At 54.3% G+C, this 57,671-nt stretch carries 40 protein-coding genes and 2 pseudogenes; 18 read left to right on the top strand and 24 right to left on the bottom strand.

What is annotated here, in order from left to right:
• Positions 1 to 1,971: 1,971 nt before the first annotated feature.
• On the bottom strand, positions 1,972 to 2,106 hold the full coding sequence (locus LIW51_RS38780) for a hypothetical protein (protein WP_255767628.1): 135 nt from the start codon (positions 2,104 to 2,106) through the stop codon (positions 1,972 to 1,974).
• 249 nt (positions 2,107 to 2,355) lie between these two features.
• Here LIW51_RS38780 and LIW51_RS28470 point away from each other — a divergent pair, with 249 nt between their 5' ends.
• The 4 genes from LIW51_RS28470 (at position 2,356) to LIW51_RS28455 (ending at position 8,183) form a co-directional block, all read left to right on the top strand.
• Positions 2,356 to 3,207: a sugar phosphate isomerase/epimerase family protein gene (locus LIW51_RS28470; protein ID WP_227379387.1), complete on the top strand. Its 852-nt coding sequence runs from the start codon at positions 2,356 to 2,358 to the stop codon at positions 3,205 to 3,207.
• A gap of 345 nt (positions 3,208 to 3,552) precedes the next feature.
• The gene (locus tag LIW51_RS28465) at positions 3,553 to 5,016 is read left to right on the top strand and encodes a family 4 glycosyl hydrolase (protein ID WP_227379386.1); all 1,464 of its coding nucleotides are present in this window, start codon (positions 3,553 to 3,555) and stop codon (positions 5,014 to 5,016) included.
• A gap of 412 nt (positions 5,017 to 5,428) precedes the next feature.
• Positions 5,429 to 5,722, top strand: coding sequence for a hypothetical protein (locus LIW51_RS28460; protein ID WP_227379385.1), 294 nt, complete (start codon positions 5,429 to 5,431; stop codon positions 5,720 to 5,722).
• 196 nt (positions 5,723 to 5,918) lie between these two features.
• Positions 5,919 to 8,183 (top strand): dipeptide ABC transporter ATP-binding protein, encoded by a 2,265-nt coding sequence (locus tag LIW51_RS28455; protein WP_227379384.1) that lies wholly within the window; start codon positions 5,919 to 5,921, stop codon positions 8,181 to 8,183.
• Between the two features lie 168 nt (positions 8,184 to 8,351).
• Here LIW51_RS28455 and LIW51_RS28450 read toward each other — a convergent pair whose 3' ends face one another.
• Both LIW51_RS28450 and LIW51_RS28445 read right to left on the bottom strand, forming a co-directional pair.
• Entirely contained in the window at positions 8,352 to 9,809 is a 1,458-nt protein-coding gene (locus LIW51_RS28450) for a family 4 glycosyl hydrolase (RefSeq protein ID WP_227379383.1), read from the bottom strand.
• Between the two features lie 183 nt (positions 9,810 to 9,992).
• The gene (locus tag LIW51_RS28445; protein WP_255767627.1) at positions 9,993 to 11,636 is read right to left on the bottom strand and encodes an ABC transporter substrate-binding protein; all 1,644 of its coding nucleotides are present in this window, start codon (positions 11,634 to 11,636) and stop codon (positions 9,993 to 9,995) included.
• Positions 11,637 to 12,321: 685 nt separating this feature from the next.
• On the opposite strand from LIW51_RS28445, the gene LIW51_RS28440 reads away from it, so the two are divergent.
• The gene (locus LIW51_RS28440) at positions 12,322 to 13,611 is read left to right on the top strand and encodes a HEAT repeat domain-containing protein (protein ID WP_227379382.1); all 1,290 of its coding nucleotides are present in this window, start codon (positions 12,322 to 12,324) and stop codon (positions 13,609 to 13,611) included.
• Between the two features lie 35 nt (positions 13,612 to 13,646).
• Here the strand turns inward: LIW51_RS28440 and LIW51_RS28435 are convergent, their stop codons facing one another.
• Both LIW51_RS28435 and LIW51_RS28430 read right to left on the bottom strand, forming a co-directional pair.
• Positions 13,647 to 14,624 (bottom strand): ABC transporter permease, encoded by a 978-nt coding sequence (locus LIW51_RS28435; RefSeq protein ID WP_227379381.1) that lies wholly within the window; start codon positions 14,622 to 14,624, stop codon positions 13,647 to 13,649.
• The gene (locus LIW51_RS28430) at positions 14,624 to 15,520 is read right to left on the bottom strand and encodes an ABC transporter permease (protein ID WP_368411879.1); all 897 of its coding nucleotides are present in this window, start codon (positions 15,518 to 15,520) and stop codon (positions 14,624 to 14,626) included. Before LIW51_RS28430 ends, LIW51_RS28435 begins: the two co-directional genes overlap by 1 nt.
• A gap of 979 nt (positions 15,521 to 16,499) precedes the next feature.
• Between LIW51_RS28430 and LIW51_RS39535 the strand changes: the two genes are divergently transcribed.
• The 3 genes from LIW51_RS39535 to LIW51_RS28420 all read left to right on the top strand — a co-directional run bounded on the left by LIW51_RS39535 (position 16,500) and on the right by LIW51_RS28420 (position 19,805).
• Positions 16,500 to 16,673 (top strand): hypothetical protein, encoded by a 174-nt coding sequence (locus LIW51_RS39535; RefSeq protein ID WP_368411878.1) that lies wholly within the window; start codon positions 16,500 to 16,502, stop codon positions 16,671 to 16,673.
• A 1,027-nt stretch (positions 16,674 to 17,700) separates the two neighbouring features.
• Positions 17,701 to 18,465, top strand: a complete 765-nt coding sequence (locus LIW51_RS28425) for an IclR family transcriptional regulator (RefSeq protein WP_227379379.1) — start codon at positions 17,701 to 17,703, stop codon at positions 18,463 to 18,465.
• A 287-nt stretch (positions 18,466 to 18,752) separates the two neighbouring features.
• Entirely contained in the window at positions 18,753 to 19,805 is a 1,053-nt protein-coding gene (locus LIW51_RS28420; RefSeq protein ID WP_227379378.1) for a Gfo/Idh/MocA family protein, read from the top strand.
• A 298-nt stretch (positions 19,806 to 20,103) separates the two neighbouring features.
• Here the strand turns inward: LIW51_RS28420 and LIW51_RS28415 are convergent, their stop codons facing one another.
• From LIW51_RS28415 to LIW51_RS28405, 3 genes are all read right to left on the bottom strand, one after another.
• Positions 20,104 to 20,850, bottom strand: a complete 747-nt coding sequence (locus LIW51_RS28415; protein ID WP_227379377.1) for a sugar phosphate isomerase/epimerase family protein — start codon at positions 20,848 to 20,850, stop codon at positions 20,104 to 20,106.
• Positions 20,851 to 20,915: 65 nt separating this feature from the next.
• Positions 20,916 to 21,917 carry a Gfo/Idh/MocA family protein gene (locus LIW51_RS28410; RefSeq protein WP_227379376.1) on the bottom strand — a complete coding sequence of 334 codons (1,002 nt, stop codon included), beginning with the start codon at positions 21,915 to 21,917 and terminating at the stop codon, positions 20,916 to 20,918.
• Positions 21,918 to 22,969: 1,052 nt separating this feature from the next.
• Positions 22,970 to 24,037: a mannonate dehydratase gene (locus tag LIW51_RS28405; protein ID WP_227379375.1), complete on the bottom strand. Its 1,068-nt coding sequence runs from the start codon at positions 24,035 to 24,037 to the stop codon at positions 22,970 to 22,972.
• A gap of 447 nt (positions 24,038 to 24,484) precedes the next feature.
• Between LIW51_RS28405 and LIW51_RS28400 the strand changes: the two genes are divergently transcribed.
• Both LIW51_RS28400 and LIW51_RS28395 read left to right on the top strand, forming a co-directional pair.
• Positions 24,485 to 25,576, top strand: coding sequence for a Gfo/Idh/MocA family protein (locus LIW51_RS28400; RefSeq protein ID WP_227379374.1), 1,092 nt, complete (start codon positions 24,485 to 24,487; stop codon positions 25,574 to 25,576).
• Between the two features lie 549 nt (positions 25,577 to 26,125).
• Entirely contained in the window at positions 26,126 to 26,818 is a 693-nt protein-coding gene (locus LIW51_RS28395; protein WP_227379373.1) for a hydroxypyruvate isomerase family protein, read from the top strand.
• 211 nt (positions 26,819 to 27,029) lie between these two features.
• Here LIW51_RS28395 and LIW51_RS28390 read toward each other — a convergent pair whose 3' ends face one another.
• Positions 27,030 to 28,202 (bottom strand): MFS transporter, encoded by a 1,173-nt coding sequence (locus LIW51_RS28390; RefSeq protein ID WP_255767624.1) that lies wholly within the window; start codon positions 28,200 to 28,202, stop codon positions 27,030 to 27,032.
• Positions 28,203 to 28,550: 348 nt separating this feature from the next.
• Here LIW51_RS28390 and LIW51_RS28385 point away from each other — a divergent pair, with 348 nt between their 5' ends.
• Positions 28,551 to 31,259 carry a family 78 glycoside hydrolase catalytic domain gene (locus tag LIW51_RS28385; protein ID WP_227379371.1) on the top strand — a complete coding sequence of 903 codons (2,709 nt, stop codon included), beginning with the start codon at positions 28,551 to 28,553 and terminating at the stop codon, positions 31,257 to 31,259.
• Between the two features lie 414 nt (positions 31,260 to 31,673).
• Here the strand turns inward: LIW51_RS28385 and LIW51_RS28380 are convergent, their stop codons facing one another.
• The 8 genes and pseudogenes from LIW51_RS28380 to LIW51_RS28345 form a co-directional block, all read right to left on the bottom strand.
• Positions 31,674 to 33,059, bottom strand: coding sequence for a pectate lyase (locus LIW51_RS28380; protein ID WP_227379370.1), 1,386 nt, complete (start codon positions 33,057 to 33,059; stop codon positions 31,674 to 31,676).
• A gap of 200 nt (positions 33,060 to 33,259) precedes the next feature.
• Complete coding sequence (locus LIW51_RS28375; protein ID WP_227379369.1) at positions 33,260 to 34,795, bottom strand: glycoside hydrolase family 28 protein; 1,536 nt, start codon at positions 34,793 to 34,795, stop codon at positions 33,260 to 33,262.
• Between the two features lie 153 nt (positions 34,796 to 34,948).
• Positions 34,949 to 35,823: pseudogene (locus LIW51_RS28370) on the bottom strand (family 4 glycosyl hydrolase); the annotation flags it as partial.
• Between the two features lie 166 nt (positions 35,824 to 35,989).
• Positions 35,990 to 36,829 (bottom strand): NAD-dependent epimerase/dehydratase family protein, encoded by an 840-nt coding sequence (locus LIW51_RS28365; protein WP_227379368.1) that lies wholly within the window; start codon positions 36,827 to 36,829, stop codon positions 35,990 to 35,992.
• Positions 36,830 to 36,920: 91 nt separating this feature from the next.
• On the bottom strand, positions 36,921 to 37,385 hold the full coding sequence (locus LIW51_RS28360; RefSeq protein ID WP_227379367.1) for a universal stress protein: 465 nt from the start codon (positions 37,383 to 37,385) through the stop codon (positions 36,921 to 36,923).
• Positions 37,386 to 37,460: 75 nt separating this feature from the next.
• Positions 37,461 to 38,597 carry a mandelate racemase/muconate lactonizing enzyme family protein gene (locus LIW51_RS28355; protein WP_227379366.1) on the bottom strand — a complete coding sequence of 379 codons (1,137 nt, stop codon included), beginning with the start codon at positions 38,595 to 38,597 and terminating at the stop codon, positions 37,461 to 37,463.
• Between the two features lie 65 nt (positions 38,598 to 38,662).
• Entirely contained in the window at positions 38,663 to 39,904 is a 1,242-nt protein-coding gene (locus LIW51_RS28350; RefSeq protein ID WP_227379365.1) for a mandelate racemase/muconate lactonizing enzyme family protein, read from the bottom strand.
• A 305-nt stretch (positions 39,905 to 40,209) separates the two neighbouring features.
• Positions 40,210 to 41,262 carry a Gfo/Idh/MocA family protein gene (locus LIW51_RS28345; RefSeq protein WP_227379364.1) on the bottom strand — a complete coding sequence of 351 codons (1,053 nt, stop codon included), beginning with the start codon at positions 41,260 to 41,262 and terminating at the stop codon, positions 40,210 to 40,212.
• Positions 41,263 to 41,567: 305 nt separating this feature from the next.
• Here LIW51_RS28345 and LIW51_RS28340 point away from each other — a divergent pair, with 305 nt between their 5' ends.
• The 3 genes and pseudogenes from LIW51_RS28340 to LIW51_RS28330 all read left to right on the top strand — a co-directional run bounded on the left by LIW51_RS28340 (position 41,568) and on the right by LIW51_RS28330 (position 44,825).
• On the top strand, positions 41,568 to 42,506 hold the full coding sequence (locus LIW51_RS28340) for a dihydrodipicolinate synthase family protein (protein WP_227379363.1): 939 nt from the start codon (positions 41,568 to 41,570) through the stop codon (positions 42,504 to 42,506).
• 37 nt (positions 42,507 to 42,543) lie between these two features.
• A pseudogene (locus LIW51_RS28335) lies at positions 42,544 to 42,861 on the top strand (zinc ribbon domain-containing protein); the annotation flags it as partial.
• 26 nt (positions 42,862 to 42,887) lie between these two features.
• On the top strand, positions 42,888 to 44,825 hold the full coding sequence (locus tag LIW51_RS28330; protein WP_227379362.1) for a DUF8034 domain-containing protein: 1,938 nt from the start codon (positions 42,888 to 42,890) through the stop codon (positions 44,823 to 44,825).
• 117 nt (positions 44,826 to 44,942) lie between these two features.
• Here LIW51_RS28330 and LIW51_RS28325 read toward each other — a convergent pair whose 3' ends face one another.
• The gene (locus tag LIW51_RS28325; protein WP_227379361.1) at positions 44,943 to 45,713 is read right to left on the bottom strand and encodes an IclR family transcriptional regulator; all 771 of its coding nucleotides are present in this window, start codon (positions 45,711 to 45,713) and stop codon (positions 44,943 to 44,945) included.
• A gap of 572 nt (positions 45,714 to 46,285) precedes the next feature.
• Between LIW51_RS28325 and LIW51_RS28320 the strand changes: the two genes are divergently transcribed.
• Positions 46,286 to 47,008, top strand: a complete 723-nt coding sequence (locus LIW51_RS28320) for a ThuA domain-containing protein (protein WP_227379360.1) — start codon at positions 46,286 to 46,288, stop codon at positions 47,006 to 47,008.
• Positions 47,009 to 47,098: 90 nt separating this feature from the next.
• Here LIW51_RS28320 and LIW51_RS28315 read toward each other — a convergent pair whose 3' ends face one another.
• Positions 47,099 to 47,941 (bottom strand): fumarylacetoacetate hydrolase family protein, encoded by an 843-nt coding sequence (locus tag LIW51_RS28315; protein ID WP_438267460.1) that lies wholly within the window; start codon positions 47,939 to 47,941, stop codon positions 47,099 to 47,101.
• A 160-nt stretch (positions 47,942 to 48,101) separates the two neighbouring features.
• Between LIW51_RS28315 and LIW51_RS28310 the strand changes: the two genes are divergently transcribed.
• Positions 48,102 to 49,472, top strand: a complete 1,371-nt coding sequence (locus LIW51_RS28310) for a nickel pincer cofactor-dependent isomerase, group 22 (RefSeq protein WP_227379359.1) — start codon at positions 48,102 to 48,104, stop codon at positions 49,470 to 49,472.
• A 92-nt stretch (positions 49,473 to 49,564) separates the two neighbouring features.
• On the opposite strand, the gene LIW51_RS28305 is transcribed toward LIW51_RS28310, so the two are convergent.
• Positions 49,565 to 50,713: a Gfo/Idh/MocA family protein gene (locus LIW51_RS28305; RefSeq protein WP_227379358.1), complete on the bottom strand. Its 1,149-nt coding sequence runs from the start codon at positions 50,711 to 50,713 to the stop codon at positions 49,565 to 49,567.
• 264 nt (positions 50,714 to 50,977) lie between these two features.
• Here LIW51_RS28305 and LIW51_RS28300 point away from each other — a divergent pair, with 264 nt between their 5' ends.
• Entirely contained in the window at positions 50,978 to 52,084 is a 1,107-nt protein-coding gene (locus LIW51_RS28300; RefSeq protein ID WP_227379357.1) for a Gfo/Idh/MocA family protein, read from the top strand.
• 479 nt (positions 52,085 to 52,563) lie between these two features.
• On the opposite strand, the gene LIW51_RS28295 is transcribed toward LIW51_RS28300, so the two are convergent.
• The 4 genes from LIW51_RS28295 to LIW51_RS39530 all read right to left on the bottom strand — a co-directional run bounded on the left by LIW51_RS28295 (position 52,564) and on the right by LIW51_RS39530 (position 56,558).
• Positions 52,564 to 53,001, bottom strand: coding sequence for a DUF7970 domain-containing protein (locus tag LIW51_RS28295; protein ID WP_227379356.1), 438 nt, complete (start codon positions 52,999 to 53,001; stop codon positions 52,564 to 52,566).
• Positions 53,001 to 53,858, bottom strand: a complete 858-nt coding sequence (locus LIW51_RS28290) for a ParA family protein (protein ID WP_227379355.1) — start codon at positions 53,856 to 53,858, stop codon at positions 53,001 to 53,003. Before LIW51_RS28290 ends, LIW51_RS28295 begins: the two co-directional genes overlap by 1 nt.
• Positions 53,859 to 54,564: 706 nt before the next feature.
• Positions 54,565 to 55,827 carry a Cdc6/Cdc18 family protein gene (locus LIW51_RS28285; RefSeq protein WP_227379354.1) on the bottom strand — a complete coding sequence of 421 codons (1,263 nt, stop codon included), beginning with the start codon at positions 55,825 to 55,827 and terminating at the stop codon, positions 54,565 to 54,567.
• A gap of 407 nt (positions 55,828 to 56,234) precedes the next feature.
• Positions 56,235 to 56,558, bottom strand: coding sequence for a DUF6610 family protein (locus LIW51_RS39530; RefSeq protein ID WP_368411881.1), 324 nt, complete (start codon positions 56,556 to 56,558; stop codon positions 56,235 to 56,237).
• Between the two features lie 615 nt (positions 56,559 to 57,173).
• Between LIW51_RS39530 and LIW51_RS28275 the strand changes: the two genes are divergently transcribed.
• Positions 57,174 to 57,563 (top strand): cupin domain-containing protein, encoded by a 390-nt coding sequence (locus tag LIW51_RS28275; RefSeq protein ID WP_227379353.1) that lies wholly within the window; start codon positions 57,174 to 57,176, stop codon positions 57,561 to 57,563.
• Positions 57,564 to 57,671: the final 108 nt, after the last annotated feature.

Raw genomic sequence — 57,671 nt, 5'->3', positions numbered from 1 at the left:
TGATGTCATGATGTAGTCAATATACAGAATCCAACCATGTGTTTATGCCAATATCATTTTATGTTATGCGTCAAAAGTGAATAAAGATATCTGATGCGGAAAATCAGGATGTAGTGTCTGGCTACCGTCGACCTCGTTCCGGGAAGACCGCTCAGCTCCGAAGCGAAGACGAGGCAATCCAATTTTGAGTATTTCCCCCGTTCCCTTATCGAGAATAGAGGTATCTCTATCCGAATGGCCGCACCCCTACCAACAGACTAGGAGATAGTCTAGAGCCGACTTCTCTCGGTCGGTTCACCAGCGGCGCCTCCGCAGTATTGCGGTTCGTGACGCGAAAAACGAACCAAACTTCCCTGAATTCTCTGTCCTTCAAGCTGGCGGTGAAACGGTTCCCGATTCTTCAATAGGTGTATCGTCGAGTCTCAGAGCCGCTTCGAGAACCGTCACTTGGCACGAACTACGATGTGCTGTCCAAGCCTTCATGATTACGACCACTGCGTTTATAACGAACAGCTTGCCGACGCGCCATTATTTTCATAAACTTTCCCTGGATATATTATTTAATCGTGCACCTACACTGATTCCTGGTAAAAAGAGATATTAAGATAATAGCTTGGAATTAAGCGTAGAAAAATATGACGCAGTTGGGTCTCAATCAAAATTTTACTGTTCAACACCTTCATCGATTCTTTGACTGTTACGGAGTAAGTGAAAAGTGCTATCAGATTTTCGGCCATAACAGAAGGTGGCAATTTGAGTAGAAGGTCAACGACGATTCCCTTAAACCCAAACGATAAACAAGAAGAAACGCGCATTGACCTGATTTTTGGGAGAGAAATATCCTTTCAATTGCTATGGTGCTGACTCCAACTAATTTCTCGTTCAGTCGCAAACGACCCATTTCCTTCAAGATGGTACGGGATGTTCCATCGATCACCTGCAGATCATTACGGCAGTAGTTATGTAATCTCGGCGTTCCCCTTTAGGGAACATTCTGGAAGACTGGAGACGCTGATCATTTATGTGGCATAGTTGATAAAGAACTCATCGTCCGTCCCGTCGACGAGACCCTCATCGTTGATGACAGCCGTAATCTACTGGCGTCCTGATTCGGCGTGACCGGTGATAATCGTCGTCTCTCCCTTGTTGTAGACACCCATAACTGCGGTCAACGAGGTGTTGATACCGCCAGGTAGTTATCTCAGCCGTATATGACCCTCTATTGATTTATGGCTTACATCTCAACGGTGTAGTTATCTTTAGACTGATGATCCTTATCGCAACCATCTTCAGACTTCTCCTTACTCTTTAAGATTGTTCCCAATAAGGGAACCATCTGCTGGCATAGCGTTACCTTATCGAAGCAATCGATATCAGTTACGCGAATTGGCCTAAAGTTGCCATACCCGACAAATAATCATGAATAATGGTGAATTTTTGGCCAGTACTGGTGTTCCCCAAAGGCAAACGATTCACCCATTCAAGCAATCAGCAATAAGCGGTCAAATGACACCAAATTCGATTTTAGCCACGAACGTATTCTCTTGAAAGGCAGGTGGTTCGGTTTCAAGAGGATATGGGTTATCGTCTGCAATCATCACTGCCAAAAAATCGTCCGAGAAACCAGAGTATATCAACGAAGTTAATCTTAAATCAAAGTAGGTGGTCGATACGGAGCCACTGCTACTAGTTCATTCAAGAGACGGGAACGAAGGATAAAAAGCGAAAGGCGATCGGAAGACGAGAATAAACGATGTGACAGTACTGAATGTACGAAGGATAGGTCGTCCAAATGTGAGCATGATCCCACCTGGTTCGATAGTGGCCGTGACCGCTGGATAGATGTCGTACTCCTTTAGAATTTCGAGGTCGTATTTGAATATGCCCTTCGTCAGGGATTATATTGAATTGATTACATATTCGGTATTTCGAAGTGCTTTCTCTCAGTCCTCGGTGGCGGTGTAGATCCAATCACCGACGGCGTTGTTGCTCCTGAATTTCATTGCCGAAGCACTCGTTGCGCTTTGCGCTGTCGATGTTGATATCGTACAGGAGCAACTCCGGACCGAGTCCGGGCGCCTGTGCGAGATCCGTGGATGAGTTCAAGTACCAACAACCGGCTCCCACCACCGATGTGTCCGGTTTTGGTGTTCTGCGGATCGATCGCCTTGTGGTCGGTATCTAGTTCGATTTGTTGCTTGCTTTCTAGCGCTTTTCGCTTTTCTATTGCCATCGCTAAGTAAGACCGTGTATTCACTTTCATTAGTAGGTGGTTGTCATTATAAGAATTGCCAGAATACTGTTTTTGATCACAGCACAAGAAATATTACCTTACGGGAGAACGGTTTCTCTATCATGTTCGCCAAACCTGAGAGTAAGTTCGTCCTCAGTGGGTTCGCCGATGAGATTGACGACGACCTCGATACACAACTAAGCGTCCTCCAGGAACTGGGCATCCAACACATCGATCTACGGAGCGTCGATGGAATTAATATCCTCGATTTGAACGATGCGCAGTTGGCCGATGTGCGCGACAACCTTGACCGCAATGGTGTTGAGATCGCCGCCATCGGTTCACCAATCGGGAAGATCGATATCACCGATGAGTTCGAACCTCACTATAAGAGGTTCAAACACGCCCTTGAGGTCGCGGAGTACTTCGATACCGAGTACGTCCGGCTGTTTTCCTACTGGATTCCCGAGGACGAGAATCCCGCTGACTACCGGGAGGAGGTGATGCGCCGGATGCAGACGAAGATTGATCTTGCTGAGGAGGCGGACATTACGTTGCTACACGAAAATGAAAAAGACATCTACGGAGATACGCCCACACGTTGTCGCGACCTCGTGACTACTCTGGACTCGCCGAATTTCCGACTCATCTTCGATCCGGCAAACTTCCTCGAAATCGGCGTTCGAGCCTACCCCGATGCACTCCTCCAGTTAGTTGAGTACGTCGAGTACCTCCATATCAAAGACGCCGAGTTCGGCGAACGGGGGGCTATCCATCCCGCTGGGGAGGGCGACGGCCACCTCCCCGAGGTACTTGAGATCCTCCAGCAGCGCGGGTTCAGCGGATTCGCGGCGCTTGAACCCCACCTGTCGCACGCTGGCAAGAAGGGCGGTTACAGCGGTCCAGAAGCTTTCACCGTCGCCGCCGCTGCCCTCACAAATATCCTCGACAACATCGACGCAGAGTACGAATGACTGGTTGTCGCCGGGAGGGCCGCTATCGCTTAACCATCTGTGTTGCTCGAATTCAGGCGGTTTGCTGCCCATTGACCATGAATGGCCCGGCTGAGAGCGATCTATTAGGACCGTCGGAGACGTCCTAGGCGAGGTACTCATAGCGCGGCGCCATTCTCTCACGAACCAATCGGTGATGCGTCGACCAATGCAGTAGGGTTCGTGGTTGTCTTCTCGGTGCTCCGGTTCATGAACACTCAGTATCACGTTTTCGCCGGTCGTCTAAATTCTCCAGACGGTTACACTTCATTGACGTAGGGCAGGATCGGCGAAAAAGCTATTATACTAGTGTGTGAACGAATTTCTATGCACGAGTTAGCAGTTAGCTCAGAGGAGTCCGATGTACCGATTGAACGAATAAAAATCGGGTATATCGGCGGCGGTAGTCGATCGTGGGCGACGACTCTGATGAACGACTTGGCACAGTGTACCGACATTGCCGGTGAGGTCACCCTTTACGATGTCGATTACGATAGCGCACAACAGAACGCCGAACTCGGCGAGTGGATCCAGAGCCACGATAGGGCTGTCGGTGATTGGGAGTACGAGGCAGTTCGCACCATGGAGGAGGCCCTTGACAAAGCGGACTTCGTCATCGTTTCGACGCAGGATCCGCCCGCGGAGACGATGGCAAAGGATCTCGAACTCCCCCAGGAGTACGGCATATACCAAACCGTTGGCGACACCGTTGGACCCGGCGGGACGCTCCGCGCAATGCGAGCAATCCCGCAGTACCGACAAATCGCCGCGGCGGTACGCGACCACTGTCCCAACGCCTGGGTCATCAACTACACCAACCCGATGACGGTGTGCACACGGGCCCTTTATGAGGAGTACCCAGACATCAACGCCGTCGGCCTCTGCCACGAGGTATTCAAGATTCAAGCACTGTTCGCCGAACTCATTGAAAAATATCTTGGCGCCGAGGACGTTCCCCGCGAGGAGATCGGTGTAAACGTGAAGGGTATCAACCACTTCACGTGGGTCGACGAAGCATACTGGCGGGGCGAGGATATCTTCGACCTCATCACCAAGTGGATCGACGAACGTGAGCCTGTTCCCCGCTTCGAGCCCGGAGACCTCAAAGACGAATCCTACTTTGTCGATCACGACGACGTGACTATCAACCTCTACCAGCAGTTCGACGTTCTCCCGGCAGCAGGCGACCGCCACCTCGTCGAGTTCGTTCCGTGGTACCTCTCCGTCGACGAGGCCGAGGAAGTACAGCGATGGGGTATCCGGCTCACACCCAGCGAGTACCGCGTCAACCACTGGCCGGAGGGGGAAAAAGAGCGCCAGAAGCGTTTCGAGAGCGATGACGCCTTCGAATTCTATGAGTCAGGCGAGGAGGCTGTCGAATGGATGCGCGCTCTACTGGGCATTGAATCATTGAAGACCCATGCGAACACCCCTAACGTGGGCCAGTGTCCTGACCTCCCCAAAGGCGCGGTTGTGGAGACGAACGTGCTCGTGACCAGTGACAGCGTCAAGCCGCTCTCCGCCGGTGCGCTCCCTGCAGAGGTGCGGAATATGGTTCTCACCCATGTGAACAACCAAGAGACTCTCATAGAGGCCGGGTTCGAAGGAAACGTCGACCTCGCCTACCAAGCATTCCTCAACGACGCGCTCGTGACAATCGACGCGACCGACGCGCGCGAACTGTTTACCCGACTTGTCGAGGCAGAGCGTGAGTACCTCACCCATTGGAACCTGGAAGGATCGGAGATTCTCCGAACCGAGTCAAAGTCAACATCCAGGGCGAACATCTAGCGCGTCTCGAGCGACTCTTCTCCGCGAGTAGCGGACCCGCGGTCATCCCCTCTATTTTCGACGGACGATTCGTGTTTCAATCCTACGACCGAGAGAAGCGAGTCCAGGTACGAGTACGAGTAGGCCGGTGTCAGTCAGTTATCGGCGCTCTGAGCCTACAATCACCCACCGTCGGAATCGCTAAGAGAGATTCCGTACTCAACGATCGATGGGCTGTTGTGTTGTTCGTGGTCGTCATCGTAGATCTGGAAACAGCCGGGCTCCAAGTCTGAATAGGTAATGTCTTACTTCACGCAGCTTCTCCAAAGTATTCGCCATGAGTTGGCATGGAAATTATATTTACAAACATATTTTATATTTCGTGGTCGTAGATTAAGACGGTACCGTCCAAATCGAGATTCGGGTTCTCTACGTGAATCTCGACGAAATCACACAGGATTATACTGGAAACGAAGCCAGCGATCGAAGTCACCAGCAACTACTTTATGATTTATGTACGCTTGACAATTACTACATTGAGGTGCTCGTCAACCTAACGAAGTCACGGTGGATCGCCGAAATCATGCAGAAAACGAACCACGTTGATGCAACAAAACTCGCCCAGCTCTTGCATGTCGATATGGTCGCGGGAAAGCTACGTTTCTTTCTCAATCTTTTTCCCTCGACACGCGCTGGCGTAGACGCGATCATAGTTAGGGATATTTGATAAATGGGTACATTGAAGTCACGAGCATCCATAGCATAAACCCAACACTGTGTATTGTCAAACTATGACGCAAAACGAGATCATCCGAACGTTAACAGCCGTATCGTTTATTTCCACTCGTCCACCTAAGGCGGGATCCGAACCATGGGCCGAGATTGCAAATACGCAGATCTGGCGAGCCAGAGGTGACATATAGATGGCTCGCAGTCAGGATACGAGTTGGGTGGACTTTGATCAGACTGATGAAGATACAATCCTAGAGATACGCGACACCAGCGTCTCGTTCGACATGGAACGGGGTGACTCGCGTGTACTCGATCAGGTTAACATCAACGTCCGCCGGGGTGAGATTCTCGGCGTCGTCGGCGAGAGCGGATCTGGCAAGTCGATGTTCGCATCCGCACTGTTAGACGCTGTCGTGGAGCCCGGCGTTCTCTCGGGTGAAATTACCTACTATCCAGATGATGGACAGGAGGTCGATTTGCTCAACCTCTCCAACGAGGAACGACGACAGTTGCGATGGGATGAGATCTCGATGGTATTCCAAGGTGCATTGAGTTCGTGGAATCCGACGATGACGATCGAGGATCACTTCCACGAAACGCTCTCTGTTCACGACCAGGACAAGACCGCGGGCATGGAACGCGCCCATCAACTCCTTGCAGAGCTGTACCTCGAACCGGAACGGGTTCTCGAATCGTATCCCCACGAGCTGTCGGGAGGAATGAAACAGCGCGCACTCATCGCGCTTGCGCTCGTACTTGAACCCGAAGTGCTCGTGATGGACGAGCCAACGGCCGCACTCGACCTCCTCATGCAACGGTCGATCATCTCGCTGCTCGCGAATCTTCAGGAGGAGTACGACCTGACGATGGTGTTCATCACCCATGATCTCGAACTCGTGGCGGATATAGCCGACAGGCTCGCTGTGATGTACGCCTTTGAATTCGTCGAGGCGGGTCCCGCAGATGAGCTTCTCCTCAATTCGAGACATCCCTATACCCGGTCGCTGGTCAATTCAACACCGAACCTCGAAACGCCTGTCGGAAAAATGCAACCGATCCCTGGGGAGAGTCCTGATCCCGTGAATGTACCTGCGGGTTGTTCGTATCACCCGCGCTGTCCGCTCGCAGACGAGCAGTGCGTCTCTGACGACCCGCCCCTGACGGACGTCGGTAACGACCAGCTCGCAGCATGTCATTACTGGGATCGAGTAGACGATGAGATCCCGCTCAGCATCAACGAGGTGCGTATCGACGAAGCTGATGGGACCCAGTCCCAGTCCATTAATCGAGGTAGCCAAGAGAGCGCAGTCTTACCGAGTGCTGACCACGAAACTGTAGTCTCGCTGGAAGATCTGGAAGTCTACTTCGAACAAAGCTCCGGCCTATTGGATTTCTTTTCCGACCCGGATATCGTCAAAGCGGTCGACGGAGTCGATCTGGAGATCGGAGAACAGGAGGTAATCGCACTCGTTGGTGAATCGGGCTGCGGGAAAACGACACTAGGAAAGACGGCTATCGGCCTGCAACGTCCAACCGGTGGTAGCATAAAGTACCGTGGGCAGGACATCTGGGATGCGAAAGACGGCAGGGGTGATATCGACATCCCCTTCAAGGAGGTACGGCGTGCACTCCAGATCATTCACCAGGACCCTGGCAGCGCGATCAATCCAAATCGGACGGTACAAGCCAATCTTGCGATCCCATTGAAGACGTGGCAGCCGGGCATGAGTGTGGAGGATCGGCAGGCACGGGTCTATGGAATGCTCGAACGCGTCGGGATGTCCCCCCCTTCGGACTACGCGAATCGCTATCCTCACCAGCTAAGCGGCGGTGAGCAGCAGCGTGTGGCGCTGATCCGAGCGCTGCTCATGAATCCAGATCTCATTTTGGCCGATGAGGCAGTGAGCGCGCTCGATGTGAGCCTGCGCGTCGACATGATGGATCTACTACTTGAACTACAGGAACAGTTCGGCACGTCGTTCTTGTTCATCTCACATAACCTCTCAAACGCCCGTTACTTGACCGAGAAGACAGATGGTCGTATCGGAATCATGTATCTCGGTCGCCTTATCGAGATCGGCTCAGCCGACGAGGTTCTGAAAAATCCTCAGCATCCCTACACGAAGGTGCTCATGTGGGCAACACCGGATCTCGATCCAAAGGCTGAGGAATTGACTCAGCCACCGGTACGGGAGATCGACATTCCGGACCCGACCAACCCGCCAAGCGGGTGCCGGTTCCACACTCGCTGCCCTGAAGCTCGGAAAGTCTGCCGCCAGCAGTCCCCCGACCTTGATGGGAGCGATCTCGAGGGCGGTCAACAAACCGCCTGTTTCCGCGCTTACGGCGACGACCACGAATACTGGGACAGTCCAACGATCGTCGACGACAACGACCGCCTCCATGCAGCGGAAACTGAGGACGGAAACTTACAAGAGAAGGGAGGTGACGACTAACGATGATTGCCCGAATGAACTGCCAACACCCGGGTAGTTAGATTGGATCGCGATTCCCGTCCGTTCTGATCCGATTTGCTTTGCCAGTATCTCAATTGTCAGAGCCCCTTCCTCACACTAATCGCTCCAAAAATATCCGAAGTGATCGATGGGTGACGGCGCGCTCACTTACTCATACTTCGGAGACTCAGAGAGTACCTCGGAGTCTGCGAGCTTCCAGTCGTCGAGGTAAGACTCCTGGGCAGCGATCAATTCGGCGAACATGTCCCGAGAGTCTTCCGGTCGGAGCGTTCGGATCTGCGGATCGATGAGTAGTCCCTTGAATGCCTCGTCGACATCGCCAGTACGCGAGGCCTCGATGATTGTCTCGATCGTATCTATGTGTGTGCTGATCATCGACTTAACCGGGCGTGAAAATCTACCGGTCGAGACTGGCCTAATCTCGTTCTCGCGGACCAGTGCGTTCGTCTCGACGACCGAGTCTTCCTCGATTCCGATGATCTGTCCGGTGTTGGGCATGTTGACGTTAGTGGTGAACTGGCCGCCCCCCGCGAGCGCCTCAAGTATGTCGGCGAACACCTCGTGAGTTGGTTCGAGTTCGAACTCCTCTTCACCCTCAAGCCAGGCCGTTACGTCGGTCGTCTGGTCGGACTCAACGGGGGTCCAATGTTTTGCACGATAATCGCTCCCGGTGCGTTTTATGCCCCAGCGGTTGAGCGCTTCCTCCCCGCCGTGAATGAACCAATTGGCATACTCGACGAGATGGCGATCGCCGGCAGCGGGGAACATATCAAAGCGCCGGAATAGTTCCCAGGTGACCTGCTGGTTGTCGACGAATGGCGTAACACCGTCGAGATCTTCGGGCGTGAATTGCTGGTTGGCCTGCTCGCTATCGGCAAGTTTTACGAGGAGTGGCCAAAGATCGACCCCCTGACAGCGGGCCTCGTCGACCCAGGTGAAGTGGTTGATGCCCTTCACGTTGAGCGTGATATCCTCACGGGTTGCCTCCAGGTCAAGGTATTCCTCAGCGAGATCTGCAAGATAGGCGTGTGTACCCATTACCTCGTGACAGAGGCCGACGGCGTTGATGTCGGGATACTCATCATACAGCGCCCGGGTAACGAAATGCACTGGATTGGTGAAGTTGAATATCCATGCGTCTGGACAGTGCTCGCGGATTGCGTCCGCAAACTTTCGATAGAGCGGGATCGTCCGCATCGCTCGCATGATGCCGCCGGGACCGATAGTCGCCGAGACGGCGCCATGAATGCCATACTTCTGGGAGATATCGAGGTCGTGGACGAAGGTCTCTGCTGGATCGAATTGTGTTGAGGTGATGACGGCGTCGGCGTCCTCCAGAGCCTCGTCGAGATTTTCGACGGCCTCATAGAACCACTTTCCGGTCGTCTCGTACTCCTTTTCGACCCAGTTTCCGAACCGGGCATTGACCTGTGCGCTTTCGTAGTTGACATCGTAGAGGCGGGCCTCGCCGTTGAGATTTGAAAGCGCCATGTCCTGGACAAACTTTGGCGCCCACTCACGACTGCCGCCGCCAATGTACGTGATCGTCATCTCGTTACCGTTGATTGCGGATTCCATTAGTTCGCGCTGAGCTAAGATGCTCATACTCGATAGTATGGCTAAATTATGATAAGCTTTACTCGAAAATCAGGAGACGAGCTATTGCTGGTTACTGAGAGGTGGACGTCGCTGAAACCCGATTTGAATGATTAAATCGTCGAGAGGACAGTGCCCGGCGAATCCGCTCAACGGAGAGAAAGACGATCAATGCAAGGATCGAGTCGTACCTTATTTGGCATTTCGCGATTGCATTTTACCGCGCCACTTGCCATCCCAATGGCCACGTCGGACGTTTTTGGTTTCTTGTTCGAAGCCGTAGACTGCCGGGTATTGATCCCATCCTTTCGTAGGACGGGGCGGCACGACGTTGTAGTGAGCCTTAGGGTGTAGCGGTGGTCGCTTCGGCCACTTGAATGTATTCGTGTTCTGCTGCATTCCGGATCCGTCGCGCAGTATTGGAATACATGGCTGTGCATAGTTCGTGACCCAAATAAGTTCCTTGAGTGCCTCCTTTGTCTCACTCAGAGGAACATTATTCATCCCCGATATTATATCGGCGGTTTTGTAGGTCTTAAGAGGCGACTCCCAGTTACCTATCTCCTCGGGTGCCTTGAACTCATGCTTGACCCAGTAATACGGATCCTGTTCGGTGACAGCCGATGGATCAAGGATCGCTTGATAGGCGAAGTATTTCGCCGGACGGCCGTAACCCCATTCCGACAGGGTCATTTGGAAGTTTGCGCTCGCGATACGTGTGCCGACCTGCACGTTGCTCGGAAGGGCCGAGGAGGCCTGAAAACCGAACTGGCTTAGGAAGTTCACGATTGCCTGATTTGCACCAGTCCACTCAGCGTCGGGGATCGACATGAGTTGAATTTTTATGATTTTACCGTTGCTGTCAACCCACTTTCCATCGCTGTTGCGCGAGGCGCCGGCGGCCTTCATCAATTGCTCGGCCTTCTTGACGTTCTGATCGGTTCGCTTGTACGTCTGCAGGTTCTTATAAAGATCCGGGAATTCCTGCTTAATTTGCGGATCGAGTAAGCCGGCGGGCGTCTTGACCGGCGACTGTGCGATCTGCATGGCGGATTGCGCCACGCCTGGCCGGTCGATGACATACGCTATTGCCTGGCGAACCCGGTGGTCGTTCTTGATGAGTGGATGTAACGAATCGTTCGGGGCACTGCCGGAGCCACCACCGGGCGACCATCCGTAGTTGAACGCCAGTGCAATTCCTCCCATTTCCCAATTGACGACGTTCTTGTGGTGTTCGGCCATCCTCACGGACGGCGGAATTACTTGATGGTGCATGTCGATCTCGTTGTTCTCGAACAGTGCTGCCATCCTGTCGGGATCCTCGCGGCCTGGATAGAGTACGTGTGCCTCAGTCCAGTTTATTTTGTTATGCTTGGCGATGGGATGTTCGGAGTCAGTCTTGAACTTCGCCACGTTCCGGTTCGCACTTACCGGGTTGTACGGGCCGGCCATCTGGACGCTGTCGATTTTGTTAGAGTTCTTGGCGTCCGGGAGGAAGAACGAAAGCTGGGTGACTTCCTCTCGAATACTATCGCGCTCACTCTTCGTTGTCGCGTCCTTAAGCTCTTGACGTTTCTTATCGAACCAGCTATCGACTCGCATGTTGGGACCGAGGTGGTACCCTACGCCGGTGAGCAGCGCCTCGAACTCAACCGCGCGTTGATTGTAACCGGCCTTGCCATTCAGTTCGAAGACGAGCGTCGTTGGTCCGTCAGCGCGCCACCCGGTGACGACGCTCTTTGGATTCCTGGAATCCTTCGGAAGCATCAATTGTTCGAGCTCGGCTTGGACGACCATGTCCTCGGCGGTCACCTGCTTGCCGTCGGACCAGGTCATCTTGTCAAAGATGTCGACCCGGTACTCGTCGTTCTTCTTATCAAAGGTTCCAGGTGCGGAACCAACTTCGTCCGGATGATCGTGTTTGGCCTCGAGTGGAACCCATCCGAGGTATGTCGCCGAGTATTGAGCAAGTCGAATGGAACTTAACTCGGACAACTCCTCGTTGAATCCCGCGGAGAAGTAATTCAAATTCTGTTCTGTAGGTGGCGTCCCTTCGGTGACCCGGAGAATCGGTTTTCCTTTCCCTGAGGAGTTTCCTGATCCCTTACCGTCCTCCTTCCCACCGCTACATCCGGCGAGCATCCCTAAGCCGCCCGCTGTGACGCTCTGTAACCACCGTCGCCTAGATACTAATGATTCGGAATTGGTACTCTGTACCATACCTGAGTATATATCCGATACGGGCTATATAAATCTTTCCTATGTACTGAATAATATGTCTATCGTTTGAATATTGAGTAGTTCTCCATCCGCCTGGATGCAGAACCGAGGCTGATCAGCGGGTTACTGGTATTTCAACGAGATGTTTATTTTATGGAACGTAGGAACCAATGCTATGGTTCGTAGTTGGAGGTCTTCGATCGCAGACGATACCTCCACCTGGAACCACTGCCTATCGAGTTAGGAAAAATTGGTTCACCGCCACACTTTATACTGTCGTCCCATACATCTGAATGGATCAATGCCACAAACGGATGACGAACTTGAATTACTCTGTGTTCGGGCGGTAAATCGACCGGAAACCCTCTCTGAGACGGAACGGAAGCGTATTCTAGAAGCAGTTGGAACCGGAACAGAGTTAGACATTGTACACACGCTCACCTCACTCGCTGAGCACGATCCATCCGTGATCGACGAAATAGTCATTCATTTGAAATCGCTATTACGGGTAGACGACGATTTGAAGCGGGGGGAAGCCACGCTCGTGTTTGCCACCTTAGCAAGACGACATCCCGAGCGGATCACAGCGGTGGCAACCGAGGCAGTAGAACTCCTAACTGATGAGTCCGCAGCCGTTCGAAATCAGGCTGTACAACTGCTTGCCCGCTTAGTGGGCGTCAATCCTGACCTTGCGGTACCCGCGGCCTCCTACGTGGCGCGGTTCGTCGGCTCGAACGCCCCAATCCTCCGCCTCTCAGGGTTAGAGATCGTTCACGCAATTGCCCGAACCGAACCGGAGCAAGCGACGGCACTAGTGACCGATCTCGTCGATATCGTAGATGAGTCGACCGAGCAGAGCGACGATGAGCAAATAAACAACGCGATTAAAGAACCGTTCCGGGGACGGGGGGCGCGAACAAAACGACGCCAAGACAATGTTGAATGGCAGCGTGAGCAAGCACGCGCTCGCGCCGCACAGACGCTCGCAGTCTTGGCGCAAGAGCGTCCTGAGGCGCTCATGACAACTACCTCGCAACTCGCAGCCGTTCTAGAGAGCGACGACCACCCAATCGTCCTCGGAGAACTAGCCGACGCGATCGTAGCAGTGGCGCGCGAACACAACATGGCCGGGCGTGAAGTTATCGATCCGTTGGGTATGGCACTTGGTCGACTGAAAGACAAGGAGACAAACGCCAGGATCGCGGTGGCGTTGAGCGTCCTCGCCGATCGTCACGGAGCAGCAGTCACCGAGTCGGTTCGTCCCTCTCTCCCGACTGTGTTCGAATTGCTCCGTGCAGATCGGCCGGCCATTCGTGGAGCAACGATGAGTCTGTTGGTTGTCGTTTCCAACTACCAGCCGGACGCGGTAAAATCCGTGCTCGAAACAATTCGCGGGTTGTTCGCCGACCAAAATCCAGTGGTTCGTGGCGGTGCCGCATGGGTGTTAAGCGCCGCGGGAACCCCCGACGATCGCGATCTTCTCATATCACTCCGCGAGAACGATTCGAATGCCGACGTTCGAGAGGCAGCAGATCAGGCGCTCGCGGAGATCAACGATCGGATCGACGAGAACGCAACGGATAGTCCGTGAGTCCGAAAATAGAAGCGGTGTGAGTGTCGTTGGAGTTAGTGTGTCTCTTCGTCGGCAATCGTTTTCGCGTGCCGCGCACGAACGCGTGGGTTAAAGAGGCGGTCCATCCCCTGTGCGAGCATAATCAACCCATACGTCAGAATAACGATCATAATCATGGGGAATAACAACCAATGGATAACTTGTTCACTGCGGAGCGCACCAGAGGTTCGGGCGAGGTTCATCATCACTCCCCAGTTTTGCGTAGTGAACGGTAACAGTCCGAGGAAGTACAGAGCAACGGATGTGAACACAACGTACCGCGCCGTCTGCATGAAGTTGACTGCGATGAATGGCATCAGATTTGGCAGGATATCACCCCGGATAATCCGCCACGTGGGGACGCCCATCGCTCGTGCCGCCTCGACGTACGAGTTTTCTCTAATGGAGAGAACCTGCGAGCGGAGTGTTCGTGCAAGTCCAGCCCATGCGTTGACGGTCAGGAGCAGCCCAACGACGAAGGGATTCTTGGGGTCTATAGCTATGGAGAGGACGATTATAAGTGGAAGTCCTGGGATCGTCAGCATGACATCGGTGAACGTCATGAGTACTTGATCAACCCAGCCCCCCTTGAAGCCCGCAACCGTGCCGACTAATGTTGCGGCTACGACAGTGAAGACAGCACCGGAGGTAATCATCTGAAGCATAGCCGGCGTTGCGTGGATAAGGCCCTTCAGGAGATCTTGTCCGAACCTATCCGTGCCGAGTGGGTGCGCCCAATTTTGGAAGGCGGGCAGGAGAATCGGACCCTGCATGGACTCCGGCGATGGGACGATGTAGATGCCGACGGTACCCATTAACACATAGGTCGCCGTGATGAGGAATCCGATTTTTGTCCGGCGGTCGGTCCACATGATCCGAAGCGGGGCCAACACCCAGACGTCGAACATTTGCTGCCACCGCTCGGACTGCGAGAGTTCGGTCTCTGAGGTTATATCGAAGACGGAGTCAGATGCCTCCTCGGTAGACGACATTAGGCCTCACCCCCTGAGTTGGTGCGGATCCGTGGATCAATCAACCCATATGTCATATCAGCGATCATTACCCCGATCACGACGGTCAGTGTGATTATGAGGAAACAGCCCATCACGAGCGGATAGTCGCGAGCATTGATCGCGCGAATCATGAAGAAACCGACGCCGGGGTACGCGAACACCTGTTCGAGGATGACGGAGCCTCCGAAGAGAAAGCCGATGGCGATCATCAGATTCGTATACATGGGTAGAATGGAATTTCGACCGACGTAGCGTATTGCGATACGGTTCGACGGAACTCCCCGTAATCTGGCGACACGGAGGTAGTCTTCGCCGAGAGTCTGTATACTATTACCGCGCATTGCCAGTGCCCACCCGCCAAATTCAGTGATGACAACCGAAATTATCGGGAGTGCAGCGTGATACAGCGCACTCATGAAAAACCTTGGACTCCCCGGTGAGACGGAACTACCGACACGTCCGCCAATTGGGAACAACCCCATGTCATATCCCAAAACAAATAGCATGATCAACGCGGCTACGTAATAGGGGATACCGTTGAGCCAGACGATGATCGAACTGGTGGCCATGTCGAATCGACTTCCCTCATTATACGCGAGGAGGGCGCCGAGTGTGATTCCGATTATAAACGTCAAGAAGAGCGAAATGGACATGAGGAATATCGTCCATGGTAGTGCATCTGCCAGTATCGTTGTTACGTTCCGGCTAAAAAGGAGTGATTTTCCGAGATCGCCCTGAAGGACGTTGAGAATATAATCGATGTACTGAACGTAGATCGGTTGATCGGGTCGAATGTTCGTGTACACCTCAACGAGTGTATTCACCCGATCCATCGCTCCCGACGAGACGCCTTGTCCGCCTCCGGAGCGGGCCATAATCTTTGCGCGGACGTAATCAAGTGGCCCACCTGGTAAGAATCGAACAATTCCAAACGATATCGTTATAACGGATACGAACGTAATAATTGCTTGACCCACTCTTCTTACTATCCATCTCATGTGTGATATTGACTTGCGAATAACAACATATAAATCAATCGGTTGTTATAACTACATATTTAAAATTTTAACTATATACGTTTCGATGGTGAGAGAGCAGCGAAGCAAAATGGAGAGATGAAATCAATTGATTGCCTCGTTGATCATGTCGAGATCGACAGGGTTGAATAGGATTATACGTACTATCCAGGTGTAACGTGTCTCTCCTGATCGTATCGAACCTCTCTATCATATATTTCTGTTATTATTGGTTAACAATTCACTCTGTAAAACCGCATCACTCGATAATGTTGAAGACGTTATCCGAAACTATCGCCGACGTTCCGAGTTCGAGGTGGCAGATGTTGAGACAGTAGCCGGGTACTGCTCTAGCTGGCGCAACCAATGTAATTACTTATCGCATAGTGTCCGCACCGTCGATAGGCACGACAAACTGGCCACCGCACTCTGGACATGTATGGAAGTCACGATCGAAGCCTTCGCTGCATCTAATGCAGCGATAGTCCTCGTCAATCTCCTCCGTTTTCGAAGGAGCCAACAGTCGTTTCGCGGTATTGAGAACATCCATGAGCGCATTACCGTTGGGGAGATTAAAAAGCTAACTGAGACTCCTGTTGAGCGGTCTCCGCCGATCTTTTCGTCAATATGTGTCTGCCGCCTTATGTATGGTCACGTACTTTAGACAGTTCGTCCAGTCTGACTTCTCATCTGAAGTCGGTGGAGATAATGAGAGAGATCATATCGAGTCTTCCGGGCCTCACATGCTAGCACCATTGATTCACGTCTTTTGGAAAACTCTTGATGAAGTTTTGGAGAATGTGCGCGCAATGGATCCCATTCTATAGGGCTCACCAATTTGCGGGGGGATTTAATACGAAATCTTGGTTTCGAGTGCTTCGCCACTACGCAGAACTGCTACAATCTAAGCAACTACAAGCAAGAACGCGAGATACTGCCTTATTGTCAGAAAGAGAAAATTGGTATCAACCCTTTGTCACCGTTCGGCGCAGCCTTCTTGACAACCCTATGAGAATTGAACGAGTACAATTTGCGGCGGAAACGAAGAAGACTACGGTGTCCCATACTAGAGGGCGGCGAGGAAATCAATGAGCACTTGGAGGAACTTGCCGAGGACCACGGAGTGACAATAGCTCAGATATCCTTTATGTAGAACCTCTACAAGGATTATGTGGATGTACCATTATAAGCACATTGAACATTGATCATCTGGAAGAGGCAGACGAAGCACCCAACGTTGACCACTCTGATAATGAGACAAACTGCCTTGAAAATCCATATCAATCGCTCTCAGTGTTTGGTCATGGGTGGTTATGAGTGAAATTATATCGTTGGCGAAATTAGCATCGTCTCTGTAGACGATGCTATAGGAATTTGTTCTTCTCTAGCGAACAAAGCTCCTAGCCAATTCGGCAACACTACGGTGAAACAACAACGCTGGGCCGCGTCATTATCCAGATTCCACCCGTCAGAACAACCATAGCTTTGTTCTCGTGGTAAGAACAACCATTCACCCACAGAATATTACATAGTGGGATTGTAGCACCTATATCGAAAGTGAGGTAATCTCTAAGGTTCAGAAGGGACTTCGCGAGAATAGTATTATTTTCCATTACTTGCCGTATGCCATCAAGCTACCGAGCTTTTACAGTTCTTACCACTTCTCACAGGTCGTCATAACAAACATTGCAAAACGCCCCATTCAGGTCGCATTGTGCGGAGTCGTTTGCCTCAAGGGAGGAGTTACAGTCAAATCGAAATGTTATTGCACCTCGTGAAGCAACCTGCTCACCCTTACAAGTATAGTCATGTAACGCCCTGTTCGATTATATCAGATCTTTAAATCGAATTTGGGAAGAAATAATCCGTTCGCCATTCGAGAACGGAGAGCAGGATTAATCTAACTACTAATTGGGCTCATAGGCAGCAACGAACGGGTTTATACTTACTCGCGTGCTAAACAAAGAAACAGTAGCCATCCGAAAAATATTCGTGAGATGAGAACAAAACTTATGTGGCATGGGATGAGTTGTCTTCACATGGGAAGTAATAGCGCACGTACGGTAAACGCGGTTCGAACTGCATGCAATGTACTTGATACACTACAACGTTTAAACGGGGCAGGCGTCACCGAGCTGGCAAAGGAACTCAACATAGCGAAGAGTGCGGTCCACGCCCATCTTGCAACGCTTGAAGAATGCGAGTATGTAGTAAAGGAGGGAACGACATACAGACTCAGCCTGCGCTACCTTGATTTAGGCGAATACGCGAAAAATCAGGTTGGCCGATACGAAGTGATTAAAGAGGAGGTTGACGTACTCGCCCAAATGACGGGCGAGGTCGTCCACTTTGGGACCGAAGAGCACGGCCGCGTCGTGTATATCACAAAATCACAAGGAGAGAATGCTGTCGAAACTGCCTCACGGGTAGGAAAACGGACTCACCTTCACTCAACTGCACTCGGAAAGGCAATGCTCGCCGAGATGTCTGACGAAAGAATTGATAAGATTATCGACACCCACGGCATGCCGGCACAAACTCAGACAACAATCACCGACCGGAAAGGGTTGGAAAATCAAATCGAAGAGACGCGCCGGAAAGGGTATGCAATTGATGACGGGGAGAACATCAAGGGGGTGCGATGCGTTGCGATGCCTGTGATGGGCGCCGACAACGAAGTGCTGGGTGCGCTCAGTACCTCTGGTCCCTCCCGACGGATGAAGCAGGATCGTATCGAATCTGAACTGGTGGAGATGATCGCCCAGTCCGTGAACGTGATAGAGGTGAATTCAAAATTCTCGTAACAAGTATATAAATTTATTATCTAGAATTTAGAAAAGAATCTAGAGGTCTGCGTGTTGTTTTTCAGGGTTAAAATGTAATTTTGACTATTAATAATCATTCATTGAGTAGTTCCTCTGTATAAACACAGGTGTGATTGTAATTCTGCCTCATTTTGGACACAACTGATCGATTATGGATCTATTTTAATTCGCTTATTTATTTCCTCAGACCTGTTCATATATCTATATAGACTCATAAACTGCCGATACCAACAGCTATATTTTGCCGACACCTGATTGGATTTTCCATGTTCGACACGAGTATTCGGTACGGCATTATTGGGTGTGTCGGTATTGGGACTACACATGGCAAAGCAGTACAAGATGCCGAAGGTGTCGATTTAGTGGCTGCCGCTGATACCATCGAGGCGAACGCACGGGAATTCGCCGATAATTACGATTGTGAGTGGTACACCGACCATGTCGAGATGATCGAGGATGCTAATCTCGACGCTGTAAGTATTTGTACACCGAGCGGAACCCATTCTGACATTGCAGTCAGCGCCGCCAAAGCCGGGGCAAATATCCTTTGTGAGAAGCCCCTCGATGTGTATCTTGACAGAATCAACTCGATGATCGAGACCGCCGAGGAGGTTGGGGTTACACTTGCGGGCGTCTACCAGAGGAGGACGTACTCAGAACACCAGCGGGCCAAAAAGGCTGTCGAGAACGGTAAACTTGGACAAATGGTCCTCGGAGATGCTATGGTGAAGTGGCACCGGACCCAAGGCTACTATGACTCTGGCAATTGGCGTGGCACCCGCAAGATGGACGGCGGATGCTTGATGAATCAGGCGATTCACCTAATTGACCTCCTCCAGTGGTTGATGGGCGACGTCGAGAGCGTCTACGCGATGATGGACACGACAGTCCACGAGATGGACATGGAGGACGTCGCCACAGTCGCACTTCAGTTCGAAAATGGCGCATATGGGGCGATTGAGGCGACCACGTCCGTTCGTGGTGGCAAGGATAGTCTTGAACTCAACGGTACAGCTGGATCATACAATTCCGGCGAGTTCGACCTACACGAGGGCGAAATCGACTTTGAACCCGAGGAGCGTGAATGGGGCGTCGGCCATACCCGAATCGTCCAGGACTTCGTTGACTCACTCAGAGAGGGGAGCGAACCGATGATTCCTGCTCGGGAAGCTCGGAAGGCCATCGAGGTGATTCTCGCGGCCTATGCATCCGCGAACCTCAATCGGGAGGTCCGGATCAACGAACTCTACGAGATCCATCGCGAGACTCGAATCGACGAACTCGACGCGACGGTCAACCACTCTGAATTCAAGCAATAAACGCCCGATTCGCCGTGTGATGGATTACCATCCAAGTATGGACGCCAGCAATTTCATTATAACCATCATCACTACGCCTGAAGTTCACTTTCCAACCTTATGTAGACATGAGATATTGTTGTCTGCCATTGGCGGCGGTGGCTGAGTACTCTGTCGACCGTGTCACTACACCCAAGGGTGAGATTTTAACTCTTAAATGACCGTAATCCATCGTAGATTGGGACGGATCATAAGGCAATCCATACTTGTATGTGACTTTTTGATTGCCGACACAAACATCGTTGATTCGCTAAATTTCTCATAGCGTGTTCAGGTACTTCACTCCGTTCGTAATCGACGCCAGGGGGTCATTGGGATCGTCATGTTCGTAGATGAGCCACTCGGCACCCGCTTCTCGCGCGGCCTTGGCGCATCCACGCATGTCCACGTCTCCCTTTCCGATCTCGCGGAAGCACTTGTCGCGCGGAGCACTGGTATCAACGTCTTTCATGTGGATAAGTTCCATCCGGTCACCGTACTCCTCAATGAGTTCAATCGGATCGTGACCAGCGTAGAGTGCCCATCCGACGTCTAGTTCAATACCGATATTTGTTTTATCAATAAGTGCTTCGAAGCCAGTTAATCCGTTTCCGAGATCGACGAACTCATGTTCATGGTTGTGATAGTGGAGTCCCCAACCAGTCTTGTTGAGTTCGTCCGATAGATCTGCCAGGTATGTCGCCGTTTCTTCAACAGCCGCCACTGACTCAAAGTTAGTTGCAGGCAAGTATGGGACGGCCACGTCCTCTACGCCGACCATCTCGTACGTTGAGAGCATTTTCTTACGATGATCTTGCAGATCGTTCATATTGACGTGAGCTGGCGTCACGTCAAGACCAGTCTCTTTGAGCACCGCGGCGATCTTCTCTGGGTCGCCCTCAAGCGGCGTGTGACGTCCAGAAAACTGGACACCGTCATAACCTGCCTCAGCCACCCGATTGAGTACCTTGGGGACGGATTCTTCGAGTTCGCGAACACTATAGACATTGATGGCTGTTCGTGCCATAAATCAGCATATAGCACGATGAAATATCGTTCTTGCGATTGTCGATCCAGATTCGGGTTCCATTGCTACTTTCCGTCTTTGGGGCGGGGTTGGAGTTCGCCTGCATTGACCATCGCATCCAACGGATTATCCTTGATGTCAAGCGGTAACTCGACTCTACCGCGCGCTCGAACGGATTCGTATGCTCCGAAAATAATCTCCATTGTTGAGAGTGCATTCGCTGCTCCCAGCTCGGGTTCCTCGTTCATGTCGAGGCACTTTACGATGTGTTCAATGCCGAGATCAATGGGAGTCATCTCTGGCTCGTCGAGTGCGACTGCCTCCCAACCATATCCGTCGAACCGATTAATTCGGAGGCTATCGTCGGCAGAAGGGTTGACTTCGATAATCCCCTCGTCTCCGATGAGACGATTCTGACAACCGACCACTGTTTGACCAACCTGCCCAGTTGATGCAAACCCTTGAACACCGTTACTGTACTCCCATACTGCGATTGACTGATTTTCGTTGTGACTTCCGTAGCGAATATTTTCCTCCCGGTATTCGACCGCTGCAAGAACCCATTCCGCGGATTGTTCGTCATTATAGAGGTTACATAGGTCTATTAGGTGCGTTCCAAAATCGAACAAGTTCTTCCCCCCGACTTCAAGGCGTTGAAGTGCACCAATTTCGTTGTTGTCGAGCAACTTCTTTGCCTCACGCCACCGTGGATCGAATCGTCGTTGATGATTGAACGTCAATTGTATATTATGGTCGTCACAAGCGATGGCCATACGTTGACTATCACCCCATGTTTCCGCCATTGGCTTCTCACAGTGAATAGCAGCAGGAATCTCTGACTTCGCTATATCAACGACGATATCGGCGTGTGTAGGCACCGGCGTCGCGATACTCACGATATCAGGTTCGATATCGTACAACATCTGTTCGTAATCCTCGTAGATGTTGTCGCGGTTGATGTCAAACTCGTCGGCAAACGCTTCGGCATTCTCGTAGATGAGATCCGCACAAGCAACAAGATTACACTGTTCAAGTTGCTGGTATCCCCAGCCATGTCGGTACGCCATTGCCGCACTCTCCCCCCACACTTGATTGTGTGGTTCCGGTCCAGTCCCGATGATAGCTATGGTATAACTCATATATCCATGAAGTGGATCATACCACGCAATAAAGGCTTCTATAATCTGATTTCCAACCTTAGAGATGGTAAAATAATTGATGGTACACTGATCGCTGGCAGGACACCGCTGTTATAGGGTGCCTATTCTATCCAAACAATAGCATCGCTACTCTAATTATACGGAATCACCTACCGAACGAGTTTCAAGATATTGAGAATTCTATTAACGATCGCAATTGGATTGCGAGAATACCCTACAGATCAATAGTATCGAGGATAGAGTGTTCAGTAAGCATCTTTAATATATTTATTATTACTGATGTAGAAATTAGTAATGTGTTAAACGTATTTGTTATAATAATATATTCTTTCAAATTTAATTGACTTACGTTTTAAAGATCGATTCGGCGGTAACAGCCGTACAAAATTATCGACAAGCCTGTCAGAGTAACGCCCAAAACCGCTATGTCCGCGATCAAGATAGCGTGGCTTCCCGATCCGGGTTTCACAAATGGAAACAAAAGCAGCGACAAAATAAATAGCGTAAACGTTAGTGCAAGGGCACCCCACAGGACACTATAGAAATCACACAATGTGTCCCAGAATCGACCCTGCCAACCTCCACTACCGTGCACCATTGTAGCTTTAGTTATAATGCCAACCTTAACAACCTACCGATTCGGAAAGTTGTAGGCATCTCAACTCCGTGCTAATCGATTACATTCAATATTCACCCGAACGAAGCTAGACAACCTACAGCCAACGTTCGTGTACTCTCAGATGCCGTCAATCGCGACCCATTTCGGCGGAGCCATAGTGAACTGACCCGAAATTGCTGTTGGAACTTGAAATCACACCTACGGACAGTAAGTTATAGATATCGTTCGGACAATTCTCAGACCATAACGGAGACTCAGATTCGTCTCACTCTCCGTATACTGGCAAACAGTATGACGAACGCGCCAAGTGCGCTGACTAGACGAAACTCAATTCCTTGATTCAGTGTTCTGATTGGACCGTTTCAACGACGCCTCGGAGATAACCGACGGTGAATCCGCGGGCACGGTGTCGCCAGTCGTCATCGCCAACCATTTTCGGGACATGATCAGGGATGATGACACCATTAAATCCAATGTCATGCATCACCCTGAGAGCTTTAATAGTGCTAAAATTGCCCTCGTCCACGAACGTCTCATTGAATCTGGGAACCTCACCTTCTACGTCGCGGAAGTGAACAAAGACAATTTTATCACGTCTACCGAAGCGGTGGAGCACTTGATATACATCTTCGCCCATCTGCGAGAAACAACCCAGACAAAGTTTCAACCCATGATTATCACTCGGGACTATCTCCATCGCGCGCTCGAAATTCTCGACGTTTCGGAACAGTCGCGGGATGCCCCCAAGTGACTCCAACACCGGTGGATCGACTGGATGCAGAGCAAGTTTGACGCCGGCCTCTTCGGCAACTGGAAGAACCGTTTCTAAAAACGTCCGATAGTTTTCCCAGAACTCTGTCTCGGTATACTCTCGGTCAAGTTCAGGGGGAAGTTGGTGAGGGTCGTCGAGTTCGTTGAGGTTGAAGGCGGTGCCGACTGCCCCCCCACGGAGTTCGGTCGGCGTAGTTCGCATCGGGACAACGCCTCGTGGATTCCACTGATAGCCGAGAATAGGAATTTCCGCTGCGCCAAGGTTACTCACGAGTGTCGTGATTTGATCCAACGCCTCGTCAGCTCCATCACGTCCGAACATGATGTCACCATACAGTGAGAACGGGAGCGACTGGATTCCCGTAAGCGTGAGTCCCGCGTCTTCGACGCGCTCACGGGCGGCTCTAAGTTCAGTAACGGTGGGTATTGCATCCCGACCGACAACAAGCGTATCAGTGCCATCTCGATCGTTGAATTCGTCGGGCTCTTCCTGCGTGTCGGCGTGGTCAACGAATAGGTCGGTCGCACCGAGTTGTTTGATATACCTGAGACGCGCCATCGATAGCGCTCGCGTCCGAACACCGACTCGAATGTTCGCGCCGTCGCATGTGCCACTGTTCTTGTCTTTGTTTTCCATAGTTGGTCATGAATTCTCAAGGACAAAATACTGTTGTATTATTTTTCTAATAAATTAGAGGAGGGAAAAACAAAAGAGGGTGGCATTCAGTTGTACAATATCTACATACCGGTTGTCTATGAGTTGTTAGAACTCGAACCAATTGAAGTGAGCCTCTCCTACAGCGAGTGGAATGCTCGTTTGCTGCCTTCGTCTAGTAGTATAACTATCAGCAGCCGAATCAGGCACTCAACGATCGTACGTCCGTCGGTGAGGTTCTCATCCGTTGACGAGACAGTGCCTGAGAGGGAATCTCGTTTCGGATATTACCTAGACGGGTATCTGGACAGTACCGCAATTGAGACTATTGTAATGCATCTGTCATCAGCCTTCAGAGATTGCGTGTCTGGCAATGACGGCTTCGATAGGTTTTTTGTCTCCAATTCAGAACCATGTGACTGAATATCAATGGTAGACGAACACCGAATCGCCATTTCCGGCATCGGCGCGGTCGCCAAGATGCACGCTCTGTCCATAGCGGATCTCGACAATGCGACGCTAGTCGCGGGGTCATGCAAAACTGAACAAAAGGGCCGGGAGTTTGCCCAGGAGTACGACTGTACGTGGTACGCCGATACTGATGAGATGCTCGATGACGAGGAACCTGACGTGCTGTCAATCTGCACGCCGAGCGGCGCGCATCTTGAACCGGCGGTCGCTGCCGCCGAGCGGGGCATCCATGTTCTTTGTGAGAAGCCACTAGAGATAACGACCGAGCGAATCGACCGGATGCGCCGTACTACCGAAGAAAACAGCGTCAGTCTCGGTGGTATCTTTCCCCAACGATACAATCCGGTGGTGAGACAACTCTACGAGGCAACTGCAGAGGGGCGCTTTGGTGAACTTTCGGTGATGAACACCTACGTGCCGTGGTGGCGCGACGATGAATACTACGGGCAGGATCGCTGGCAGGGCACGCAGGAACTTGACGGAGGTGGTGCTCTAATGAATCAATCGATCCACGGCGTCGACGCTATTCAGTGGCTCGCCGGCGCAACTACTTCCAATCTCGAGGCTGAGACCAATCCCATAGAGGAGGTTTTTGCTTATACTGCCACGCGCGCCCATGACTCTGCCCGTCTTGAGGTCGAGGACACCGCCGTCGCCGTCCTCCGATATCGTAACGGTGCAGTTGGGCAGATTCTTGGTGCCACTTCCATATACCCTGGATCACTCAAACGCATTCAGGTGGCTGGACGCGATGGCACCGCCGAACTGCTCGAAGATGAACTCACTACTTGGCAGTTCCGCAAAAACCGTCCCGATGATCAGCGGATACGCGAGGATTTCAGGGAAGAAACCGAAACCGGTGGTGGCACCGCCGATCCAATGTCAATCGATTATACTCTCCATCGCCACAACATTGCCGACTTTCTCGATTCGCTCTCCTCAGCCGGTGAGTACATGCTTGACGGGGGTGAAGCTCGCAAAGCCGTTGAGATCATCGAGGCAATCTACCAGTCTGCCGATATTGGTCGGCCGGTCAGCATCTCAGAGTGATTCCTTCCTTGTAGCTTCACAGGAAGAGAGTCCTGCTGCGCGAGAGATACGATCGTCACACCCTTAACTGGGAAGAATGAACAGGGTTGCCTTTGGCCAAACAGTATTATTCGAATTAAGCGGTTGGTTCGATTACCATGACCGAAACCACACCAGAAAGTGATCTCACACCTTCAAAATGGTAACCGACTGCTTTCATTCGTCGTGGATGGACAGTCGGCAGATCGTCCCGCAATGACTTACGCTGTTTATACATTACTATAATTTTTAACGACCGAATCAAGCACTTGGTAAATGAACACCAGTCGAGGAAGTAAACTAGACAGTACCGGCACTACGTGATTACCTATTTCAACGATGAAGTTGGGATGGCCAAGACCAATGTCCGCGCGCACCTTGTTACTTGAAGATATGAATGAGATGAACTCACCACCTCAATTGGGCTGTCGCGTCCGAAAGATATTATATCTCTTCAGGCGATGAGAGATTATGTTCAGACTGACGGCATACCTTAATCTTCTATTCAATGAGGATCCGATGCCAGAACATGTGGATCGTGTCGCAGAAGCAGGGTTCGACGGCATCGAACTGTATGGTTTTGACCATGATGTGGTGACGATTGGAGAGCGATGCAAAGAACACGGACTGGCGTTCGTCTATATGTCCGGTTCGCGCCCGCCACTCAATCGCCCGGATCGATCTGTGGATGCAATCAACAATATCAAACGCTCGATCGACCTCGCAGAGCGGGTGGATTGTAAAAATATCAATGTTAAAGCCGGACAGGTCCAGGATGGTCTAGATAAGGAGACAGAGCGCAATTCTGTCGTGAACGTTCTACGTGAGGTGGCACCCGCTGCCGAGTCAGCGGGCGTTACTCTCGTACTCGAACCCCTCAACACGTGCATTGATCACCCTGATCACTCAGTGGCTACCGCTGCCGAGGGTGCGGAGATCATCGAGACGGTCGACAGTTCGAGCGTGCGTCTCCTATTCGACTTCTACCACGAGCAGATCATGAGTGGTGACGTCATTCGGAGTTTCCGCGAGCACCTTAATGTCATCAGCCACATCCATATCGCCGACAATCCTGGACGTCACGAACCAGGTACCGGTGAGCTGAACTACTCGAATATCTTCGACGCAATTGCTGAAACCGGCTATGACGGCTTCGTCGGCTGCGAGTTCTCCCCTACCGGTGATCCCGACAAGATCATGCGCGACGTGAAGTCGCTACTATAAACGCGGGGATTATCTGTCGGAACACGAACACGGGTGATTGGACAAAATGCTCTTTGACTGTCGACGGGATCAGTCTATATGAATACCTGTCGCCGGGAGCAGCGTCTGTGAAGATCAATTCGCGTTTCAGATGGTAAGCACAGAATAGGAGTTCGAGGAGTGAAAGAAGTATGGAGAAAACTAATACGAACCGAGTTTCCGATCAATTGTGTCAGTTCCTGAGGCGTGCAATTAGCGTGCGCTGTTCTGCCTGATGTTGACTCTCAACGAGCATGCGCGCAACGACGAATGCGCCGACGAACGCGAGGCCACTCGCACCTAGGAACGCGACCTGGTAGCTCCAGATAGTAGCCGCTGCCCCGACCGCGAGCGGGCCGAGCACACCACCGACACCACGAGCAGTCGTACGGAGACCCATTAACTCCGACTCGCGGTCTTGCGGTGCGACATCACCGATGAACGCGACCGAGCCAGTAGTTAGCGCTGAGAACGTAATGGCGTGGATCGTAAATCCCAGCCCCAAGAGGCCGATGCGCGCGACCAGCACGCTAGGAATCAAAACGACAGTCAGAACGAGCGCCTGTACGCCGGCGCCCGTGAGGCCGGCGACGATGAGCGGTTTCCGCCCAATTGTATCGGTTGCCCGGCCAAGCAGATACATAAACAAAGTGCGCAGAGTCGGACTGACGGCGAGGAGTGCGCCCATGATGAATTCGGTTACACCGACCTCAGCGAGGAGAAAAATTGGAAGTACGCTGCCGATCCCTTTTTGGGTCATATTCCGTAATATGAGACCGAGATACAGCCAACTTAGGCCGTTAGGGCTCAGGTGGTCGCGCTGTCCGACTGACGGGAGAAGCCGACGGCGCATTTCTGCAACAAGTTCGGAGGTGTTTAGGTCGCCCGTCTGGTTAGGAGTTGGATCGCTGACGAACGCCGCCGCGAACGCGGATGCTGCGGTCAGGACGGCGATGAGCAGATACATGGTCGAGGGAACGAACAACCCTAAGAGGACGCCGACGAGCAGTCGGCCGCCAATACCTCCGATCGCGGTCACACTGTTGTAGAACCCGATGGACTGCCCCCGTCGATCTGCTCCACCACGTTCGCTTACGATTGTCAGCATCATCGACCCGAAGCCAGCCGCGAAGGCGGCGTACAACCAACGGAGACCGATCTGCATCCATACGCCGTGAGAAAACGCGAGCGGCATGATCGTTACGCTCGCGAATGCTGTAGTCGCGACCAGGACGAGACGCCGTCGGCCGGTGATATCGGCGACGGCGCCCCACACAGGTGCGAACAGGAGCATCCCGAGGTGATATGCTGTCAGCGCCAAACTCACCGCAAACGGCGAAGCATCCCGGCCAATGTACACAGCCATTGATGTCCCAAGCAATACGGTGCTGAGTAAGCGCAGAATCGCCGCTATCGCGATAATAGCCTGTTGTCTCCTATTTCCCAGTGAGGGCACCATTCATCATCAGAACTGGCGAGCGCAAAAAAGTTCGTGTCCCTCCGGATTTTGCTGGCTTCGGTGTCGGCCTTGGCACCACTGTCAAAGTATTGCCGGACCGAGACAGTCAACTGAGAGTCCATGGCAGGCCCTCGCGAGAGCCTTAGATAGCTATTGCAATAGTCGGTCCACATTCGACGGATGAACCCCCTCCGTGACGCGACGGCACAGCGATAGCACACTTTTATTACTCACATCGTCCAACAGACAATTTGGATGACCGCTGGGGATCAACCGACGGAACTTAGAACGGAGTACGCATCGAATCCGATCGGAATCGACGAGTCCAGTCCGTGTCTGCGGTGGCGAGTCGAGACAGACCGACGGGGCGCTCGCCAATCGGCATTCCGCGTTCTCGTCGCGTCAACTCAGACAAAACTCGACGACGACAAGGGCGACGTCTGGGATTCCGGTAAACGGAAGACAGCTCGTCCGGCCGTCCAGTATGACGGCGCACCGCTGATGTCGGGCAAACGGTATCATTGGAAGGTCCGCGTTTGGGACGAATCCGAGATGAAGGGCGTTTGGAGCGACCCCGCGACGTGGGAGATGGGACTGCTCGAAGCCGATGACTGGGAGGCGTCGTGGATCCGGCGGCCCGAGAATGGTGAGTTCGAGCAAGGACAGTTTTCGTACTTCCGGAAGCCGATTACGCTCGACGACGAGGTCAACCATGCTCGCGCCTACGTTTCAGCCAGCCACAAGTATGCGCTCACAGTCAACGGTAGCATCGTCGACCGTGGACAGTCGTTTTCGTACCCTGACTACCAGTATTACAAGACAGTCGACGTGACTAACGCCCTCAACCCGGGCAAGAATGTTATCGGTGCGTTGAACAATTGGAACGGCGAGGGGCAGGGTCGTCCAGAGAGCGAACCTGGATTCATCCTTTGCCTCGTTGTCGAATTCACAGACGGCAGCGAACGCACTGTGGTGACAGACGGGTCGTGGCGGACAGACACGGGTCCGTGGATCGCCACCCCGCTTCGGAACAGCGAGATAGCCGAACCAGTCGAAGTCATTGACGGACGTCGGATTCCCTTTGGCTGGGATGAACCGGGGTTCGACGACACCGAGTGGGATGACGTGGAAGTTGTCGGCTCACATCCGACCAAGCCGTGGAAACGGCTGATGGCACAGAACCGAGAAATTGAGCGCAGGATTGTCGAACCCGAGTCAGTCGAACAACCCGACTCAGGATCGCTTGTGTTCGACTTCGGGCGCGTCTACGCAGGCGTGCCGGTCGTCCGCTTCGAGTCAGGCGTTGCGGGACGGCGGGTGGAGATGTGCGCCGGATACCATCGCAACGACGACGGGATGGTCTCCGAGACCGAGGGAACCCAGTGGACCAACATGCGATACGCGTACGTCCAGCGCGACGGTGAGCAGACCTTTCGCCCATTCAATTATCTCGGCTTCCGCTACCTCCAGGTTGATGACCCTGGCGAGGTGCTCTCGCTCGACCATGTATCGATGATCACCTGCCATAACGAGGTTCCGGATCCAACAGCGGGCATGTTCGAGTCGTCGAACAGGACCGTCGACGAGGTCGTCGAGCTGGCCCGTCACTCTGCGCTGTACGGCAGTCAAGAGCAGTTCATCGACACGCCGACGCGAGAGAAGGGGCAATTCCTGATGGACGCGTTCAACATCTCGCAGGTGACAACCCGAGCCTTCGGCGAGCGGCGGTTGAGCAGGCAAGCCGTCGACGAGTTTATCCAGTCGCACTACCGGTACTGGGCCGAAGAAGGTCGACTGAACGCCGTCTACCCGAACGGCGACGGCAAGCGCGACATCCCTGACTTCACTGTGTCGTTCCCAGAGTGGGTTTGGCGGTACTACCTCGTCTCCGACGACCGACGCGTCCTCGAAACGGCCTACCCAGTCGTCCGCGCCGTCGCTGACTACGTCGTTCGCCACATTGACACCGAGACGGGTCTCGTGACGAATCTTAGCGGCGGCGACGGCGGCCCGTACGAGGAGGGTATCGTCGACTGGCCCCGAGAGATGCGCTACGGGTACGACCGCGACTGGGCCGCGCGCACGACAGTTAACATACTCTGCACGAACGCGTTGAAGCGGGCCGAAAACATCGGTGCGAAACTCAATCGTCCGGAGGTTGAACTAGCCTACTTCCGAGACCGACGGCAGGACTTAGAGACGGCCATCGTCGACCGCCTCTGTGATGGCGATCTTTTCGTCGACGGCTGTGACGCCGACGAATCAAGTGAACACGTCTCTCAACATGCCAACGCGTTCGCGCTGGCGTTCGGTCTCGTCCCAGAGTCGTCCGTCGAGACGGTGGCGGACCACGTCGTTGAGGCGGGCATGCAGATGGGACCGATGATGGTCTCGTGGCTGCTCGAAGCACTTGAAGTGACCGACCGACCGGCGGCGATGGTCGACCTCATTACAAATCCGACTAACGACGGATGGGCGAACGTTCTAGAGCAGGGCGGGACATTTACATGGGAGACATGGCACTGCCGCAACAGATCCCTCCCCGACCAGGAGCGCCAAAACCGGAGCGAATCTCACGCTATGGGTGCGACTGTGTTCATATACGTCCAGCGGACGCTCCTCGGCATACGATTCGACGACGATCGCCACTTCCGAATCAGACCGCCCGCCAACGGCCTCGAATCGGCCACCGGTCGAGTGCCGACCGAGTACGGTGCACTGGAAAGTACTTGGGAACGAGATGGCGAAGTATTCGAGCTTACCGCGACGGTGCCGTGGAACGCGACCGCGACCGTCTTGCTGCCCAACCCGGCCGACGCCACCATTATCGTCGACGACGAGATCGTCCTAAAGCCCAGCGAGGAAAGCAGAACGAGCCCCCCCGGCGTACAGGAGATTCGTGAGTCCTCCGACCGAGTCGAATTCGATGTCGAAGCTGGGACGTTCCGGTTCACGGTCAAGTGACAACTGGCTCTAAGCCCACCCCGGCGATTCATACATTATTTCGTTCATCTAAGTAACCGTTATAGGATGGTCGCTACTCCCGGCTAGAGACGTATGAAGAAGATCTCGAGACACCACTACTTCCAGTGGGAAACCCATATGAAGATCTGCAACTGTCAAATATGACCATTTTAAGAATCATAAATTATGTATTACTAAACCAAATTAGCGTCGATGGGGTTAAGACTAGAGGGTTTAGTGGATCTGTGACGCGTGATTTTGAACAACTTAGTGAGCAGGAACTGTTTCAAATTGACCTGCAAATGGTCTTTCTTATCTCGCTAACGACTACTTTGAGAGTTCCCCGAGATTACTATCAGTATTTCTACTCAACAAAGCAGCGTTCGACCAGAGTGAACCGAGTATTGGGAGGGTTTATTGTTCGACTTCCTTAGTGTGAGTAACTAACCACTCACCGAAGTCATCCTCTGGCACATCCAGCTCTCGAATTATCGTTCTAAAGGTTGGATAACCACCGACTTCATCTTGGCCGTCAATGATTCTACCCTCTCTCGCTCTGATCTGATGTACGATCGATTCGTCGTAGCGAACCCGTCGAGTTGGACGAGCACTCGCCGTCTTCAGAATCCTGTCAAAGGTTCCATATGCAGGGTCGAATCCGTCAGACCATACGGGCGGATCGTCGACGACAACCAACCGCGGGTCTGGGTCATTGGGGAGCATGGAGATCTGGTCTTGCGTCACGTTGTTTTCGAGGAATACCTTTACCTTCAGAACGTCCTCTTCCTCATTGATCGCAACAACCGGGTCGTCGAGCGGCGTATTGTCGCCAGAGCGGTAGACATTCCGCACGATGCTCGCCTGTGTCGGATACTCATCGGTAGCATTGGACTCAGCATCGTCGCCGAGTCGAACGGCTGTGTCGTAGTTGTACACGACGTTGTTCGCAATCAGGGTTCGCGTCCCACCTTTCAGACGCGGTTGTCGGTCGTTGTTGTGAGCGTAGAGGTTCCCGAGGATGGCCATACCCTCCGTGTCGTGACCGATGAGTGTCCCATTCGAGTGCTCTTCTCCATCCGGGTGGAGTCCCGGTGCAGCGAGGCCATGTGCTATGAGGTTGTTGCTGAAGGTGACATTTGATGCGGTGTCGCCGCAGGAAAGGTTCTCGTCGGTTCCCCAAGAGGCGGTGCAGTGATCGACGATAATGTTCTGTGACTCGTCGGCGACTGTGATCGAGTCCGCTGCGTCCCCTTCCCCGCTCGCGCCCGGCGCGGTCTCGGTTCCTGCACGGGATCGAATGTGCTGGACGACGATATTCTCCCCGTCTATCTCGAACGATCCTTTGATCAACGTAATTCCGGGTCCGGGTGCGGTCTGACCGGCGATGAACATGTTACTCGTTTTGGGATCGAGTTCCCCGTTTACCTCCGACAGATCTATCACACCTCCGACCTCGAACACAACCACCCGACCGTCACCTTCGATTTCGCGAGTCATCGCATCCAGTAGCGATCCCTCACCCGAACCATTGAGGTTCGTCACCTTCACCACGGAGAGTTCGGTTCCCGCGGTCCAATCCGTGTCAGCGAATCCATCCGTCGGCTCGATTGGCGACCCCGGCGACCATGTCCCGAGGGGTTCGTCCGGTGTTATCAATGTTGGCTTCGACCCGGCGGTTGCCGTTCCGACCATCGACGCTCCGACGAGTACGCCGCCGGTCAAGGCTAGAACGCCTCGTCGCCCGTACATCTTTGCTGAGCTATCGCTCCGCGTGCCGTGCACAGTGCTATCTCTCGACATGCGATTTGGACATAAGCCCGCAACAGCATATAAATAACGATGATAGAGAATAAAATCTGATCTTCGAATACCCTACATTAAGGGATGTAGAATAATGTGGGTAGACAGAAATGGGATGTGAAGCGTTCCGATCAGAACTCCTTCGAATGTCATAACGATTGGAACAACATTACGACCGTAAACGACGGTGGGTGGTACTGCTACTCACGAGATTTGAAAGCCTCGACATCTTCCGCAGTGACAATCGCATCCGAGATGGAGCCGTAATTCCCGCCCAGCGACACCTTCCGAGAATCTTCGCCACTCACCCGAAGGAACGGTTCGCCATCCTCTGGTGCAGTACAACCGCGAATACGAAGGTGCTCGACGTCGTCGGTGTCCACGACTGGAGATGTCCGCGAGTCAGTCTCGAACCGATCGAGCGTGACTGTCGTGCTTTCTTCGACGGTGAGCGGCGTACCGTCAGCCACTGTCAGTCGGAAGTCGGTAAAGGAGACATTGTCGAGGGACTTGCAGAAGACCCCATGTTGTTGGTCGTATCCCTTTGTCATGGCCGGTGAGAGACCAGACGCGTCGAATGATCTGGTCGCCTCGATTTCGATGTCAGTAAACGTAATATCACCAAATCGTCGTTCGGGGAGTCCGGTCAAGAACGCGGCGGACTCCACCTCCTTCGCCGTGATGTGGTGGAAGTGGACATCGCGGACGAGGGGTGTGCTCTCGTCAACCGGCCTTGGATCGCTGTCGATGCCGGTCTGGTAGTAGCCATTGATGACGAACGGACACGCGATTCCGCGCATGACAATGGTATCAAACCGAAGATCCTCGACGACGCCGCCCCGGCCGCGCTTGGACTTGATGCGGATGCCACGGTCGGTATTTGTGAACGTGCTGTTCGTCACAGTGACATGGCGGACGTCGCCCGCGGTCTCGCTTCCAATGACGACGCCGCCGTGGCCGGCTTCTACCGTACAGTTGGCAACGACGATGTTCTCAGTCGGTCGACCAACCTGCCGCCCTTCCTCATCTTTCCCCGCCTTGAGGCAGATGGCATCGTCTCCTGCGTTAATGTAGGTATCGCTGATGCGGACGAACCGCGATGAATCGACGTCGATGCCGTCGCCGTTTGGCGCGTCTGCGGGGTTCTGAATCGAGACATCGTGAATCGTTACGTCACTTGAATAGACGACGTGCGTGTTCCAGAATGGGGAGTTGCGAAGTGTTATTCCGGAGACGGTGACGTTCTCGCACTCGTATATCTGGAGTAACGGCGGCCGAACCGTGAACGTGCTCACATCGTCCACCTGGTTCTCGCTGGTTATCGCGTCGAGTCGTTCCTGCAGATCGGACGGATAGTCGGCCATTGGCGTCTCGACGAAGTCCCACCAGTACGATCCGCCGCCGTCGACGACGCCCTGCCCAGTAATGGTAACGTCCGACGCGTCGGCCACGTAGAGACATGGATGGAAGCCGTTCTGGTCCCATCCCTCCCACCGACTCTCTACCGCCGGGAACTCGCGGAAGTCTTGGACGAACCGCAGTTCAGCCCCGTTCGATAGGCGAAGGGTAGTGCCGTCTCCAACACACAAGGGTGCTGTGTGATACGTCCCCGGTGGGATGGACACCTCGCCTCCGTCCTCGGCACAGTCGTCGAGTGCCGACTGGATAGCTTCCGTATCGAGCGAATCATCGTCTCCCGCTCCGTAGTCACGTATGTTTCGCTGACTATAATTCACGCTCGAACCATCCTAGAGAGCGAGCATAAACGTTACGCTGAGGGACGGTGGCCCTGCCACCTAATCCATTGGAGACGAACCGACGAACCGATTATCGTCGCCGTCGATATTAATATTATTTTTATAAAATAAAAATTAATAAATAGCTCCTGCATACTCGACGAGATGGTGGTCGCCAGCGGCGCCGACACGCCGAAGCGGTCGTAGAGGTCGAACGCGACCTGCTGATTATTTACCCAGTAGGACTCCCCTTCTAGATCGCCCGGTTCGTATCCGGGAATAGGCTTCCGCCGTTCGAGTTCCTCGTCAAGAAACCGGAAGAGATTGTAGTCGCGCCACGTCGCTTCGTCGACCCACGTAAAGTGGTTGACGCCTTTGACCGTTACCTGTATCTCGCTGCGGTCGACATCCTCGGCTTCGTCGACATACTGCTCTGCCATCTCGGCGAACACTTCCTGCGTCTTGAACACCTCGTGGCAGAGACCGATGGCGTTGATGTCTGGGTACTCCTCATAAAGGGCCCGTGTGCACACCGTCATCGGGTTGGTGTAGTTGATAACCCACGCGTCCGGGCAGCGTTCGCGAACCGTTGCCGCGATGTCGCGGTACTGCGGAATCGTCTGGAGCGCCCGTATAGTCCCGTCGGGACCGACAGTGTCCGCGACCGTCTGATAGATGCCGTACTCCTGTGGAACATTGATATCGTGGACGAACGTCTCCGCGGGTGGATCCTGTATCGAACAGATCACGAAGTCTGCGTCGTCTAACGCCTCGCCCATGTCGCGGTGCGCCTCGAAAATCCAATCCCCGACGGCCTTCTCGCGTTCCATGACCTGGGTGGCAAGATCCGCGTTCCTCGCCGCAGCTTCGCAATTCACGTCGTACAGTGCGACCTCGCCCGCGAGGTCCATACACTTTGCAAGGTCGTTGATGAGCGTGTGTGCCCATCCCCGACTCCTGCCGTCGACGTACTCGATCTTCAGGTCTCGCACCGATCCGGAGGATGCACGCTGGCCGCACTCCGACAGCTGTTACATGTGATAACGGTTGACGCAGATGGTGGACAAATACCTGTTGATCTCGAAGACGTTCGCCACCTTTCCGCGCTACCGAATCGACGATCGTCCGACTCACCGAAGCGATGGTGCGTTCGAACCGCGAGAGGTGCCGTCGGGACGGCGGCACCGGGTAAAGTCAGGCCGGTGGTTCGTTCCACTCCTCGCCGTCGTCTCGGGGGTGATAGCCGAGTCGGGTCCGGGCGTGTTCGAGGTCGAACCAGCGACGACGGTTGTCGCTGACGCCGTAGAACACGTCGTATACCACGTCGTCGTCCTGGAGACAACGATCCACCATGTGCGCGAAATCCCGGCGGGACTGCCACATCGCCTTCATTCGTGCGACCGTCTCCGCGTACTCCTCGCTCCCACGGTCATACTCACCATCGTCGACCGCCTGCTCCGCATCACCGTACGGGTGGTCATACTCAGACATATTGACCGTGCAGATGCGGAGCGCATAGAACCGCTTCGGATACTCGTAGGTCTCGACGTAGTAGCGTCCCAGATCCTCGCCGAAACTCTTCGACGCCCCGTAGTAGGAGTCCGGTCGAACCGGGTCGTCGTGGTGCAGGACCAGATCGCTGTCGAGGGAATACAGTTCCGGTGCATATTCTTCCTCGTAGAGTCCCATCACGTGATTCGTCGAACCGAAGACGAATGTCTCTACTTCCCGTTCCCGGGCGGCTTCGAGTGCGTTGTACATCCCGACGATGTTCGGTTCGAAGACGTCCGTCCACGACCCCTCCGTGTACGGGTACGCCGCGAGGTGGACGAGAGCGTCCTGTCCCGTCGCCGTCGTCGCGAGTTTCTCGGCGTCGGTGATGTCACCAACGACAGTCTCATAGCCGCCGTAGGGGTGGTCATCCGGGCGGTCCGAGCGGTTGTAATACGTGAAGTCGTACTCTGCGCGATCGTGCAGGTGGTCGATGATGGCAGTACCACAGCGTCCGTAGACACCGGTCAACAGGACGTCCATACGAACTACGTAGAGACCAGCGGTAAAACGATTCCGTTCGTGGCGATCCTCGTGATCCCCCTCCGAGGTTCTCGGGAACCCTCCCTGACCGTTACTCGGTCAGGATGGTGACAGGGCCATCGAAGTTCAAGATGACGCGCTGAGCGGTGTCACCGAATACCGCCTTTCCAGTTGGAGACCGCTGCCGACCGACGATGTAGACGTGATCACACCCTCGCTCCTGTGCCACTCGGAGCACCTCGTCCGCGAGGTTTTTATCCTCCGAGACCACGCTGACGACGTCGTACTCCACCGTCCCATCCGCGTCGGCGAAGGCGTCGTCCGCGGCCTCCCGCGCGAACTGGGTCGCGACCGCCTGTGCCGTGTCGATGTCAAACGACATGTCGACGGTGTCGCTCATCGCCTGCAGCGTTTCGGTGTTCCGTTCTACCTCTTCCTCGGACATCCACGATAGCAACACCAACGGGGTATCGGTCGCGGCCGCGATTCGCCCCGCTTCGCGGAGGAGGCGTTCGTGTGCGTCGGTATCGTTGACGACGACTAACGATGGCTGCATATTGGGGAGAACGAAACTCACGCTGATAAAGGTATCCCAGATCGTCGACTGTAAGGATCGAAGTTTACGAGACTGTCATCCGTATGATCTGTATCGATCGACCGCGTCTTCGTCGACTTCGATGCCGAGACCTGGATCTTGCGGAACGTCCACGGACCCACCATTCGGATCGAATGACGATTTCAGAATCCGATCCCGAAGCGGATTTTCGCTGCGGTCGAACTCGACCATCATCGGATCCGGCACATGTCTCGTATGCGGGTAGTCGGAGACACTCGCCGCGAACTGCACCGCCGCCGCCAGTCCGACCGCGCTGTTCCAAACGTGAGGGCGCACTGCGACGTTCTCCGTCGTCGCCATGTCGGCGATGCGGCTCGCCTCCGAGAGACCGCCACAGCGCCCGAGGTTCGGCTGGACGATGTCCACGGTTCGTCCGTCGACGAGTCGTTTGAATGCGAACCGACCGTAATGCGCCTCGCCAGCAGCGATAGGAACGTCGATGCTGGCTTTGACCTCACGGTACCCGGTGAAGTTCTCCGGCGGCACGGGTTCCTCGATCCACATCACGTCGAATTCCGCGATGGCGTTCACAGTCCGAATAGCCTGCCGTGGCCGGTAGTTCCCGTTGATGTCAACCATTAGGCGCGCATCCTCGCCAAGTATCTCTCGGGCCGTCCGGACTCGTTCGACGTCTGCCTTGATCCCGCTCCCAATCTTGATTTTCACCGCGGTGAACCCCTCATCGACCGCAGCCTGAATCGGATCCGCGATCTCCCGGTCGTCCTCGGTGAAATACATCGTCGAGGCGTAAGCGGTGAGCGTGTCGCGGCGATTCCCTCCCAGCAGCCGGTGGACAGGTTTCCCGACCGCCTTGCCGACGAGATCCCAGAGCGCGACGTCGATGCCACTCAGCGCGCTCTGGACGAATATGCTCCCACCGAAATGGTATGGATCCGTGTACGAATCTTCGGCGAGGCATCGCACGTCGAACGGATCCATGCCAACGACGTCCTCGCGGAAGAACTCGTCGACGACGGGCGCGACAACGCTACCTGGCGCGAACGCCTCGCCCCAGCCGACTTCCCCGGTATCGGTCTCGACGCGAACGAGGGTCGTCACTCGGTCACGACCGAATCCACGCGCGTCTCCGAGCCCCCGTCCCTCAGGGAGTGTGTGTGAGAGCGGTATCGTCTCGATGTCAGTCACTCGCATGCGAAGCTCTCAGTACAGGGACGCAATATAGCTTGTGACCTGACGTTCAAGAGGGACGCGGTGTGTCACCCGTCGTCGTAGTGGAACTCGGTCCACGGACCGTCCCGGAACGGGTAGTCGTCGAGGACATCGAAGTCGACGTCGACGCCGAGTCCTGGGTCGTCCGATACTGTCAAAGCGCCGTCCTCAACGGCAGGTTCACCTTCGATTATGTCGAACGCGAGATTGAACGGATACATGCCAGGATCGGTATCGGCGTCGAGGACGGGATCGTCCTCGAAAACGGGGTACTCGAGCAGCGAGACATCAGGAGCAGCCGCGACGAGGTGAGCGTTGGCAAGGAGGCCGACCCACGTCCCGAAGTTGTGAGGGACGAACTCCGTCTCCCGATTGTTACAGAACTCGACGGCGGGGCGACAGCCGGTGTAGCCGCAGTGGTGGCGGACATCGCCCTGGAGGAAATTGACGGCGTCAGTCTCGCCGAGGTCAACCAGTCGATCGGGCGTTGGTTCACTTTCCCCGCCCGCAAGCGGCGCTCCCGTCTCCGCGAGTTCAACGTAGCCTGCGTGGTCGTCGGGCGACACCGGCTCTTCGACCCAGAAGCAGTCGCGATCGTGGGCGAACTTCACCAGCTCCTGAACCGTCTCACGGTCGTATCCGTCGCGTATCTTCCACCAGGTGTGGACGTCGAGCATTACCGCCATTTCGCCGGCTGCCTCTGTGACCAGTTCAATGGTTCGACGGTCGCTCTCCGGCCCGATGCCCGGCCGGTACTTGTAGCCGAAGAAGCCGAGATCGCAAAGTGTCGCCGCCTGCTCGGCGTACCCCTCTGGTTCCATGTACATCCCGGCGCTCGCATAGAGCGACATCTCGCGCGTCGGCTCAGTTCCGTACTCCGTCGTGAGGAGTTCGTAGATGGGTGCGCCGACCTCCTTCCCCCGGAGATCGTAGAGTGCGACGTCAACTGCGGAGATTGCTTCGTGGAGGAGTCGATCCGGCAGGTTGGTCTCTCGGAGGTGGGCGTGGGCGTCGGCAACGGTGTCGACCGATTCCCCTTCGAGTGCGTCGGCCACTGTGCCGTCGACGATATCCGCGAACGTCCCCTGCGAATCTCCCGCGAAGTATTCCCGCATGGCAGAACTGCTCGCACCGGCCGTGGCGACGCCGTGCGCTCCGTCGCTCGACTCCACGACGACGAGGACGACGTCGCGCTTGAGCAGTCGTCGAACCCCGCCGTGGAAGCGTCGGTCCTGTGGTGGGTCGATGAGTGATGAGAGTGCGTAGCCGTTGACATCCGTGATTCGCATACCCACTTCTGGCTCGCGCACCACGATAAAACTCCGGGTGAACACCGCCGGCGCCGATTACTCGAACCGAATCGATTTTCTTGAGAAGAACTGAACGGTCCACGGAAGCCCTCCTCAACATATGTGGCTCGTTGTACCGTTCTATCGCTCTTTGCGATCGGTCAAGTGTTTACGTAGCTATACTTCGCCTAGCCTGTGGCCCCTTCCGGAGTCCCAGCCGAGGCCGGTCGGTCGTCGCTACCCCCTCTACGGCGGATCGCTCATCCGAACGATATAACCCCCTCGTCTACCGGTGGTCGAATACTCTACTGAAAGACATCGTCGACGAACGGATAAAGGTCGGCGAGTGCGACGCGCTCGTTTTGGCGGCCGGACTCGTAGGCGGCCATCGTGACGATGACCGCTTTGAGACCGTCGCGGACCGTAGCGGGCGGGTCCTCGCCGGTCTCGACCGCGTCAAGGAACGCAGTTCCCTTGCTTAGTCGGCGGTCGTACCCCTGATATGGACGGTGTTCGGTCCCGTCGCTGTCGATGACGAAGCCAGTTCGGTCGTCCCACTCATGACCTTCGAGATAGACCGCTCCCTCCTCGTCCCAGACGTGGACGTGTTCACGGGTTCGGGCGACGACGCCGGTATCGGAGACGTTCGCCACTGCGCCCTCCTCGAACTCGACGATGGTCGACGACTGGCGGTCGAACAGCTCGTCATCGTCGTGGAAGTCGACGTACGCGTTGACGTGCGTTGGCGTGAGACCCGTCGACCAGAGGATGGCGTCGACGACGTGTGTGCCGACGTTCAGGAGGTGGCCGCCGCCGCTCAAATCGGCGTCCATTCGCCAGTCCGTCATTTCATCGTAGTAGGAGCGCCAATCATGCGTTATCTCGCCCGTGATGAATCGCGGCTCCCGGTCACCGAGCGCCCACCGCTCCCGAGCGAGTTTGTACGCCGGATTCAAATGCCGCTGGTAGCCTACCATCACTGTGCAGTCGCTCGTCTCCACTCGCTGCGTGACCTCGTATGCATCTTCGACGCTCGTCGCGAGCGGCTTTTCACAGAGCACGTGTACATCTCGATCCAGCGCGGCCATCGTCTGGTCGTAGTGGAGCCCGTTTGGTGTCGCTATCGCCACTGCGTCCAGCGGTTCCTTGTCGAGCATCTCCTCGTACGACTCGTACCGGGACGACACCGGCACGTCAAGTTCGAGCCCCGCGGCCGCGAGACCGTCGCCGTCGACATCCGAGAGCGCGACCAATTCGGAGCGAGGGAGTTCGACGAATTGACGACCGAGTCTGCGCCCGAGGCTGCCGACCCCGACGAGGCCAACGGCGACGGAAGGGAATTTGGTCTGGGTTTCCATTGTGACGACTACTCATACAGAAATCCACCAAATAACTTTTTTGTCGCATCGTGCCTTCCACTTGGCTTTCAAGTAGATTCGATCGAAATCCTTCGGGGGCTCGATCACACACCGTTGCCGGCCGAACGGCTCCCCACCTGCTTCAGTTGGTGGCCACGAACGGACCGCCACTCGATATTAACTTCCCTGTCTCGTTTTTCGGCGCGGAATCACCACTGTCGTTGTATCGAAGTTCTTGACTTTCGGCCGTTCGCCTGCGTCTCATTCTTCGAAGGCTTTATACAGGAGTACATGCAGTCTCAGTTATGCCACTTTCCAAGAACGGTGTATCCCAGCACCTCCGTGGCGTCGCTGCCGGACTCCTCACCCCGTTCGACGACGACCTCGTTATAGAGCACTCCAAACTAGAGGAGAATGCAAATAACCTATACAGCGCCGGAATTCGAACATTTCTCGCATCGGCGAACATCAGCGAGTACCATTCACTCTCCCAAAACGAACGGGTCGAGGTGACGAAGACGGCCGTAGACACACTGTCCACCGACGCCTGCGTCCTCGCGGGCGTCGGAGGAAGCACACCAGAGGCACAGGAACTTATCCGGGCGTACGACCGCGTCGGCGTTGATGCGATGATGGTGATGCCACCCGACCACTCTTACGTCCACGAACAGGGACTCATCCGATACTACGAGAAACTCGACGCCACCACGGAGACGCCGCTCGTGCCGTACGTCAAGGGGTTCGACCCCTCCATTGGCTACCTCCGCGACCTCGCGAATGTCGACGGTGTCGTCGGCGTTAAATACGCTATCAAGGACGCGGTGAAACTCGGCGCGGCTACCACCATTGCCCCCGACGACGTCGTCTGGATCGACGGTCTCGCCGAACCGTTCGCCGTTTCCTTCTGGAGCGAGGGCATCGAAGGATTCTCCGCCGGCGTTAGCAACTTCCGGCCCGAGGTTGGACTCGAACTGTTCGACGCTCTCACGGTCGGTGATTGGGAGCGCGCGCGCCGCATCCGCAATATCTGTCTTCCTTACCAGAACTTCCGTGATGAATCCGGGGAGAACAATAGTATCGAGGGTTCGATAAGCATCTCAGCGGTGAAGAAAGGGCTTGAACTCGCCGGTCTCCATGGCGGTGAGGTCCGCGAACCTATCGAACCGCTCTCGCCCACTGACGAACGCCGTGCCGAAGAACTCTACGACCAACTCGACGACGACATCGAACGCATCGTCGATTGACGCGAAGCGAGCGTCGAAAGCCGAACCGAGCGCCAAACGTCGGAGTACGCACCTCGTTGAAGTTAACCCACGTGGCACTACCAAGGAGTGTAGCAACTGCGGCGTAGAAACCGACAAGCCCCTGTGGGTGCGCGAGCACTCATGTCCGTCGTGCGGATACGAGGACGATAGGGACGCGAACGCTGCGAAGAACATCCTTCAACGCGCTTTTTCTGAATTAGGCATGGGACAGGCCGAATCCACGCCCCCGGAGACCGCGACCGATACGGATACCCGTGTGGTGTCTGCAAGTCATGTCATAGAACGGGGAAGCCCCGTCCTCAGCGAGGCCGTTAGGCCGAGCAGGGCGGGGTAGTTCACCGTCGAATCCCCTGCGTGAGTATGCTTGAACTAGAGGCGACTATCAGCGTATCGCGGCCGCCGGCGTGGGCGCTCCGACAGCGGGAGTTATTCGACCAGATGGCGAACGCAGTCGATCGATTCGTCGCAGATTACACTGGCCCGAAGGACGAACCGTTCTGGCCGCCGGCAAACCACGTCGGCGTCGACGGCTTCGATGATGTGGTCGAGGGATTCTACAACTGGCCGTTGATGTACTCGTTCGTCGCCGCCCATCGGTTCCTTGACCGCGCGCGTCGCGTGTATGAAGCGGCGCTGGAACGCGCGTCCAACACGGAGACCCCGTTCGGCCATCAAATGATCGTTGACGAATTCGAGCAATGCCGGGACTGGTTTCACATGGGAGAGGGAAACCTCTACACGTATAATATGGGGCTCGCCGCACCCGACGACGAAACGGCCGTCGACCGTGCGGAGCGGTTCGCAGGACTGTACTTCGATGACGCCGACGCAGATAACTACGACGGCGACCGGCGTCTCGTGCGCGGTCCGATGAACGGCAGCATGGGCCCAGACTTCTGTGACTTCTCCGCCTACGAACATCACCCGTACGGGGCGGACTACCGCTGGGCGCGACATGGGCTTCCGTGGCGCGACTTGGGGTTCGACGAGACGACCGACCTCCTCGACCCCGACAATGAGGAACGCCTATTCGAGGCGCTGAACGAACGGTGTTCGAAGGGGGATATCCCGCTCAACCTCAACATCACGAGTCTGATGACGAACGCGTATCTCCACACCGGTGATGACAGGTACCGGGAGTGGGTCACCGACTATCTCGCAGCATGGCGGGAGCGAACCGAGGAGAACGGAGGAATCATCCCCGACAACGTCGGCCGATCGGGGGAAATAGGAGAGTACACGGACGGTAAGTGGTACGGCGGCTACTACGGCTGGTCGTGGGGGGGATGGCACTACGTCGGGATCGGTCCAACCATTGCCGCGGAGAACGCGGTTCTGCTCGAAGGCGATCGGGAGTATCTCGAATTTCCCCGTTCGCAACTGAATACGCTCATCTCGAACGGTATCGAAGTGAGCGAAGACGACGTTCATAGCACGCTCCATATCCCGCATAAGTATGGCGAAGCGGGAGACTATCACTACGACGCATCGGGCGTACTTACGGAGGACGATGGGGAGGTACTCTGGCGTGACGGCTGGTACGAGTTTCAGCCGCACACGGACGACCCGTACGCCGTCCACCTCTGGTATATGTCCATGAACGACGAGGATCGAGAGAGGCTCCGCCGTCTTCGCGACTGGGGAACGCGCGACTGGAAGCGAGTTGACCCTCGAGCCGCCACGAAGCACGGTGACGGTCACGAGTACGCGTGGTTGGCGTATCTCGACGGTGAGTTTCCCGATTATCCTGACCGAATTTTAGAGGCGACACGCGAACATGTACAGGAGCGACTGAATCTCTTGAAAGCGGAAGGCAATAAGCCGACGACGGTCGACGAGGATTACCTCCGGAACCGGAATCCCGTATTCCACAAAGCGCTGCTCCAACTCACCATGGGCGCGCCTCAGCCCGTCTATTATGGTGGGCTCGTCATGGCGCAGGTTCGGCACTTCGACGCGCGCCGAGAACGACCTGGGCTTCCCGAGGGTGTCGCGGCGCTCGTGGGGGACGTGTCGCGGGAGGGAATCGAACTGACGCTCGTCAACGTCGGCTGCGAGAACGAGGAGCTGATTCTACAGGCGGGGGCGTATGGCGAGCACCGATTCGAGTCGGTGGCAACCGACGAGGACGATATCGAGGTCGGAGAAGGGGATGGTGATGCGAGTACGGATGACAACCGCCGGTTTGACGGGTCGAACGCGATACGAGTGCACCTCCCAAGCGGAAGCCGACTCTCGGTAACAGCGGCCCTCGATCGCTTCGTAAACGATCCGAGCTACGCCCTCCCCTGGAATTGACTCCCCTCAGGGAGCACTGTACCTGTTGGTTGAAGGGAGTGGCGACGGCAGTACTGAGCAGTCGAGGGGGAGATCAGGGTAAGAGTAGGTGCAGACAAATGAAACTGAGCGATAACGTCAGGAGAATTTCGTATTGAGTTCGATGACGTTCGCAGCACGACAGACGTAGTCAGCGAGTTCATCGTGGAGCCGGTCTTCGGTGAATCGACTCGTAGGGCCGGAGACGCTAACGGCGCCCAACACCGTGTTCTCGTTTTTCACCGGCGCGGCGACACACCGGAGTCCTTGGATATTCTCTTCGTTGTCGATGCCGTAACCGCGTTCGACGATGGTCTGAAATTCCTCGTAGAGTTCCTCGGGAGCGGTAATCGTTTGCTGAGTCTTCTGTTCGAAATTGCATTTGGCAACGATTTGCTCCTGTTTCTCCGAAGGGAGGTGTGCGAGAATCGTCTTCCCCAGGGACGTGGAGTACATCGGTTGTTGCGTCCCGACTCTCGACGCCGTTTCAACTGCCCGCGACCCCATCGCTTTACAGAAGTAGGAAACCTGTCCGTACTCCTCAATTCCGAAGTGGGCGATTTCTCCAGTTTCAGTCGCCAGTTCGTCGACTTCCTTTTCTATTACGTCGTAATTGCCGACTTGGTCTCGGACGTGTTTCGCCATATCCAGTATACGAAGGCTCAGTCGGTAGCCGTCCTCTTCCGGGACGAGAACCTCCTGGTCCACGAGGGTCTTGAGATGGCTGTGGATCGTGCTCTTTGAGTGGCCGAGATCGTCCGCAATTTCGGTCAGCGTCTGCTTGTTCTCGGTCTGCAGGAGGTCAATGATGGAAAACGCAATCTGTACGCCTCGAATTCGCCGCCCCGTTTCGTCCATTGGTGTGGCCATGATAAAACTATTCAACTACAGAAACTTAATTCTGTTCCCGTGGTGGGAACGGTTGCTCGACTTTCTCTGCGCGACTGGTCACACGTAAGATTGATTCCACCTTGATCAGCTCTTACTGGTCCACGAAGCCTTTGTAGCGCGATTACAGAAGTCAAACATAGTTTCAGGATCGTTGGTGTTCCCGATACGGGAATTTTTCGTCGATTGTATCGTCATACGCATCATTGAAGCACCACTAATCAGAATTTCCCGCCATTCCATGACAGCCATAGGAGCGTAAAGCCTCTCGATTTTTTTGCGAGTCGCTTTCTGCAGATTGAGTGGCGAAAGGAAGAAGGCGGGATAACGGCCGAATTGAGCGTCGAACGGGCAAATGCGAATACGTTCCCTATGCGGGAATTCCCCGGTAAATCGGGAGGGATTACCCGGACTGTCGGTACATACTGGTCAGTCCAACTCGACCGGCGGAACCGAGCGATCGCCGGTCGACCAGCGGTCATCCACGTACCGCCTCGACTTCCGGCGTAGAATCAACGACAGGCTTTATAGACTCCTACTGACTGGATTATCGTATGACGATTCGAGTCACCGTCTGGAACGAGAACGTCCATGAGCAAGAGGAACCCGCCGTCGCTGAGCGCTACCCGAACGGTATTCACGGTACCATCGCCGACCACCTCGAAGCCGCCGGGTACGACGTTTACACGGCGACGCTCGACGACCCCGATCACGGCCTCGACGACGAGACACTAGCCGACACGGACGTCCTCGTGTGGTGGTCACACTGTGCAAATGACTCTGTTCGCGACATCGTCGCGAACAGAGTCGTCGACAGGGTTCACGAGGGAATGGGGTTCATCCCGCTCCACTCCGGGAAGAACTCGAAGCCGTTCAAACGCCTCATGGGGACGACGTGCAACATCAAGTACCGGCACGGCGGCGAGCGAGAGCGAGTGTGGGTCGTCGATCCCGGCCATCCTATCGCTGACGGACTCGACGAGCAGTTTGTGATCCCGGCGACCGAGACGTACGGCGAACCGTACGACGTGCCCGAGCCGGACCGTACCGTGTTCGTCTCCTGGTTCGAGGGTGGCGAAGTGTTCCGATCGGGGCTCTGTTACCGTCGCGGACGTGGACGTATCTTTGCGTTCCGTCCAGGCCACGAGGAGTATCCTATCTTCCATCAGGCGGCGGTTCAACGAGTAATCGAAAACGCGGTCGAGTGGGCGTCACCGACTGAAGGAGCGTCGATCGGATGGGGAGAGACGGACCCACTTGAGTCGACCGGCGAGTGAACGGCGGTTGCTGGACACCGGGCGATACGGAGGCTTCGTTATCGTCTCGTCTGCAACGACCGACGTACTGAAACGGGCCCGCGAGGGTGCTCACTCGCCGACGACAGGATTCGAGAGCGTCCCTATCCCCTCAATTTCGGCCTCACAGATCTGCCCCGGCTCGAGCAGGTCGGGGGGATCGCGGAAGATTCCGACGCCGCCCGGCGTGCCGGTCGAAACGACGTTGCCGGGACGGAGCGTCATGTTCCGACTGATGTACGATATCAGTTCCTGCACGTCGAAGATGAACTGTTGTGTGTTCGATGCTTGCTTCGTGTCGCCGTCAACCCGCAACGTCACGTCGACGTCGTTCGGGTCGTATTCCTTGCTAGCGACTAGTGTCGGACCCATCGGCGAAAAGGTATCGTAGCTCTTCCCCCTGAAGAACTGACCGTCGGAGAACTGTGCATCCCTGCCACTCACGTCGTTGAGAACAGTGTAGCCGGCGATATAGTCGTCCACTTCGTCCTCCTCAAGGTTCTTCGCTGTACGCCCGATGATGACCGCGAGTTCGACCTCGTAGTCAACCTGCTCGTTCTCGGGGTGAACGATCGGACTGCCAGGATTCGTGACGGTCGTCGGCGCTTTCGAGAAGAGGAGTGGTTCGTCCGGAATCTCCTCATTCTGTTCCTCGGCGTGATCGCGATAGTTCAGCCCGGCACAGATTATCTTTCCCGGCTTAGGAATCGGAGCCAGCAGGTTCACTTCGGCCGCGTTGACCTGCGAGAGTGACCCGTTTTGGACCCGTGTCCGTAATTGTTCGAGATACCGTTGATTGGTGAGTTGCTGATACGAGGGTTCTCCCTCCGGTAGATCGGCGAGCACGTGAATTGTAGAGTCCATTTTGGCGCCCATCGCGGAACCAAAACCGTCGGTGTATCGAACGAATTGCATCGTACGAGTAGGGAGGGCACTGCATCTTAAGTGTTCAGGTAACGAGTTCTCGCGTCTCCCAAAGAGATGGTTGCCAGACATTGTTAGATTGTCTGATATCTTGGATGGTCGCCTATGCAGACGGGGTATATTTATCACGGGACTCACTCAACATTGGAGTATGGATTCGAAACGGTCTCGTCTTTCGCTCGCGGTTTCTGAACAGTCAATCCTCGAAGCGTGTGGCGAGACGCCACTTCCTGAAATGGGACTCATCGAACAGACGTGGGAGACAGATTCGATTCCCCCTGATGCCATCGCTGACCACGCATCGCAGGCGTTCAGCTCGCTTCCGCTGGAAGACGTGCCACCCGGCGGCGAAGTCGCACTCGGGGTCGGAAGCCGGGGTATCGGAAACCTCTCAAGTATCGTCGCTGGAGTGGTCGCCGAATCTAAGGATCGCGGCTATGAACCGTTTGTATTCCCGGCGATGGGGAGTCACGGAGGGGCGACCGCGGAAGGTCAGCGCGAGATGTTGGCGGAACTCGGCGTCACGGAGAACGAGATCGGCTGTGAAATTCGGTCTAACATGGAGGTCACCCAAGTCGGTCGTACCGCCGAGCGAGGTGTACCGGTCGTCGCCGACGCGAACGCAGTCGCGGCTGACGCCATCGTCCCGATAAACCGTATCAAACCTCACACGGATTTCGATGGTACGGTCGAGAGCGGCCTCTCGAAGATGCTCGTTATCGGAATGGGCAAACAGCGCGGGGCGAAAATCGCCCACGATTGGGCGGTCGACTGGTCGCTCCGCGACATGGTCCCAGAAATCACCGACCGACTACTCGCCGATCTGCCAGTCGTCGGTGGCATCGCGATTCTGGAGGATCAACGCGACGAGACGACACTCATCGAAGGTATTCCGCCCGAGGAATTCCTCGACCGTGAGGCGGAGCTCCTCGAAACAGCCTACGAGATTATGCCAAAGGTTCCGTTCAGAGAACTCGATGTGCTGGTGCTCGACCGCCAGGGAAAGGACATTAGCGGACAGGGTATGGACACGAACGTTATCGGTCGCCGACCGTTCGCGATACAGGAACCGGAGCCGGAGACGCCGAACATCAAACGCATCTACACTCGCCGGCTCACCGAAGTGACGCACGGGAATGCAATGGGCGCGGGCTCTGCCGACTTCATCCATCAGAATCTCCTCGCCGAGGTGGACATGCCGACGACACTCATCAACGCGTTAACGGCGAGTACCACGAGGGGTGTCCGCCTCCCGCCAGCGGTCGAAACAGACCGTGCAGGCCTCGTCGCGGCACTCTCGACTATCGGTATCGTCGATCCGTCGACCGTCCGCGTCCTCCGTGCAGCGGACACAATGCACTTACAGTACCTGTATGCCTCGCGGGCGCTGGTCGAGGAGGCACGGAACCGTGACGACCTCCGCGTCCTCGAGGAACCGTCCCCGATCCACTTCGATTCCGGCGACTTCGCGCAACCGTCTCCGCACGAAAATTCCGTCTTCAACGAGTCGCAACGGGATTAATCCCCCGTCAGTTCGCTCCTTTTTCTATCCTCACTACGCTTCATCGCTCACACGTCAAAAAGTTGTCACCAATCGATCGTCGGATTGGCCTATCAGATCTGAAGGTCGTCGACGGTGACGCGACGTTGTTCGTCCCAGGCTTGGTGGCTGGCTTCAGTGAGTTGGACTCCCTTCGCTCCGGCACGAAAGTCCCAGGGGAAAGGTTCGTCCGCGACGACGTGACGGATGAACTTCACCCACTGCTGTTTGAATGCGTTTTCGAACTCCTGGTTATCGGGCACCGTCTCCCAATCCTCGGTGAAGTCATGTTCGGTGGGCGTATCGGGGTTCCACACCGGTTTCGGCGTGTTGGCGTGATGCTGCGTTTTGCATTCCCGAAGTCCAGCAACGGCGCTCCCCTTCGTTCCATCGACCTGGACCTCGAGCAAGTCGTCACGATTGACGCGGACCGTCCACGACGAATTGAGTTGCGCGACAATGTCGCCTTCTAGTTCCATGATCGCGTAAGCAGCGTCATCGGCTGTCGCTTCGTACTCCTCGCCCTGTTCGTCTACGCGGCGGGGGATGTGGGTTTTCCCGAGGCAACTGACCGACTCGACCCGGCCAAATAGGTTCTCTAGAACGTAGCTCCAGTGAGAGAACATATCGTCGATGATCCCGCCGCCGTCCTCCGCCCGGTAGTTCCAGGACGGCCGCTGCGCCGGTTGTCCGTGACCGGTGAACACCCAGTACCCGAACTCGATACGGACCGAGAGTATCTCCCCGAAGAATCCCTGATCGATCAGCCGGCCAAGTTTCATCAGTCCAGGGAGCCAAAGTTTGTCCTGAACGATTCCGTGTTTGACGTCGCTCCGTTCTGCGACGCGCGCAACTTCTATGGCCGTATCGAGGTCAGAAGCAAGTGGTTTCTCGCAATACACATCTTTCCCGGCCTCGATCGCCTTCAGGACGGCGTCGGGTCGTCTCGGCGTCACTTGTGAGTCAAAGTATATCTCGTCATCCCCGTCCAGACACGATTCGAGGTTTGGGTCGGCGGTCCACCGGTCAACGCCATATTCATCGCTCAACGCTCGCAACTTGCGTTCGTTCCGCCCGACGAGCAATGGATTCGGCATTACTCGTTCTCCGGAGGGAAGTTCGACACCCCCTTCTTCCCGTAGTGCTAGAATCGAACGGATGAGGTGTTGGTTCGTTCCCATTCGGCCCGTTACGCCGTTCATGATGATGCCAATCTCTTGCATAGACGTATTGCGTCGGTATAGGGTGTACTTTCGAAATATAAGAGGGTTGTGGTCAGCGGATTGAACCATAACTGTTGTTCGGACTGGCAATGAACTTGGACAGAGTTCACATTACTGGTACCTCGGAGTCTTGTGTTCTCACCATCCAACGAGGTCCGCAACGGCGAGCGATCGGAGCTCGTTACGGGCTCATGGAAACCGTTCATTCCCGGCAAATTTATCTGAAACCACCATGCTCATATAGTTTGAATGATGGTTTTGATTATGGGTGTGAAAATTGGTTACGTCGGCGTCGATCACCACCATCGCGATCCGTATTTCGCCGTCGCAAGCGGACTCGACATCGATATCACTGCAGTCTGTGAGCCGGGTAAGCGGGTCGACCTTGGAAGTCTTGCAGCGATGGACGAACGACCGGACGAGATAACTACCGAAGGCCAGGAGGTCGCGGACCTCGTGGCGGGGGCAACGGTGTATGAAGACCCTCATCATCTGATCGCCGACGGGGACATCGACGTAGTTTGGATCACATACCGAAATGACAAGACGCCGTCGATCGTCGAGACTGCCGTCGACAACGGTGTTCATGTCATCAGCGAGAAGCCGATCGGACGGACCGCGGCTGATTTGGAGGCGGTAGCAACGCGAGCGAACGAAGTGGGTGTCACCGTCTCACCAACGACGTTCTACCGGAAAAACCCAGTCGCGATGGAACTCCGTGATAAAGTCCGTGCTGGCTTTTTCGGCGACATTTGGACCGTTCAGGGCCGCTTCAATGCCAGCCAGCTCTCCTATCGAAACACCGACCACTACATCTACGACCGGGCAACGAGCCGTGGCGGCTCCCTCCAATGGATTGGGCCACACTGGGTCGACATGATGCCGTGGATACTGGACGATTCGATAGCGAGGGTAAACGCTCGGTTCCATGACGCAGCTGAGACCGACGTTGAGGCTGGAGCTGTCCTCCAATTCGAGACCAAGAAAGGGACCCTCGGAACGTACCATACGGGCTATTACCTGAGTGAACGGGGCAAGGACACACATCTGGGTCTCTACGGGACCGAAGCGCAGGCCCGAACACCCATTCACCACGACTCCCTTCAACACGAACCGACAGTTCCGCTCGAACTCACTGCCAAGTACTCCGATTGGTCGGGCGCTCCACGGCGAACTATCGAGTACGAATTCACGTACGACCGGTTCCCGGCTTGGGGTGACTACGTGCAAGATTACTTCGAAGCCTACTTCGAAGGCTACGAGACCGGAGACGTCCCGGCGACCGTCGACGACGCAGTCCAATTGCTTCGGGTTCTCGATGCGGCGTACGAATCCGGCAACAGCAGAGAGTGGGTCGAAGTATCGGAGTGAGTTTAGCAGTTTCGTCTCCCTCGTTTGAATTCGCTGAAGCAAGTTGACTATCGACAACAAGTAGCGGAGCGATATTCGATCGACGGCGTACATGACGTGTATCGGTAACTACGGAATCTCCGGGGCCGTCAGACCACTAGTCACGTTTTGCGACGGCTCACCTTTCAGTCGCTGCATAATCTTCGTCGCTCTCCAGATTTCACACGTCGTTGGATCATAAGCGAAAGTGGAATCGGCCGAGGAGGCGCTGTCGATGAAGTAGATGTTGTCTACACTACGTTAGGCCGAGCAGGGCGGAGTAGTTCACAATCTCTACGGAATTGGGGACTTATGTCCTGAGATCAGCTTCGGAAGTGTATTTTGGTCTATAAGTTCAATAGAGTAGACAAGAGAATACGCGTCAGAAATTGGCAGCAGTGTTCGAGGATACGTTCCATCCAACAGTGACTTTTCAATCCGTCGGGAAACAACGAAGTTTCTCAGGCAGCGTCAAGGTCGTAGCCCCATTCCCGGAGTATCTCGGCAACGAGTTCAGGGTTGCGTTGAGCGACGACCATTGCGGCCTCACGGTAATCTGACTTATAGACATCTTCGCCCAGAATCTCTTCGAGCGTATCTTGTAGATCGTCTTCGGCCTCGGTGATCTCTTCTCGAATAAAATACGGAACTTGTTTTCGCCCTTCGTTCACCTTGTCGCGACGGAGTTTATACGGGATCGATTCCATCGTCGGCCGTTGAAAGTCCGTCTCAGACGTGGTGACGGGCTCCGGACTTGCGTCAGTTGTTTCGGCAGGAGATGATTCCATCGGCGCCTCATCGTCTCTCTGGGATTCTTCCATCTCCTGTTCGGCAGTTTGCTCACCATCGTCTTCTGATTCATCAAGCCCAGCGTCTCGTGAGCCAGATTTAAGTCCCATTATGCTGTCACCTCACGAGGCTCAAGCCCTGTTTCCTGCTCAAGGTGACGTGCGAGCTCATCGAATTGGTCAAGCGTTTCAAGTTCATAGTCTCGTTGTCGGTCGCGATATTTCTCAATATACGTATACGGACTACACTGCTTCCTCCAGCAGCCTTCCATCATTGAACCTCGTTCACCAATGATCACGGGCACTGGGAATCCACTCTCTCGAAGTTCACCGAGGATTTCTCGTTGGTCGCGTGTGTCCTTGTATCCGATTGGAACCACAGAGAGGACGCCGACATCAACGTTGATGCTCTGTTCAAGTCCCTCGACGAGATCATCTAGTCCTTCAATCGATTCCTGGCCTTTCGCGGTCGCCTCGAACGGGATAACAACATTCCTGACGGCAACAAGTGCGTTATAAAGTATTGGCCCAGCTTTTCCAGCAGTATCAACGATCACAACGTCGTATTCATCACGGACGTTCGCCTCACGGAGAACCCGATGGAGCTGATGATACATACTATAGGACTCACCGAAGTTCTCAGCCTGATTCTTCTCGTTAAGGAGGAACTCGTGGAGATCCTCTAGCATATTATGCGATGGGATGAGATCGATGCCGTGTTCAACCTCAAGCGTGAGGTCGTGGAAATCACCCGTCGGCCGACCGACGAGGTGGCGGACAAGATTATCAATGCCTGAATCGCCACGGTCGTACTCAGGGCCGAAGAGATACGTGAGGCTTCCATTCTGTGTGTCCATATCAATGGTGAGGACGTCATGACCTGCACGCGCATGACTGACCGCGAGTGTCGCTGCCGTCGTCGTTTTTCCGACCCCACCAGCCTCAGAAACCGGTGTATAGGTGAGCATTATGAGTAATAGCTGAGGGCCATGAATATAAAACTAAGTCAGACATTATAGCGACAGCATCCAGTTATGCAATATAGCTATATTCAACACCTATACCGATGGCTTATAATCTACAGCCATAGTCAAAAGCTATAACCCAACCACCCCTATAGCCCATAGTCACAACCCTATACTATAGCTATAGTATATAACTATATCTTATAGCTATAGCTAAAAGACAGTAGCAATCACTCCGATTCGCAACCACGTCAAGAGTAGCGATGATCACTCATCGTTGGCAACTCAACCAAAGTATCGGATCGCACCAATAGTGCTATCCTGGCAATCGAGATAAATCGAACCAATAGGCGTAGATTATAGCTATAGCATGTAGCTATAGCCATCAACTATAATCTATAACCATAATAGATATAGATGGAATGACTAACGGATACGTCTTGGGAGTTGTGCGAGCTAACCGTTTGGCCAGGTTTCCCACGAGAACCCTGATCAAGACCATCTACAGCCGAAACTGGCTGGTAACTCGAGGGAGATCCGCGAGGCGATTTACGGAGATTGTCCTCCTCCCACCCTTCAGGGGTGGGCTTCCACTAGCACCGCCTGTCAAATAGGATCGTTAGTATTATATGCTAACTAAAGCCGATAGAGAGTGAGTCTCCATGAACAAATACGCCGTCACCCGTGAACTTAGGAGCTTAAGATACGATCAATCGTTTTGAAGATCGGATACAATATTTTGCTTCGTTTTAGGCTCTTCAAACACGGTATCGAGAACCATATCAGAGTCGCGTAAGAGTGAGTGTTCTCGGTAGCTTCCTTCGCTCTTTCCACCGCCAGTATGGCGGTTTTCTGTAACGTCGCTAAACGCCCATTCCTTCAGCAGCTCCAGCACTCGTTGATGACTGAGCGGATCCACACCCTCACTCTTACAAACGTCCTCGTACACGCGATAGATCTCGCCTGTGCTAAATGCTTGCTTCAGGGACGACTTCTGTAGGTACGCGAGCGCAAACAGGACATATTTCGAGTGTGGAGTCGATCCCCGAATTAACTCCTGGAATCGCGACATCGCTGCATACTCCTGTGCCGCATCAACGTGTTCCTCCGTGACACTCGCATCTCCATTTCGAGCAGCCAGTTTTCCTGCACTTGAGAGGATTTCGATTGCTTTCCGCGCATCACCGTGTTCACGCGCGGCAAACGCTGCAACACGAGGGATAACACCATCTTCGAGAACACCCGGCTGGAATGCATCTTGCCGTTTATTCAGTATTTCCCGAATTTGTCTCGCATCATACGGATGGAATACGAGCTCGTCGTCTTGAAAGCTGGACTTCACTCGCTCGTCGAGATTCTCATAGTACTCGATTTTGTTGCTGATTGCTATGACACCAATATAGCAATCGGTTTTACCACTTTCTTCGGCTCTGGAGAGTTTGAACAAGATTTCATCATCACCGAGTTTGTCAATCTCGTCGATGATGGCGATGAGGACATCTGCGTCCTCGAGGAGCGTATAGAGATAGTCCATGTACTCGCTGGCCCCAATCCCTTTATCTGGAATATCTAGCGAGTGAGGAGACTGATATTCAGCTTGTTGGGAAAGAGATCGAGAAACGCGAGTGATTGTGTTTGCCTGATCGCAGTCAATATAAGCGGAGATAAGAGAGACATCGTTAGTTTGTGCGATTGCTCGGACACGGCCAGTGACGTGCCGAGAGACGAGTGATTTACCCGAGCCTGTTTTCCCGTAGACAATCGCATTTCCAGGTGGACCACCGAAAACGCCCGGTTGGAGCAATTCTTCTATATCCTTGATTTCCGCGTCACGACCAACGATGCGGTCGCTGTCGGGGACATGTCCAATTCGGAGCAGCTTGCGACGCGCAAAGATAGCGTCATTTCGCTGGGTAAGTGGATCGTCAGCGAGATCGTCGGGATCCGGCGTGGGTATAGGATCGTTTGGCACGTTAATATAAGCCTTCTTGAAGGAGCACCTTAGTTCTACCGCCCCCCGTTTTCAGTGAAAAGCATAGAACAAGCATGGAGAGCATTTAATTACGGCTATCCTTGGTTTAGCGGTGACGGGAGACACCCCTCGCTTTCAATGAAAGCGTATGAATGAAGCCCTGCTCCAACCATGGTCGAGAGATTCATTATAAAGGAGCTTGTATAGCGTAATCGTCAGACACGACGTTTTCAGTGAAAAACACACATACTGTGGCCGAATTTCTCTCCTAATATTACTCGCTAAAATTGCCCTTACCCATAACTATTTATTTGTATTTCTAGCCTAGTTAGTGTAGTAGTCAAAGTAAAGTGGTTGTTCTGTTTTCACTGAAAACGAGGGGTGTGGCTAGTCGAACATTTCTATTATCACCAAAGTAGGAATTGATACCCGTTTTCACTGAAAACGAGGGGTGTGTGCGTATGTTGAATGGGTCCCACAGGCACCGTGAAAGCGATGACGATATCGTCTGGAATGGCTTCGATTGCCGCCCAACACTTGGGAACGACGATGAACTCAGTATCGGGGAAGCTCGCTTCGAGGTCTCGAATCGTGCGAACGTACGACCGTACTTCCGCAGCATCGTGAGCGTCGCCGATGACGCCAACCGCGGGTTCGTACTCGCAGACACGGTCGACATATCGGTCGAGATCTGGATCCCGGAAATCGTTGTCGAGGATACCGACAGGGATTTCGAGATTGATGAATTGCGATTGTTGGTACGAACAGTCTTCGCGAAATTCGGGGGGAAAAGCCGAGGGTCAACGCATCAAGAGCGAACGGCACGCGATGGAGGAACGCCACGTACACCGCTTGGCGAGCGTCGGCGTACATTTTTGTAGTCCTGTCGCTGGTCGCCGCTGAGAGTCGTGAATCGACACAGGAGGTCACCTGCGAGACGCAATCGTCTCGCAGCTCTTCTGGGGGCGATAAAACCTAGGCCAGTGCGTCGGAACCAATACCAGCCATGCTCCGTGACAGACTGTCGGTGGATACAACCGTTCTTGGAGAAAAGCCGTGTGATAGTCTTCAGGGCTGTGACCGTTTTGTCCCGTGTGTCGAGGGTTGCTCCTGTGTCGACACCGAGCGGCCGAGGGATTTCTCTCATGAATCGGGAACTGTGTGCTACGCTTTTGTTCATACAAACAATAATTGCAGAAGATTTATGCAAAATTGCGTCTATTTTTCGGATAGATTGAACTAGATATAGGATATTCCATGCAGTCGAGATACTGTAGTGGGTCGGAGCCGGGTTTTGGCTAACAGACAAGCAGTTTTATTGTCTTTGCCAACTGATTTATTCGTATATGTCTGACGAATACCGTATCGTCCAGGTGGATGCTATTAATCCGGAACCCTCTTCAGGGTCAGGAACCTTACATGTAAACCTGGTAGAAGAACTTGACTGTACGAAAATGCGTCCGAAGGTGTGGTATCTCTCACCGGGAGATGCGATGAGCTTTCACCGCCAGACCAAACAGGAGGAGTTTTATTATGTCCTTGATGGACCTGGCCGCATCAAGATTGGCACTGAGGAAGAGATTCACGATGTCACGACGGGCACGGCCATCTGTATACCTCCTGAGACACCCCGACAGATTCTCAACGATACCGATACCGACCATGTCTGGCTGGTTGTCGGAGCACCACCAACTGTAGATGATGGTCGCCCCGCATTCGACGACTTGGAGGAGTAGCTAATCATTGTCATGTAAGATATATAGTGATAGTTAGCCAATAGGTATCTTCGCAAATAATGTCGTTGCGTCGAGGGAGTTCTAATAGCTATAACCGATATTTCATTA

It is taken from the genome of Haladaptatus halobius (assembly GCF_020618475.1).
Lineage (GTDB): Archaea > Halobacteriota > Halobacteria > Halobacteriales > Haladaptataceae > Haladaptatus > Haladaptatus halobius.
Note: the sequence above shows the minus strand (reverse complement) of the source record. Positions and strands in the feature narration are given on the sequence as shown.

What these genes read in the sequence shown, in the direction of transcription:
- LIW51_RS28470 (WP_227379387.1), top strand. Translation starts at nt 2,356, where the DNA reads ATGTTCGCCAAACCTGAGAGTAAGTTCGTCCTCAGTGGGTTCGCCGAT.
- LIW51_RS28465 (WP_227379386.1), top strand. Translation starts at nt 3,553, where the DNA reads ATGCACGAGTTAGCAGTTAGCTCAGAGGAGTCCGATGTACCGATTGAA.
- LIW51_RS28455 (WP_227379384.1), top strand. Translation starts at nt 5,919, where the DNA reads ATGGCTCGCAGTCAGGATACGAGTTGGGTGGACTTTGATCAGACTGAT.
- LIW51_RS28450 (WP_227379383.1), bottom strand. Translation starts at nt 9,809, where the DNA reads ATGAGCATCTTAGCTCAGCGCGAACTAATGGAATCCGCAATCAACGGT.
- LIW51_RS28445 (WP_255767627.1), bottom strand. Translation starts at nt 11,636, where the DNA reads ATGACCTGGTCCGACGGCAAGCAGGTGACCGCCGAGGACATGGTCGTC.
- LIW51_RS28440 (WP_227379382.1), top strand. Translation starts at nt 12,322, where the DNA reads ATGCCACAAACGGATGACGAACTTGAATTACTCTGTGTTCGGGCGGTA.
- LIW51_RS28435 (WP_227379381.1), bottom strand. Translation starts at nt 14,624, where the DNA reads ATGTCGTCTACCGAGGAGGCATCTGACTCCGTCTTCGATATAACCTCA.
- LIW51_RS28430 (WP_368411879.1), bottom strand. Translation starts at nt 15,520, where the DNA reads ATGGCCCGCTCCGGAGGCGGACAAGGCGTCTCGTCGGGAGCGATGGAT.
- LIW51_RS28425 (WP_227379379.1), top strand. Translation starts at nt 17,701, where the DNA reads ATGGGAAGTAATAGCGCACGTACGGTAAACGCGGTTCGAACTGCATGC.
- LIW51_RS28420 (WP_227379378.1), top strand. Translation starts at nt 18,753, where the DNA reads ATGTTCGACACGAGTATTCGGTACGGCATTATTGGGTGTGTCGGTATT.
- LIW51_RS28415 (WP_227379377.1), bottom strand. Translation starts at nt 20,850, where the DNA reads ATGGCACGAACAGCCATCAATGTCTATAGTGTTCGCGAACTCGAAGAA.
- LIW51_RS28410 (WP_227379376.1), bottom strand. Translation starts at nt 21,917, where the DNA reads ATGGCGTACCGACATGGCTGGGGATACCAGCAACTTGAACAGTGTAAT.
- LIW51_RS28405 (WP_227379375.1), bottom strand. Translation starts at nt 24,037, where the DNA reads ATGGAAAACAAAGACAAGAACAGTGGCACATGCGACGGCGCGAACATT.
- LIW51_RS28400 (WP_227379374.1), top strand. Translation starts at nt 24,485, where the DNA reads ATGGTAGACGAACACCGAATCGCCATTTCCGGCATCGGCGCGGTCGCC.
- LIW51_RS28390 (WP_255767624.1), bottom strand. Translation starts at nt 28,202, where the DNA reads ATGGCTGTGTACATTGGCCGGGATGCTTCGCCGTTTGCGGTGAGTTTG.
- LIW51_RS28385 (WP_227379371.1), top strand. Translation starts at nt 28,551, where the DNA reads ATGACCGCTGGGGATCAACCGACGGAACTTAGAACGGAGTACGCATCG.
- LIW51_RS28380 (WP_227379370.1), bottom strand. Translation starts at nt 33,059, where the DNA reads ATGTCGAGAGATAGCACTGTGCACGGCACGCGGAGCGATAGCTCAGCA.
- LIW51_RS28365 (WP_227379368.1), bottom strand. Translation starts at nt 36,829, where the DNA reads ATGGACGTCCTGTTGACCGGTGTCTACGGACGCTGTGGTACTGCCATC.
- LIW51_RS28360 (WP_227379367.1), bottom strand. Translation starts at nt 37,385, where the DNA reads ATGCAGCCATCGTTAGTCGTCGTCAACGATACCGACGCACACGAACGC.
- LIW51_RS28355 (WP_227379366.1), bottom strand. Translation starts at nt 38,597, where the DNA reads ATGCGAGTGACTGACATCGAGACGATACCGCTCTCACACACACTCCCT.
- LIW51_RS28350 (WP_227379365.1), bottom strand. Translation starts at nt 39,904, where the DNA reads ATGCGAATCACGGATGTCAACGGCTACGCACTCTCATCACTCATCGAC.
- LIW51_RS28345 (WP_227379364.1), bottom strand. Translation starts at nt 41,262, where the DNA reads ATGGAAACCCAGACCAAATTCCCTTCCGTCGCCGTTGGCCTCGTCGGG.
- LIW51_RS28340 (WP_227379363.1), top strand. Translation starts at nt 41,568, where the DNA reads ATGCCACTTTCCAAGAACGGTGTATCCCAGCACCTCCGTGGCGTCGCT.
- LIW51_RS28330 (WP_227379362.1), top strand. Translation starts at nt 42,888, where the DNA reads ATGCTTGAACTAGAGGCGACTATCAGCGTATCGCGGCCGCCGGCGTGG.
- LIW51_RS28325 (WP_227379361.1), bottom strand. Translation starts at nt 45,713, where the DNA reads ATGGCCACACCAATGGACGAAACGGGGCGGCGAATTCGAGGCGTACAG.
- LIW51_RS28320 (WP_227379360.1), top strand. Translation starts at nt 46,286, where the DNA reads ATGACGATTCGAGTCACCGTCTGGAACGAGAACGTCCATGAGCAAGAG.
- LIW51_RS28315 (WP_438267460.1), bottom strand. Translation starts at nt 47,941, where the DNA reads ATGCAATTCGTTCGATACACCGACGGTTTTGGTTCCGCGATGGGCGCC.
- LIW51_RS28310 (WP_227379359.1), top strand. Translation starts at nt 48,102, where the DNA reads ATGGATTCGAAACGGTCTCGTCTTTCGCTCGCGGTTTCTGAACAGTCA.
- LIW51_RS28305 (WP_227379358.1), bottom strand. Translation starts at nt 50,713, where the DNA reads ATGCAAGAGATTGGCATCATCATGAACGGCGTAACGGGCCGAATGGGA.
- LIW51_RS28300 (WP_227379357.1), top strand. Translation starts at nt 50,978, where the DNA reads ATGGGTGTGAAAATTGGTTACGTCGGCGTCGATCACCACCATCGCGAT.
- LIW51_RS28295 (WP_227379356.1), bottom strand. Translation starts at nt 53,001, where the DNA reads ATGGGACTTAAATCTGGCTCACGAGACGCTGGGCTTGATGAATCAGAA.
- LIW51_RS28290 (WP_227379355.1), bottom strand. Translation starts at nt 53,858, where the DNA reads ATGCTCACCTATACACCGGTTTCTGAGGCTGGTGGGGTCGGAAAAACG.
- LIW51_RS28275 (WP_227379353.1), top strand. Translation starts at nt 57,174, where the DNA reads ATGTCTGACGAATACCGTATCGTCCAGGTGGATGCTATTAATCCGGAA.